The organism is Stenotrophomonas sp. AB1(2024), from assembly GCF_037482345.1.
Classification (GTDB): Bacteria; Pseudomonadota; Gammaproteobacteria; order Xanthomonadales; family Xanthomonadaceae; genus Stenotrophomonas.
This window is the reverse complement of sequence record NZ_JBBHKO020000001.1, coordinates 2,909,044-2,966,714: the sequence shown is the minus strand read 5'-3', so window position 1 is coordinate 2,966,714 and position 57,671 is coordinate 2,909,044. Positions and strand designations below refer to the sequence as shown.

The 57,671-nt window shown below is 63.1% G+C and carries 47 protein-coding genes and 4 pseudogenes (2 of these 51 only partly in view); 21 read left to right on the top strand and 30 right to left on the bottom strand.

Annotated features, from left to right (window positions below; genetic code table 11):
• Positions 1 to 751 carry the beginning of an ATP-dependent chaperone ClpB gene (gene clpB, locus WIX41_RS13395; protein WP_339448288.1) on the bottom strand. It extends 1,835 nt beyond the left edge of the window, so the window shows 751 of its 2,586 coding nt (coding positions 1–751); its start codon is at positions 749 to 751; its stop codon lies off the left edge, out of view.
• 186 nt (positions 752 to 937) lie between these two features.
• Here clpB and WIX41_RS13390 point away from each other — a divergent pair, with 186 nt between their 5' ends.
• Positions 938 to 1,648: a glutathione S-transferase gene (locus WIX41_RS13390; protein ID WP_339448286.1), complete on the top strand. Its 711-nt coding sequence runs from the start codon at positions 938 to 940 to the stop codon at positions 1,646 to 1,648.
• 158 nt (positions 1,649 to 1,806) lie between these two features.
• Here WIX41_RS13390 and WIX41_RS13385 read toward each other — a convergent pair whose 3' ends face one another.
• Positions 1,807 to 3,411 (bottom strand): hypothetical protein, encoded by a 1,605-nt coding sequence (locus WIX41_RS13385; RefSeq protein WP_339448284.1) that lies wholly within the window; start codon positions 3,409 to 3,411, stop codon positions 1,807 to 1,809.
• 267 nt (positions 3,412 to 3,678) lie between these two features.
• Complete coding sequence (locus tag WIX41_RS13380; RefSeq protein WP_339448282.1) at positions 3,679 to 4,164, bottom strand: DUF3574 domain-containing protein; 486 nt, start codon at positions 4,162 to 4,164, stop codon at positions 3,679 to 3,681.
• A 273-nt stretch (positions 4,165 to 4,437) separates the two neighbouring features.
• On the opposite strand from WIX41_RS13380, the gene WIX41_RS13375 reads away from it, so the two are divergent.
• The 5 genes from WIX41_RS13375 to WIX41_RS13355 all read left to right on the top strand — a co-directional run bounded on the left by WIX41_RS13375 (position 4,438) and on the right by WIX41_RS13355 (position 12,608).
• On the top strand, positions 4,438 to 6,882 hold the full coding sequence (locus WIX41_RS13375; protein WP_339448280.1) for a TonB-dependent receptor plug domain-containing protein: 2,445 nt from the start codon (positions 4,438 to 4,440) through the stop codon (positions 6,880 to 6,882).
• A gap of 199 nt (positions 6,883 to 7,081) precedes the next feature.
• The gene (gene otsB / locus WIX41_RS13370) at positions 7,082 to 7,846 is read left to right on the top strand and encodes a trehalose-phosphatase (RefSeq protein WP_339448278.1); all 765 of its coding nucleotides are present in this window, start codon (positions 7,082 to 7,084) and stop codon (positions 7,844 to 7,846) included.
• A 22-nt stretch (positions 7,847 to 7,868) separates the two neighbouring features.
• Positions 7,869 to 9,650 carry a glycoside hydrolase family 15 protein gene (locus WIX41_RS13365; protein WP_339448276.1) on the top strand — a complete coding sequence of 594 codons (1,782 nt, stop codon included), beginning with the start codon at positions 7,869 to 7,871 and terminating at the stop codon, positions 9,648 to 9,650.
• Complete coding sequence (gene otsA / locus WIX41_RS13360) at positions 9,647 to 11,014, top strand: alpha,alpha-trehalose-phosphate synthase (UDP-forming) (protein WP_339448274.1); 1,368 nt, start codon at positions 9,647 to 9,649, stop codon at positions 11,012 to 11,014. The genes WIX41_RS13365 and otsA overlap by 4 nt, the downstream gene beginning before the upstream one ends.
• Before the next feature lie 325 nt (positions 11,015 to 11,339).
• On the top strand, positions 11,340 to 12,608 hold the full coding sequence (locus tag WIX41_RS13355) for an OmpA family protein (RefSeq protein WP_339448272.1): 1,269 nt from the start codon (positions 11,340 to 11,342) through the stop codon (positions 12,606 to 12,608).
• A 27-nt stretch (positions 12,609 to 12,635) separates the two neighbouring features.
• Here WIX41_RS13355 and pgeF read toward each other — a convergent pair whose 3' ends face one another.
• Complete coding sequence (gene pgeF / locus WIX41_RS13350) at positions 12,636 to 13,451, bottom strand: peptidoglycan editing factor PgeF (RefSeq protein ID WP_339448270.1); 816 nt, start codon at positions 13,449 to 13,451, stop codon at positions 12,636 to 12,638.
• Complete coding sequence (gene rluD, locus WIX41_RS13345) at positions 13,451 to 14,446, bottom strand: 23S rRNA pseudouridine(1911/1915/1917) synthase RluD (RefSeq protein ID WP_339448268.1); 996 nt, start codon at positions 14,444 to 14,446, stop codon at positions 13,451 to 13,453. Before rluD ends, pgeF begins: the two co-directional genes overlap by 1 nt.
• A 116-nt stretch (positions 14,447 to 14,562) precedes the next feature.
• Between rluD and WIX41_RS13340 the strand changes: the two genes are divergently transcribed.
• Positions 14,563 to 15,447 carry an outer membrane protein assembly factor BamD gene (locus WIX41_RS13340; protein ID WP_339448266.1) on the top strand — a complete coding sequence of 295 codons (885 nt, stop codon included), beginning with the start codon at positions 14,563 to 14,565 and terminating at the stop codon, positions 15,445 to 15,447.
• 136 nt (positions 15,448 to 15,583) lie between these two features.
• On the top strand, positions 15,584 to 16,681 hold the full coding sequence (locus tag WIX41_RS13335) for a hypothetical protein (protein WP_339448265.1): 1,098 nt from the start codon (positions 15,584 to 15,586) through the stop codon (positions 16,679 to 16,681).
• A gap of 4 nt (positions 16,682 to 16,685) precedes the next feature.
• Here WIX41_RS13335 and WIX41_RS13330 read toward each other — a convergent pair whose 3' ends face one another.
• From WIX41_RS13330 to sucC, 3 genes are all read right to left on the bottom strand, one after another.
• Positions 16,686 to 18,320 carry an NAD+ synthase gene (locus WIX41_RS13330; RefSeq protein ID WP_339448263.1) on the bottom strand — a complete coding sequence of 545 codons (1,635 nt, stop codon included), beginning with the start codon at positions 18,318 to 18,320 and terminating at the stop codon, positions 16,686 to 16,688.
• A gap of 533 nt (positions 18,321 to 18,853) precedes the next feature.
• Positions 18,854 to 19,729, bottom strand: a complete 876-nt coding sequence (gene sucD, locus WIX41_RS13325) for a succinate--CoA ligase subunit alpha (RefSeq protein WP_339448261.1) — start codon at positions 19,727 to 19,729, stop codon at positions 18,854 to 18,856.
• A gap of 21 nt (positions 19,730 to 19,750) precedes the next feature.
• A complete protein-coding gene (gene sucC / locus WIX41_RS13320) occupies positions 19,751 to 20,920 on the bottom strand; it encodes an ADP-forming succinate--CoA ligase subunit beta (protein ID WP_339448259.1) in 1,170 nt (389 codons plus the stop codon).
• Positions 20,921 to 21,163: 243 nt separating this feature from the next.
• On the opposite strand from sucC, the gene WIX41_RS13315 reads away from it, so the two are divergent.
• From WIX41_RS13315 to WIX41_RS13305, 3 genes are all read left to right on the top strand, one after another.
• Complete coding sequence (locus tag WIX41_RS13315) at positions 21,164 to 22,777, top strand: sensor histidine kinase (protein WP_339448257.1); 1,614 nt, start codon at positions 21,164 to 21,166, stop codon at positions 22,775 to 22,777.
• A 64-nt stretch (positions 22,778 to 22,841) separates the two neighbouring features.
• Positions 22,842 to 24,227 carry a sigma-54-dependent transcriptional regulator gene (locus WIX41_RS13310; RefSeq protein ID WP_339448255.1) on the top strand — a complete coding sequence of 462 codons (1,386 nt, stop codon included), beginning with the start codon at positions 22,842 to 22,844 and terminating at the stop codon, positions 24,225 to 24,227.
• Positions 24,228 to 24,767: 540 nt separating this feature from the next.
• Positions 24,768 to 25,316, top strand: a complete 549-nt coding sequence (locus WIX41_RS13305; RefSeq protein ID WP_339448253.1) for a SymE family type I addiction module toxin — start codon at positions 24,768 to 24,770, stop codon at positions 25,314 to 25,316.
• A 160-nt stretch (positions 25,317 to 25,476) separates the two neighbouring features.
• On the opposite strand, the gene WIX41_RS13300 is transcribed toward WIX41_RS13305, so the two are convergent.
• A complete protein-coding gene (locus WIX41_RS13300; protein ID WP_339448251.1) occupies positions 25,477 to 25,770 on the bottom strand; it encodes a hypothetical protein in 294 nt (97 codons plus the stop codon).
• Between the two features lie 361 nt (positions 25,771 to 26,131).
• Here WIX41_RS13300 and WIX41_RS13295 point away from each other — a divergent pair, with 361 nt between their 5' ends.
• A complete protein-coding gene (locus WIX41_RS13295) occupies positions 26,132 to 26,587 on the top strand; it encodes a hypothetical protein (protein WP_339448250.1) in 456 nt (151 codons plus the stop codon).
• Between the two features lie 90 nt (positions 26,588 to 26,677).
• Here WIX41_RS13295 and WIX41_RS13290 read toward each other — a convergent pair whose 3' ends face one another.
• From WIX41_RS13290 to WIX41_RS13270, 5 genes and pseudogenes are all read right to left on the bottom strand, one after another.
• Positions 26,678 to 26,821: a hypothetical protein gene (locus WIX41_RS13290; protein ID WP_339448249.1), complete on the bottom strand. Its 144-nt coding sequence runs from the start codon at positions 26,819 to 26,821 to the stop codon at positions 26,678 to 26,680.
• 440 nt (positions 26,822 to 27,261) lie between these two features.
• On the bottom strand, positions 27,262 to 27,429 hold the full coding sequence (locus WIX41_RS13285; RefSeq protein WP_339448248.1) for a hypothetical protein: 168 nt from the start codon (positions 27,427 to 27,429) through the stop codon (positions 27,262 to 27,264).
• A 270-nt stretch (positions 27,430 to 27,699) separates the two neighbouring features.
• Complete coding sequence (locus WIX41_RS13280) at positions 27,700 to 28,395, bottom strand: hypothetical protein (RefSeq protein WP_339448247.1); 696 nt, start codon at positions 28,393 to 28,395, stop codon at positions 27,700 to 27,702.
• A gap of 108 nt (positions 28,396 to 28,503) precedes the next feature.
• Complete coding sequence (locus WIX41_RS13275) at positions 28,504 to 28,812, bottom strand: hypothetical protein (protein ID WP_339449502.1); 309 nt, start codon at positions 28,810 to 28,812, stop codon at positions 28,504 to 28,506.
• A 126-nt stretch (positions 28,813 to 28,938) separates the two neighbouring features.
• Positions 28,939 to 29,421, bottom strand: a pseudogene (locus WIX41_RS13270) (integrase core domain-containing protein); the annotation flags it as partial.
• A 159-nt stretch (positions 29,422 to 29,580) separates the two neighbouring features.
• Here WIX41_RS13270 and WIX41_RS13265 point away from each other — a divergent pair.
• Positions 29,581 to 29,901 (top strand): hypothetical protein, encoded by a 321-nt coding sequence (locus WIX41_RS13265; protein WP_339448246.1) that lies wholly within the window; start codon positions 29,581 to 29,583, stop codon positions 29,899 to 29,901.
• Between the two features lie 66 nt (positions 29,902 to 29,967).
• Here WIX41_RS13265 and WIX41_RS13260 read toward each other — a convergent pair whose 3' ends face one another.
• From WIX41_RS13260 to WIX41_RS13230, 7 genes are all read right to left on the bottom strand, one after another.
• On the bottom strand, positions 29,968 to 30,246 hold the full coding sequence (locus tag WIX41_RS13260) for a hypothetical protein (protein WP_339448244.1): 279 nt from the start codon (positions 30,244 to 30,246) through the stop codon (positions 29,968 to 29,970).
• A gap of 355 nt (positions 30,247 to 30,601) precedes the next feature.
• On the bottom strand, positions 30,602 to 30,976 hold the full coding sequence (locus WIX41_RS13255) for a DUF6869 domain-containing protein (RefSeq protein WP_157771762.1): 375 nt from the start codon (positions 30,974 to 30,976) through the stop codon (positions 30,602 to 30,604).
• Positions 30,977 to 30,982: 6 nt separating this feature from the next.
• Complete coding sequence (locus tag WIX41_RS13250; protein WP_339448241.1) at positions 30,983 to 35,725, bottom strand: RHS repeat-associated core domain-containing protein; 4,743 nt, start codon at positions 35,723 to 35,725, stop codon at positions 30,983 to 30,985.
• A gap of 201 nt (positions 35,726 to 35,926) precedes the next feature.
• Positions 35,927 to 38,959 carry a hypothetical protein gene (locus WIX41_RS13245; RefSeq protein WP_339448239.1) on the bottom strand — a complete coding sequence of 1,011 codons (3,033 nt, stop codon included), beginning with the start codon at positions 38,957 to 38,959 and terminating at the stop codon, positions 35,927 to 35,929.
• Positions 38,960 to 39,275: 316 nt separating this feature from the next.
• Positions 39,276 to 41,009: a type IV-A pilus assembly ATPase PilB gene (pilB, locus tag WIX41_RS13240; RefSeq protein WP_339448237.1), complete on the bottom strand. Its 1,734-nt coding sequence runs from the start codon at positions 41,007 to 41,009 to the stop codon at positions 39,276 to 39,278.
• A 56-nt stretch (positions 41,010 to 41,065) separates the two neighbouring features.
• Positions 41,066 to 41,476, bottom strand: a complete 411-nt coding sequence (locus tag WIX41_RS13235) for a pilin (protein WP_339448235.1) — start codon at positions 41,474 to 41,476, stop codon at positions 41,066 to 41,068.
• 127 nt (positions 41,477 to 41,603) lie between these two features.
• Positions 41,604 to 42,011: a pilin gene (locus WIX41_RS13230; protein ID WP_339448234.1), complete on the bottom strand. Its 408-nt coding sequence runs from the start codon at positions 42,009 to 42,011 to the stop codon at positions 41,604 to 41,606.
• Positions 42,012 to 42,366: 355 nt separating this feature from the next.
• On the opposite strand from WIX41_RS13230, the gene WIX41_RS13225 reads away from it, so the two are divergent.
• From WIX41_RS13225 to WIX41_RS13190, 8 genes and pseudogenes are all read left to right on the top strand, one after another.
• The gene (locus WIX41_RS13225; RefSeq protein ID WP_409187390.1) at positions 42,367 to 43,623 is read left to right on the top strand and encodes a type II secretion system F family protein; all 1,257 of its coding nucleotides are present in this window, start codon (positions 42,367 to 42,369) and stop codon (positions 43,621 to 43,623) included.
• Positions 43,624 to 43,629: 6 nt separating this feature from the next.
• The gene (locus WIX41_RS13220; protein ID WP_339448231.1) at positions 43,630 to 44,493 is read left to right on the top strand and encodes a prepilin peptidase; all 864 of its coding nucleotides are present in this window, start codon (positions 43,630 to 43,632) and stop codon (positions 44,491 to 44,493) included.
• Between the two features lie 10 nt (positions 44,494 to 44,503).
• On the top strand, positions 44,504 to 45,100 hold the full coding sequence (coaE, locus tag WIX41_RS13215) for a dephospho-CoA kinase (RefSeq protein WP_339448230.1): 597 nt from the start codon (positions 44,504 to 44,506) through the stop codon (positions 45,098 to 45,100).
• Between the two features lie 508 nt (positions 45,101 to 45,608).
• Positions 45,609 to 45,734 (top strand): annotated as a pseudogene (locus tag WIX41_RS13210) (IS3 family transposase); the annotation flags it as partial.
• Positions 45,735 to 46,540: 806 nt separating this feature from the next.
• Entirely contained in the window at positions 46,541 to 48,649 is a 2,109-nt protein-coding gene (locus tag WIX41_RS13205) for a peptidase domain-containing ABC transporter (RefSeq protein ID WP_409187504.1), read from the top strand.
• Entirely contained in the window at positions 48,646 to 49,890 is a 1,245-nt protein-coding gene (locus WIX41_RS13200) for an HlyD family secretion protein (protein WP_339448228.1), read from the top strand. Before WIX41_RS13205 ends, WIX41_RS13200 begins: the two co-directional genes overlap by 4 nt.
• A gap of 296 nt (positions 49,891 to 50,186) precedes the next feature.
• Positions 50,187 to 50,500: pseudogene (locus WIX41_RS13195) on the top strand (DUF1153 domain-containing protein).
• Positions 50,500 to 50,823 carry a hypothetical protein gene (locus WIX41_RS13190; RefSeq protein ID WP_339448227.1) on the top strand — a complete coding sequence of 108 codons (324 nt, stop codon included), beginning with the start codon at positions 50,500 to 50,502 and terminating at the stop codon, positions 50,821 to 50,823. Before WIX41_RS13195 ends, WIX41_RS13190 begins: the two are co-directional and overlap by 1 nt.
• A 46-nt stretch (positions 50,824 to 50,869) precedes the next feature.
• Here WIX41_RS13190 and WIX41_RS13185 read toward each other — a convergent pair whose 3' ends face one another.
• The 9 genes and pseudogenes from WIX41_RS13185 to WIX41_RS13145 form a co-directional block, all read right to left on the bottom strand.
• The gene (locus WIX41_RS13185; RefSeq protein WP_339448226.1) at positions 50,870 to 51,016 is read right to left on the bottom strand and encodes a hypothetical protein; all 147 of its coding nucleotides are present in this window, start codon (positions 51,014 to 51,016) and stop codon (positions 50,870 to 50,872) included.
• A gap of 289 nt (positions 51,017 to 51,305) precedes the next feature.
• Positions 51,306 to 51,486, bottom strand: a pseudogene (locus WIX41_RS13180) (transposase); the annotation flags it as partial.
• 145 nt (positions 51,487 to 51,631) lie between these two features.
• Positions 51,632 to 52,957, bottom strand: a complete 1,326-nt coding sequence (locus tag WIX41_RS13175) for a sensor histidine kinase (RefSeq protein WP_339448225.1) — start codon at positions 52,955 to 52,957, stop codon at positions 51,632 to 51,634.
• A gap of 4 nt (positions 52,958 to 52,961) precedes the next feature.
• Entirely contained in the window at positions 52,962 to 53,639 is a 678-nt protein-coding gene (locus WIX41_RS13170; protein WP_017356179.1) for a response regulator transcription factor, read from the bottom strand.
• Between the two features lie 130 nt (positions 53,640 to 53,769).
• Positions 53,770 to 54,243, bottom strand: coding sequence for a hypothetical protein (locus tag WIX41_RS13165; RefSeq protein ID WP_339448221.1), 474 nt, complete (start codon positions 54,241 to 54,243; stop codon positions 53,770 to 53,772).
• Positions 54,244 to 54,474: 231 nt separating this feature from the next.
• Positions 54,475 to 55,380 carry a 30S ribosomal protein S6--L-glutamate ligase gene (rimK, locus tag WIX41_RS13160; protein ID WP_339448219.1) on the bottom strand — a complete coding sequence of 302 codons (906 nt, stop codon included), beginning with the start codon at positions 55,378 to 55,380 and terminating at the stop codon, positions 54,475 to 54,477.
• Positions 55,377 to 56,477: an MlaA family lipoprotein gene (locus WIX41_RS13155; RefSeq protein ID WP_339448217.1), complete on the bottom strand. Its 1,101-nt coding sequence runs from the start codon at positions 56,475 to 56,477 to the stop codon at positions 55,377 to 55,379. The genes rimK and WIX41_RS13155 overlap by 4 nt, the downstream gene beginning before the upstream one ends.
• Before the next feature lie 3 nt (positions 56,478 to 56,480).
• The gene (locus WIX41_RS13150) at positions 56,481 to 57,281 is read right to left on the bottom strand and encodes a MipA/OmpV family protein (RefSeq protein WP_339448215.1); all 801 of its coding nucleotides are present in this window, start codon (positions 57,279 to 57,281) and stop codon (positions 56,481 to 56,483) included.
• Positions 57,282 to 57,506: 225 nt separating this feature from the next.
• Positions 57,507 to 57,671: the 3' end of an aspartyl/asparaginyl beta-hydroxylase domain-containing protein gene (locus WIX41_RS13145; RefSeq protein WP_339448214.1), read on the bottom strand. The gene runs 999 nt beyond the window's last position; only the last 165 of its 1,164 coding nucleotides appear in the window; its start codon lies beyond the right edge, outside the window; its stop codon occupies positions 57,507 to 57,509.

Here is a 57,671-nt window from a genome sequence, read left to right as displayed (position 1 = left end):
ACTTGGCGCCGGCGATCAACGCGCCCATGTCCAGCGACAGCACGCGCTTGCCGCGCAGGCCTTCGGGCACTTCGTCGTTGATGATGCGCTGGGCCAGGCCTTCCACGATGGCGGTCTTGCCCACGCCCGGCTCGCCGATCAGCACCGGGTTGTTCTTGGTGCGGCGCTGCAGGACCTGGATGGTGCGGCGGATTTCCTCGTCGCGCCCGATCACCGGGTCGAGCTTGCCACGCTCGGCACGCGCGGTCAGGTCGATGGTGTACTTCTCCAGCGCCTGGCGCTGTTCTTCGGCATTTTCAGACTGCACGCTTTCACCGCCGCGGATCCTGTCGATGGCCGCATCGATCCTGGTCTTGTCGGCCCCGGCAGCGCGCAACGCCATGCCCAGGGTGCCGCCGTCGTCGAGCGCGGCCAGCACGAACCATTCGCTGGCGATGAACGCGTCGCCATGCTCCTGGGCCAGCTTGTCGGTCTTGTTGAGCAGCCGGTTCAGATCATTGCCGATCGACAGGTTGCCTTCCTGCCCGGACACCTTCGGCAGCGCATCGAGCGCCTCGGTCAGCCGTTCGCGCAACACCGGCATGTTGACCCCGGCCTGGGCCAGCAGCGGGCGCGTGCTGCCGCCCTGCTGGTCCAGCAGGGCGCTCAGCACGTGCACCGGTTCAATGATGTTGTGGTCGCGGCCCACGGCCAGCGACTGTGCGTCTGCCAGCGCCTGCTGGAAACGCGAGGTGAGCTTGTCCATCCGCATGGGAGAAATCCTCGATGTTTTGTCGCTGGCCGGACCAGCACTATCTGACAGATGCGGTTATGCAGGCGTGTTTCAAGGGGGAATGAGAACGCATTCAGGCCCCGGACGACCTGGCAGCGACATTCCCATCACGCCTGCTTGGCAGCGCAGGCGGGAGGCTGGGCGCTCCCGTTACGGAGCGTGCCCATGCACTACGAGCTGTATTACTGGACCGGCGTCCAAGGCCGGGGCGAGTTCATCCGGCTGGCGCTGGAGGATGCCGGCGCGGCCTACACGGACATGGCGCGCGTGCACGGCGATGAGGTGATGCAGCCGTTCCTGGAGGGCAAGGCAGAGGGCCTGCGCCCCTATGCACCGCCCTTCCTGGTCAGCGGCCGGCAGGTCATCGCGCAGGTCGCGGCGATCCTCGACCATCTCGGCCCGGAACTGGGCCTGGTGCCCGAAGCTGCCTCACGCCGGGCCCAGGCGCTGCAGCTGCAATTGACCATCGCCGACCTGGTGGCCGAGATCCACGACACCCACCACCCGATCGCGGCGTCGAAGTACTACGAAGACCAGAAGCGCGAAGCGAAGGCGCGTGCCGCGGCGATGCGCAGCGAACGCCTGCCAAAATACCTGGGCTGGCTCGAAAGCGTGCTCGACGCCAACGGCGGCCTGCACCCGCTGCGCGGGCATTCCTACGTGGACCTGTCATTGTTCCAGCTGATCAGCGGGCTCGAGTACATGTTCCCGCAGCGCATGCAGGCACTGCGGCCGAGGCTGCCGCTGCTGCACGCGCTGCGTGACCGCGTGCAGCGCAGGCCGAACATCGCCGCGTACCTGGCGTCGGAACGGCGCTTGCCGTTCAACACCAACGGGATCTTTCGTCATTACCCTGAACTGGACGCGGACGCGTGATGGACCGCCTGGGCCGGCCAACGGCCGGCGCTACCGCCACACGCTGCGCAGATCATGCGACACCCCGCGCGGACCGTTCGACGGCCACCGGAACCCTGCGGTACCCGGAGGCATCCTGCGATGTCCGGTAGCGCCGGCCGTTGGCCGGCCCAAGGGGCCTACGGTTCGTTCGCATCCCCCGCACCCACCGGCATCAACGACAACACCCCCAACAACGCGGCCAACGCCACATACGCGCCCGCGAACTGCCACATGATCTGCTCCGGCAACCCTTCCAGCTGCCACGGCAGATAGATGCCGCCGCGCGGGTCCACCGAATGGATCAGCCCGAACAGCGTCAGCGCCGCCGCCACCAGCAGGATGCCGCTGGAACGCAGCAGCCGCCCATCGATCATCGCCACCACCGCGGCAATCCACAGCATCGAGGTGATGATGAAGCCATTGCCCAGCGTGAAGATCACTGCCAGCTCCGGCAGCCCATGCCCATCCAGCGTGGTGGTCATCGCGGCCAGCTGCTCCGGCGCGATCCAGCCCGGCGCCTTGATCGCCAGCAGATAGGCCACCGACGGCAGGAAGCCCAGCACCATCGCACCGGCGTGCTCACGCGGGGTGGCCTGGAAGGCCTGGGTGGTGATGTCGATGGCCACGTACACGATGATCGGCGCCAGCACCGCCAGCGGCAGCCACTGCACCAGCCCGGAGATCACCCCCAGCATGCCGCCGATGCCGACGAACAGGCCGGTCAGCAGCGTGTAGCCGCTGCGCGCACCCATGTGCTTGTACGCCGGCTGGCCGATGTACGGCGTGGTCTGCGCCACGCCACCGCACAGCCCGGCCACCAGCGTGGCCACCGCCTCCACCAGCAGGATGTCGCGGGTGCGGTAGTCGTCGCCGGCAGCGCGCGCGCTTTCAGACACGTTGATGCCACCCACCACCATCAGCAGGCCGAACGGCAGCAACAGCGGCAGGTAGGTGATGGCCGTGGGCAGGCCTTCGATGAAGCCCAGCGTCGGCCACGGCAGCACGATCTGCGGCGGGGTCCACTGCGGCACCGTGAAGCCCGGTGCCCCCAACCCCGCCAGGCCCAGCCCGTAATACAGCACCGTGCCGAACACGAATGCCACCAGCACGCCGGGCGCGCGGATCGGCAGCTTGCGCTTGGCCACCAGCACGTACAGCAGCAGGCCCAGGGTGACGAAGCCGACCACCGGCGAACGCAGCGTTTCCAGCAGCGGCAGGAAGCCCATCAGCACGATCGCGATGCCGGCGATGGAGCCCAGCAGCGAAGCCCGCGGCAGCGCGCGGGTCACCGCTTCGCCAAAGAACGACAGCACCGTCTTGAGCAGGCCCATGATCACCAGCGAGGCCATGCCCAGCTGCCAGGTGGCGATGGCCGCGTCATGCGGAGCCAGCCCCTTTGCCTTGAAGGCCAGGAACGCCGGGCCCAGCACCAGCAGCGCCATGCCGATGCTGGTCGGCGCATCCAGGCCGAGCGGCATCGCGGTCACGTCATCGCGCCCGGTGCGCGCCGCCAGCCGCCGCGCCATCCAGGTGTAGAGCACGTTGCCGACCAGCACACCAAAGGCGGTGCCGGGGAACATGCGCCCGAACACCACGTCGGCGGGGAACTGGAAGATGCCGACCAGCGCCATCGCGATGAAGCCCAGGATGGACAGGTTGTCGACCACCAGGCCGAAGAAACCATTGAAATCGCCGGCAACGAACCAGCGGGGGCGCGCGGAGGCGGGAGTGGAAGCAGGCATGCGGTGGGGGCACGGGTGTGGGGGTACCCGATGGTAGGCGTTCATTGCCCCAGGCAACAGACACACGGGTAGAACGCCGGACCCCACCGGTAGGGTCGTTTCCCAAACGACTGCACGTACCAATGATCACGGCGATGACGGCATGACCATTGCCGAAGCCGCGCTGTGAGAGCCGCCCCCGATTGGCGTCATGCCCACCATCGGCCAGTCATCGCTATCGGCAGTCGTTTGAGAAACACCCCTATCAAGGGCGACCAGACGCTCAAGTCAGAACGAAACCTCGACCGCCTGCTGCGACCACAACACTGACTGGTGCTTCGTTGCCTGCTTCCACGCCAGCCGGATGGCCTCGATGTCGGCGCGCCGCTGCGGGGTATTCTCATGCAACACCACCAGCACCTTGGTGCGCAGGCGGTTGGGCTCTTTTGCGCCACGGAACAGCCATTGGCCGTAGGCGTCGAACACGGTCAGGCCGTCGGGGAAGCGGGGGGTGACCTGTTTGTCGAGGAACTCGCGCCACTGCGCCTCGCTGATCGCATCGGTCTGGGTGCGTTCGGATGCCCCACTTTCTTCGCCCACGCCGAAGTAGAGCTCGCTGCGTACCCAGCCCGCGGCGCTGTCGGGGCGGGCGGCGTCGCCCTGCAGGCTGGCGGTCGTGGTTGTGATGGCTTCGGCCGGACGGGGGGCCGGGGCGGTGGTCGCGCAGCCGCTGATGGCCAGGAACATGGCGAACAGCAGGGGGTAATGCTTCATGTTGCGGGTGTCTCCGAAGGGGCGAATCAGGTGCGCGTGGGACGCGCGCGGCGTGTCGCTACGTGGGGGTGGTCGCCAGCGTGCAGCACATCTGCGTCTCGCTCAGATTACGTGCGGTTATCAGCTGATGTTGGTCTGTACGGGGACTTGCGTCACATGGGGCGATCACGTCAAGATAATATATCGCTTCATCCGGATGGAACAATAGTTTCGTCCGGAACAGCCGGGCAGAGCCCGGCTCTACCGTCCCCCCACCGTTGTGCTGGAGTCTGCATGTCCCGTCCGTCCGCGTCGCGCCTTGGCCTTGCCATTGCCCTGGTCCTGTCCTCTCCCCTGCTGGCCCAGGACCTGTACGCGCAGGACGCGCCAGCCGCCACCACGCTGGACACGGTGATCGTCACCGGCACCCGCGCCATCGACCGCACCGTGCTCGAATCGACCTCGCCGGTGGACGTGCTCACCGCCGAAGACATCCGCCGGGCCGGCGTGGTCAATGGCGAGCTGGGCAGCGCGCTGCAGGCGCTGCTGCCTTCGTTCAACTTCCCGCGCCAGTCCAACTCCGGCGGTGCCGACCACGTGCGTGCCGCCCAGCTGCGCGGGCTGTCGCCCGACCAGGTGCTGGTGCTGGTCAACGGCAAGCGCCGCCATACCAGCGCGCTGGTGAACACCGACAGCAAGATCGGCAAGGGCACCACGCCGGTCGATTTCAACTCGATCCCAGTGAGCGCGATCAAGCGCATCGAAGTGCTGCGCGACGGTGCCGGTGCGCTGTACGGTTCGGATGCGGTGGCCGGGGTGATCAACGTGATCCTCGATGACGCCCCGGAAGGCGGCGCCATCGAAGCCAGCTTCGGCGCCAACCACACCAACCTGGAGCCGATCGACCGCACCATCACCGATGGCCAGACCAGCTTCGCCAGCGCCAAGGTCGGCACCGCGCTGGGCGAAGACGGCGGCTTCCTGCGCGTGGGCCTGGAGCTGAAGAACCGCGAAGGCACCAATCGCGCCGGCTTCGACCAGATTCCGCCGTGGTACCAGAACGATGCCAATCTTGCCCTGCAGGGCAAGCGCAACTACGTGCTGGGCGATGGCAAGACCAAGGACCTCAACGCCTGGATCAACACCGAGCTGCCGTTCGGTGAGACTTCGAAGTTCTACTTCTTCAGCACTTTCAACCAGCGCGACAGCGAAGGCGCCAACTACTTCCGCTACCCCGACAGCGACGCCAACTGGACCGAGCTCTACCCCAACGGCTACCGCCCGATTTCCGAAGGCGAGAACCGCGACGTGCAGGCCGTGGCCGGTGCCAAGGGCCAGTGGGGCGAGTGGAACTACGACGCCAGCCTGGATTACGGCTTCAATGACTTCACCTACCGGCTGCGCGATTCGCTCAACGCCTCGCTCGGCCCGGGCAGCCCGACCCGGTTCAAGACCGGCGATTACCGCAATGAACTCACCGTGGGCAATGTCGATCTCAGCCGGGTGTTCAGCCAGGGCGACAACAGCCACACCCTCGGCCTCGGCGCGGAAGCGCGCCGCGACCACTTCCAGACCCGCCCTGGCGACCCGGCCAGCTACGCCGCCGGCCCCTACACCGACCGCCCGACCGGTTCGCAGGCCGGTGGCGGCCTGACCCCGCAGGACGCCACCTCGCTCACCCGCGATGTCGCCAGTGCGTATGCCAGCCTGTCCAGCCAGTTCGGCGAGCACTTCTCCAGCGACCTGGCCGCACGCTACGAACACAGCGACGATTACGGCGGCGAGCTCACCGGCAAGCTGGGCCTGCGTTACGCGTTCACCCCGGCGTTCGCGCTGCGCGGCGCGATCTCCAACAACTTCCGCGCGCCGTCGCTGGCGCAGATCGGTTACGAATCCACCTCCACCGGCTACAACGCCGCCGGCCAGCTGGTGCAGGGCCGTACGCTGTCGGTGAACAACCCGATCGCGCGCGGATTGGGCGCTACCGACCTCAAGCCGGAGAAGTCGGTCAACACCAGCCTGGGCTTCACCAGCCGCATCGGCGAGCACTTCGACCTGTCGCTGGATTTCTACCAGATCGATATTGATGACCGTATCGCACTGTCGGAAAGCATCACCGGCGATGCCCTTACCGATTACGTACAGCAGCAGTTCGGCGTGAGCGGCCTGCAAAGCGCCACCTTCTTCGTCAACGCCGCCGATACCCGCACGCGCGGTGCCGAGCTGGTGACCAACTGGCGGCAGGCGCTGGGTGATGGGCAGCTGGTGCTGACCGGCACCTATGCCTACAACAAGACCACGTTGAAGAACGTGCTGGCCACACCGGCCAACCTGTTGGCGCTGGATCCGGAGTACGTCCTGTTCGGCGTGGAAGAAACCAACACGCTCACCGACGCCACCCCGCGCACGCGTGCCCAGCTGGCTGCCAGCTGGGCCAACGACCGCTGGACGCTGAGCAGCCGCCTGAGCCGTTTCGGCAGCGTGACCCGGGTGTTCAACTTCGGCGATGGATTCGTGCCACGGCAGACGTATGGGGCCGAGTGGCAGCTGGATGCCGAAGTGGAGTACCGCATTACGCCGCAGTGGAGCGTGGCGGTGGGTGGGCAGAACCTGACCGACAATTACTCGGATCTGTCCAATGAGGACATCTACTATTACGGCAACCTGCCGTATGACGTGTTGTCGCCGGTTGGTAGCAATGGTGCCTATTATTACGGGCGGGTGCGGTATACGTTCTGATCGGCATCTGCTTCGCTGTAGTTCATGCGTTACCGGGTGTTGAGCCGTTCAGGGCGGGTGTTTGGGAACCGCCCCTACCGCGTGACCATGCCGTACGTCAGGAGCCCCGTATCCAGACGCATTGCGTGGGACCCGGCAACGCCCCTGTTGGCGTGATCGTCCACCGGACGATCACGCTTTGGGTGGCATGTTGGCGGTCATGGCCAACGACTACCCCCTGCGTCCGCCGCCGCCACTGGTGGACGATGCATGCGCGCTGTTCCTGGACGTGGATGGCACCCTTATTGAATTTGCCGAGGACCCCGAGGCGGTCAGACTGCTGCCCGAGGTACGCCAAGCCATCGGCCGCATCAGCGACCGCCTCGAAGGCGCCGTAGCGCTGATCAGCGGGCGGCCGCTGGCCCAGCTCGACCGCCTGTTCGCGCCGCTGCACCTTCCCGCCGCCGGCCTGCATGGCCACCAGGTGCGTGGCCTGGGCGGGCAGACCCACGCGGTTGACGGTGGCACCGACAGCGACACCAGCCAATGGCTGCACGCGGTGCACCAGCAGGCAATGCGCTTCGCCCACGGCTATCCCGGCGTGCTGGTGGAAGACAAAGGCCGCAGCCTGGCACTGCACTGGCGCGGCGCACCGCATGCCGCGCACGAAGTGCGCGCGTTCGCCGAACGCCACATACGCGGCAACGCCGGTTACCGGCTCCAGCCCGGCGACCACGTGGTGGAATTCATTCCCGAAGGCAGCGACAAGGGCCGCGCGATCCGCCAGCTCATGCAACAGCTCCCCTTCCGTGGCCGCTTGCCGGTATTCCTGGGCGATGACCTGACCGACGAATACGGCTTCGATGCGGCCAACACCCTGCACGGCTGGAGCGTGCTGGTCGGCGAACGCGAGCCCAGCGCCGCGGTCTTCGCCCTGCCCCGTGTGCGCGACGTGCACGACTGGCTGCAGGAAAACGCTTACTGATGCACCGGGAGAGCCCCACCCCATGAGTAATTCCAACCTGGACCTCGGCGTTGTCGGCAACGGCAGCTTCGGCGCCTTGATCGACCGCCACGCCCGCGTCGTGTGGAGCTGCCTGCCCACCTTCGACGGCGACCCCACCTTCTGCGCGCTGCTCCAGCCCAACCAGCAGACCGGTGGCGATTTCGCCATCGAACTGGAAGACATGGTCAGCAGCGAACAGACCTATCTGACCAACACCGCCATCCTGCGCACCGTGCTGCACGACAAGCACGGTGGCTCGCTGGAAATCACCGACTTCGCGCCGCGCTGGCGCCAGAACGACCGCTTCTACCGGCCGGTCAGCCTGATCCGCGAGGTGCGACCGCTGGGCGGCAACCCGCGCATCATCGTGCGCGCGCGACCACTGGCCGACTGGGGCGCGCGCGTTCCCGAAGCCACCTGGGGCAGCAACCATATCCGCTGGGTGCTGCCCGACCACGTGCTGCGCCTGACCACCGATGTGCCGCTACGCTTCGTGCGCGATGAACTGCCGTTCGTGCTCAACCACCCGGTGCACCTGGTGCTGGGCGTGGACGAATCGCTGAACCGCTCGCTCAGCGGCTACGTGCAGGAATCCTTCCAGCGCACCCGCGACTATTGGCGCGAATGGGTGCGCTACCTGTCCATTCCGCTGGAGTGGCAGGACGCGGTGATCCGCAGCGCGATCACCCTCAAGCTGTGCCAATACGAAGACAGCGGCGCCATCATCGCCGCGATGACCACCTCCATTCCCGAGGCCCCCGGCAGCGTCCGCAACTGGGATTACCGTTACTGCTGGCTGCGCGACGCCGCCTTCGTGGTGCGCGCGCTCAACCGTCTGGGTGCCACCCGCACCATGGAGCAGTTCCTGGGTTACATCTTCAACCTGGCCACTGGCGATGGCAGCCTGCAGCCGCTGTACGGGATCGGCTTCGAGGCGAAGCTGGAAGAAAGCGAAGTCGCCTCGCTGGACGGCTACCGTGGCATGGGGCCGGTGCGGCGCGGCAACCTGGCCTGGGTGCAGCGCCAGCATGACGTGTATGGCAGCGTGGTGCTGGCCTCCACCCAGCTGTTCTTCGACCGCCGCCTGCAGGACCCAGGTGACACCCATACCTTCGCGCGGCTGGAACCGCTTGGCGAACAGGCCTTCGCCCTGCACGATGTGCCGGATGCGGGGCTGTGGGAGTTCCGCGGCCGCACCGACGTGCACACCTACACCAGCGCGATGTGCTGGGCCGCATGCGATCGCCTGTGCAAGATCGCCGTGCGCCTGAAGCTGGACCACCGCGCCGAGTACTGGCGCGAACGTGCCAACACCATCCACGCGCGCATCCTGCGCGAATCCTGGAGTGACGAACTGGGCCACTTCACCGACACCTACGGCGGCCACCGCCTGGATGCCTCGCTGCTGCTGCTGGCCGACATCGGCTTCATCGCTGCCGACGACGCGCGCTTTGTCGCCACCGTCGAAGCCATCGGCCGCGACCTCAAGCACGGCAACGCGCTGTACCGCTACGTGGCCCCGGATGATTTCGGCGAACCGGAAACCAGCTTCACCATCTGCACGTTCTGGTACATCGATGCGCTGGCCGCCATCGGCCGCCTGGATGAAGCGCGCGGGATGTTCGAACTGCTGCTTGAACGCCGCAACCACCTGGGGCTGCTCTCCGAAGACCTGGCCTTCGACAACGGCGAGGCCTGGGGCAACTTCCCGCAGACTTACTCGCACGTAGGCCTGGTGACCGCTGCCACGCGGCTGTCGCGCAGCTGGCAGGAAGCATCATGAGCCGCCTGGTGGTGGTTTCCAATCGCGTGGCCGCACCCGGCGTCGCCGCACCGGGTGGGCTGGCAGTGGGTCTACTGGCCGCCTTGAAGGAACGCGGCGGGCTGTGGTTCGGCTGGAGCGGCAAGCCGGTGCGCGGCGCCAGCGGCGACCTGCATGAGCAGATCGAGGGCGACATCCGCTATGTCACCCTGGATCTGAACAAACGCGATGTCGACGGTTACTACAACGGCTTCGCCAACCGCACCCTGTGGCCGCTGCTGCACTTCCGCCTGGACCTGGTGGACTATGACCGCCAAACCCGCGAAACCTACCGCCGGGTCAATGCGCTGTTCGCCGAAAAGCTGGCGCCGCTGCTGCGCGACGACGACATCGTGTGGATCCACGATTACCACCTGATCCCGCTGGCCTCGCTGCTGCGCGAGCGCGGCATCGGCTGCCGCATCGGTTTCTTCCTGCACGTACCGATGCCTTCGGCCGACCTGCTGCAGGCCATGCCCGACCATCTGCGGCTGTTCTCCGGCCTGTATGCGTACGACCTGGTGGGCTTCCAGACCCAACGCGATGCCGACCGCTTCCAGTCCTATGTACGCCTGTTCGCCGGCGGCCGGGTGCTGCCCGACGGCATGCTGGAAGCGCCCGGCGGGCGTCGCTTCCGCGCCGCCGCATTCCCGATCGGCATCGATACCGCGCACATCGAGCGCCAGGCCAAGGCCGGGGCCAACAAACCGGCCGTGCGCGACCTGCGCAACAGCCTGCGCGACCGCCAGCTGGCGATCGGTGTGGACCGGCTGGACTATTCCAAGGGCCTGCCCGAACGCTTCCTGGGCTTCGAGCGCTACCTGCAGCGCCACCCGGACCAGCGCGGCAGCCTGACCTACCTGCAGATCGCACCGGTGTCGCGCGGCGATGTGACCGAGTACCGGCGACTGCGCAGCCAGCTTGAGCAGATCGCCGGCCACATCAACGGCGGCTTTGCCGAGCCGGACTGGACCCCGCTGCGCTATGTGAACCAGAACTTCGCCCACGCCACGCTCACCGGCTTCTACCGCGCCGCTGCGGTGGGCCTGGTCACGCCGCTGCGCGATGGCATGAACCTGGTGGCCAAGGAGTACGTGGCCTCGCAGGACCCGGAGAACCCCGGCGTGCTGGTGCTGTCGCTGCTGGCCGGTGCGGCCGATGAGATGAAGCAGGCCCTGCTGGTGAACCCGCACGACCTGGACGGGGTGGCCGATGCCATCGCCACCGCAGCCACCATGCCGCTGCGCAAACGCGTCGAACGCTGGCAGGCCATGATGGATCACCTGCGTACCCACGACATCAACCACTGGCGCAAGACCTACCTGGAAGCCCTGGAAAGAAGCTGATTACGACATGACTTCGGGCCGGACGGATGTCGCAATCGACCCGTAGTCGCAACTGCCCTGCGCATCATTCAAGAGGGTGCGCTCACGTTGGGAATGTGTCGTTTTCTGCACTACATCCGCGTGCAGCCCGACAGGCGCGCCGTCCCATTTCGATAGACAGCCTAAATCGTTGAAATGTCCGCCCGATTCGAAACAATCGGCCTTCGGAACTTTCATTTTTCATTGACAGGCCCTTCCGACATTGACGCCCGCAGAGCCCGTGCATGCCGCATGGGCCGACCGGCGCAGAGCCTCCTGCGCGGTCCTGAAACCGGGAATCCGATAGATGTCATTGCTGGATCGCTTCATCGAAGACACCGCCCTGCACATGGGCCTGGGCCACCGCGCGCGCAACCTGGTGGAGGTACTGGTCGACTACATCCGCAGCCTGCCCGACGGCGTACATGGCCTGCGCCGACGCTTCGACGCGGTCGGGCTGGGCACCCACTTTCCCGGCGACGGGCGGCCACCCCGCCTGCTCGCCAGCCAGCTCGAAAGCGTGGTGGGCCGCGAAGCGCTGGCGGTGCTGGCGCGCCGGGCTGCCTTCCCCACCGGCATGTTCGCCGTCGTCGCCTCGGACCTGCTGCCAGGCCTGCTGGCGGTGCTGGAGCAGGACGTCCGAACGGCGCAGGTGCCCAACCAGCCCCCGCATGAACCGGCGCGCGGCCCGTCCCGGCGGCTGGTCCGCGGCACCGCGATGCGCGGCCTGCTGTGGGTGGTGGTGGCCGGCACCCTGCTGTGCCTGACCGGCTGGATCCACCAGAAGACCCGGGTGAATACCGGCGCCACTGCCACCCACGCCGAACGGCAGCACCCGCCGCGACTGTCGCTGGTCAACAACGGCGGGGTGATCGACGTGCGCGGCCGGCTGCCGGGTGAAGCGGACCGGCGCAGGGTCTGGAGCGCACTGGTAACCCAGTATGGCCAGGGCGGGGTCAGCGGCGACATCCTGCGCGACCCGCAGGCGCAGACACCGCGTTGGCTGGACCGGATGGTCACCCTGGCCCCGGTGCTGCGCCACCCGGGCCTGTCGCTGTCGTTCACCGGCGATGTCCTGCACGTGGACATGACCCGGATGCCCGAAGATGACCGGATTGCGGTCTCCAGCACCCTGCGCCGCGCCTTTGGCCACCTGCAGGTGAGTGGGTTGTGGGATGCCGGGCGGATCGCGCTGGCGCAGCTGCCGGCCAAGCCCGCACCGGCCGAGCTGGTGGCGGCCCTGAACCAGGGCAAGGTCGGTTTCGAGCACAAATCGCCGGTGCTGCGTGCCGACGGCCGCGACATGTTGCGGGCCAGTGCGCAGGCGATCCTGGCGGCTGGGCCGGGCGTCCGCCTGGAAGTAGGCAGCCACACCGACAGCCTGGGCGGTGCCGACACCAATCTGCAGCTGAGCCAGCAACGCGCGGAGGTGGTGGTGGCCGAACTGCAGGCATTGGGCGTGCCGGCCAGTGCATTGGAGCCGCGTGGTTATGGCGAGGAGCGCCCGGTGGCCGACAACCGCCTGGACAACGGGCGGGATCGCAATCGGCGGATTGAATACAGCGTCCTTCGTTGAGGTGGCGCAGCCACGCAGGGCGTGGCTCTACGCAGACGGCGCGATCCACGCCAGGGTCGCCATGCGCCCGGTCCGCCGATCACGCCGGTGCGAATAGAACCGCTGTGGCTCCGCGATGGTGCTCAACTGCCCCCCACTGATCGCGCCCGGGTCCACCCCGGCCGCCACCAGCCTCCGCCGCGCCAGCGCATACAGGTCCACCCTCCAATGCCCCGGGCGGGTAGCCACAAACGCCTGCGCCGCCCCGGCGTCGCCGTCCACGAACGCCGCGAACACGTCCGCGCCAATTTCATACTCCGCCGGCCCCGCCGCCGGCCCCAGCCAGGCCTGCAGGTCGCCCGGCGCGGTGTGCATGGCCGCCACCGTGGCCTCCAGCATGCCGTCGGCCAGCCCGCGCCAGCCGGCGTGGGCCGCACCGATCTCGCTGCCATCGCGCGCCGCCAGCACCACCGGCAGGCAGTCGGCCGTGAGGATCGCCAGCACCACCCCGGGCACCGAGGTCACCGCCGCATCGGCGGTCGGCTCGGCTTCGATGCCGCTCGCCACCGGCGCGGCATCCAGGCGCAGCACCGCCGTGCCGTGCACCTGGCGCAACCAGTGCGGCGCCGAAGGCAGGCCCAGCCCGGCCTGCAGCAGCGCGCGGTTGCGCGCCACCTGGTCCGGGTCGTCGCCGTCGGCGGCGGTGCGGTTGCCCATGTTGAACTGGTCGAACGGCGGCAGTGAACCGCCTGCGCCGTAGCGCAGCGTGGTCAGCGCATGCACCCCGGGCGCGGCCGTCCAGTCGGCCGCGAGCACCGGCAGCGGCGCGTTGTCCAACGGCAGCGGGGCAGACGGCGTGGACATCAGCGGCGACCGCGCTCCAGCTCGGCAAAGCGCTTGGTGTCCTCGCGCAGCGCATCCAGCAGCGCCGCCATGTCGGCCGGCAGTGGTGCGCTGTTGCGGATCGGCTCACCGGTGATGGGGTGCGCGAACTCCAGGGTTTCGGCATGCAGGGCCTGGCGCTTGAAGCCGCGCAGCTGCGCCACCAGCTCATCGCTGGCGCCCTTGGGCAGCTTCAGCGCGCCGCCGTACAGCGAATCGCCCACGATGGCGTGCTTGAGGTGCGCCATATGCACGCGGATCTGGTGGGTTCGCCCGGTTTCCAGGCGGCATTCCAGCGCCGTGTGGGCACGGAAACGCTCGCGCAGGCGGTAATGGGTGACCGCGTCCTTGCCGTCTTCGCGCACCGCCATGCGGATGCGGTCGCGCGGGTGGCGGTCGATCGGCGCATCGGCGGTACCGCCGGAGACCAGCGCGCCCACCACCACCGCCAGGTACTGGCGGTGCACGTTGCGCGCGGCCAGCTGTTCCACCAGCGCGGTCTGCGCCTGGAGGGTACGGGCCACCACCATCACGCCGCTGGTGTCCTTGTCCAGACGGTGCACGATGCCCGCACGCGGCAGCACCGACAGCCCCGGGTCGCGGAACAGCAGCGCATTGACCAGGGTGCCGCTCGGGTTGCCCGCGCCGGGGTGGACCACCAGGCCCACCGGCTTGTTGATCACGTAAACGTGTTCATCCTCATAGAGGATGTCCAGCGGGATGTCCTCGGGCTCGGCATGGGTCTGGGTGTCGAGCACGACATGCAGGCTGGCCACCTCGCCGCCGCGGACCGGGTCGCGGCCGCGGACCGGTTCGCCGTCCAGCAGCACGTCCCCGGATTTGATCCACTCGCTCAGCCTGGAGCGCGAGAATTCGGGGAACAGGTCGGCCAGCACGGCGTCAAAGCGCCGCCCGGCGGCGCTGTCGGGCACGACGGCCTGACGGGTGGATTCGGTTTCAGAAGGGGTATCGGACATGGGGAGCACACCGCAGGAAGACAAATTGGGGGTCCCGGCGACCACTTTCAGTCGCAGGACAGGCCACTAGGCTATCATCGACCCTTCGTATTCCAGCCGCGTCCCGCCCTGACCCCATGATCCGACGCTCTTCCCTGCTGTCCGCGCCCGTCCGCACCGCGGCCCTGATGCTGGTCCTGGCCCTCGTTTCCACCGGCTGCCACCGTGGCGCCAAGGGTGACAACCCGGAAGAAGGCCAGCCCGTCGAAACGATCTACAACAAGAGCCACGGCCTGATGGAAAAGGGCAACTGGAGCGGGGCCGAAGCCACCTTCCGCCGCCTGATCGCCCAGTACCCGTATGGCCCGTATACCGAGCAGGCGATGATTGAAACCGCCTTTGCCCAGTACAAGGCCGGCAAGCACGATGACGCCGTGTCGAGCATCGACCGCTTCATCCGTACCTACCCGACCCACCGCAACATCGCCTACATGTATTACCTGCGTGGCCTGGCCAACAGCAACCGCAACACGGTGTTCCTGCGCCGGGTGTGGTCGCTGGACCCGAGCCGCCGCGACCTGTCCACCCCGCGCCAGGCCTACGCCGACTTCAACATCGTGGTCGAGCGCTACCCCAACAGCCGCTACGCCGGTGATGCGCGCCAGCGCATGCTGGAGCTGCGCGACGTGTTCGCCCAGCATGAGCTGGACAACGCGCTGTACTACCTGCGCCGCGACGCCTGGGTGTCGGCCGCCGGCCGCGCCAACTACCTGCTGGACACCTACCCGCAGAGCAGCTTCCAGTACGACGCCGTGGCCGCCCTGGGCGAGGCCTACACCCGCCTGGGCAACAAGGTCCTGGCCGACGATGCCCGCCGCGTGCTGGAGCTGAACCAGCCCGAGCACCCGTGGCTGCAGGGCAACTGGCCGAAATACCCGTGGATGGTGCGCAAGCTGAACCCGTTTGCCGGCGAGAAATCCGCCAGCACCGGCCAGCGCAACGCGATCATGAACCGCCGTTGATACCAGCGCGGTGATGGAAACGAAGAAGGGTCCCTTGCGGGACCCTTTTTTTTGTCCATTGATGCGGACATCTTGAAAGCAGGCGCAGACCCGATCAGGTATTAGTACAACCCCCACTTCCAGCAGGTCTCCTGCCATGCCACACCCGTGCATCCCATCCTCCACGCCCCAGGTCCTGCAGCGCTACGATCCCGCGCCCGGACCCGAGCGTGCGGCCCTGCCGGGTCGCCTGGACATCAAATCGATCGAAAACCGCCTCGCAGCCGCTGCCCCCGGGGCCGTATCCCGGCCTCCCACCCCAAGCCGGGAAATTGCCCACACGCTGCTGGCAGCGCGTACCACCGCTCCTGCTCCTTCGCCCGTCGATTCCAACCTGCGTGATGGCGCCCCTTCCTGGCGGCCGGGTACGTTGATCGCAAAGGGAGCTGAAGCAGAGATCCGCGAAGCCGCGCACGCGCGCGGGGTGGTACTGAAACTCTTCAAACCGGGCATCGACGCTGGCGACATCCGCGCCGAGCTGGAAGCGATGAACCGCTACCACGGTAGCGGGTTCGTCGAAGCCTCACCCGACGGACGCAGCCTGCGCATGCCAAGGCTTGAAGGCGTGCCACTGCATCTTCTGGCTTCGGACAAGGCCCCGCCCGACCTGGGGGACCGGATACTGGCGTGCGTTGAACGGATCCTCGACGCGGGCATCTATCCCGAAGATCTGTGCGAAGCGAACTTCCTCTATGACGCCAATACAGGCAAGCTGGCGCCTGTGGATCTCAAGAGCCGCGCCCCCACGCCAGGTCAATGGCAAGGCTGGATCGACAGCTTCCGCGGCGAAATGCGCAACCTCATGGCGGTCGCCGATCGTGCAACCGCCGTTGGCCACACCGACAAGAATGTCCGCTTTGCCGAACAGCCGCAGGTAGCCATCGCAGGCAGCTCCTGGCGAGAGACCTCCAGCCGTGTCGCGGTGCGCTTCCGCGCCTTGTCCAAAGCTACCCCCGCGCTCAACAGCGGCCTCCCCATCCAGGCCCGGGATATCCGCAAACTGCTGTTGATGTCGCTCGCCGCAAACGCCGATCATCAGCTGGTCTCGCCCAGGTCGGAAAAACTGCTGTTGCGGGCATTGGATGAAGCGCACGCGGGCACGGCATCCACGTATTCGGCCGGGTCACTTCCCTTCGACGTACTCCAGAGCTTTGTCCATCGCGGTCAGCAGGTGCGTCCGGACCTGTTCCGCTGATCGTTCAGCCCTTGTAGCCATTGCTGATCGGGTAACGCCGCTCGCGGCCGAACGCGCGGCGCGATACCTTCGGCCCGGGTGCGGCCTGGTGGCGCTTCCACTCGCTGGTGCGCACCAGCCGCAGCACGCGGTCGACCACCTCGGCGGCGTAGCCGGCCGCCACGATCTCCTCGCGCGATTGTTCCTGGTCCACGTAGCGGTACAGGATGCCGTCCAGCACGTCGTAAGCCGGCAGCGAATCCTGGTCGGTCTGGTTGGCGCGCAGCTCGGCCGACGGCGGCCGGGCGATCACCGCCGGCGGAATCACCGGGGCCCCGCCGACCGTGTTGCGCCACTTGGACAACCCGAACACCTCGGTCTTGTACAGGTCCTTCAGCGGCGCATAGCCACCGCACATGTCGCCGTAGATGGTGGCGTAACCCACCGCGTACTCGCTCTTGTTGCCGGTGGTGAGCAGCAGGCCGCCGAACTTGTTGGACAGCGCCATCAGGATCACCCCGCGCGCGCGCGACTGCAGGTTTTCCTCGGTCACATCGGCCGGCTGGCCTTCGAACATCGGGCCCAGCGCGGTCATCAGCCCCTCGAACACCGGCTCGATCGATACCGCTTCAAGCTTCACGCCCAGCGCGCGGCACTGCTCGGCGGCCAGGTCGTTGGACATGTCGGCCGTGTAACGCGACGGCAGCCGCACCGCCGTGACGTTGTCCGCGCCCAGCGCGTCCACCGCCATCGCCAGCACCAGCGCCGAATCGATGCCGCCGGACAGGCCCAGCCACACCTTCTGGAAGCCGTTCTTGCCGCAGTAATCGCGGATGCCGCGGGTGACCGCCCGCCAGGCCAGCGCATCCATGCTTTCGTCGCCGTCGTCCATCCACTCGCGCGGCAGGAAGCGCCGGGTCTGCGCGTCGTAGTCCACCACCAGCCACTGGTCGGTGAACGCCGCCGCGGCCGGGTGCACGGTGCCATCGCCATCGGCCACCACGGAGGCGCCATCGAAGGTCAACGCATCCTGCCCGCCCACCATGTTGAGGTACAGCAGCGCCGCACCGCTTTCGCGGGTGCGCTCGGCCAGCAGCGCATCGCGCTGGGCATGCTTGCCGCGTTCGTACGGCGAGGCGTTGGGTACCACCACCAGTTCGGCACCATTGCGCACGGTATCGGCCAGCGGTTCGGGGAACCACAGGTCCTCGCAGACCAGCACGCCTACCGGCACGCCCTTCAGCTCGAACACGCAGCTGCCGCCGTCCGGGTCCACGTCGAAATAGCGGCGCTCGTCGAATACCGCGTAGTTGGGCAGCTCGCGCTTGCGGTAGGTGTGCAGCACCTGGCCGTCGCGCAGCACGCTGGCGGCGTTGTACACCACCGCGCCGGTGGCCTCGGGCCAGCCGACCACGGCGGTGATGCCCTGGGTGCTCTCGGCAATGCGGGACAGCGCCTGCTGGCAGTCGTACAGGAAGCGCGGGCGCAGCAACAGGTCTTCGGGCGGGTAGCCGCTGATGGCCAGTTCCGGGAACACCACCAGTTCGGCGCCGAACTCATCGCGCGCCTCGGCGATCATCGCGATGATGGTATCGGTGTTGCGCTCGACCGCGCCGACCGGGAAATCGAACTGAGCCATCGCGATGCGGATCGAGGTCATGGTGTGAAGCCTGTGGTTGCGATGGGCCATTGTAGCGCCGGTGGTTTGCCGCTACGTGCGATTCGGCACCACCTGGGCCGGCCAACGGCCGGCGCTACCGGCAACCGTCACGTCGGGCGTCATCGGGGCGCGTGGCGACCGTCACGTCGGGCGTCATCGGGACGCGTGGCAACCATCACGTCGGGCGTCATCGGGACGCGTGGCAACCGTTACGCCGGACGTCATCGGGGTGCGTGGCGACCGTCACGTCGGGCGTCATCGGGGCGCGTGGCGACCGTCACGTCGGGCGTCATCGGGACGCGTGGCAGCCATCACGTCGGGCGTCATCGGGGCGCGTGGCGACCGTCACGTCGGGCGTCATCGGGGCGCGTGGCAGCCGTTACGCCGGGCGTCATCGGGGCGCGTGGCATCGGTAGCGCCGGCCGTTGGCCGGCCCAGGCGGTGGCGAACGCCAGAAACAGAAAAGCCGCCCCGATGGGGCGGCTTTTCCTTGCCGGGCAGAGCCCGGCGCTACGCGTAAACCGCGTAGCGGTTTACTTCACCAGCTTGGCGATGGCGGCGCCCAGGTCGCCCGGCGAGCGGACGGTGACCACACCGGCGGCTTCCATGGCGGCGAACTTGCCTTCGGCAGTGCCCTTGCCGCCCGAGGCGATCGCACCGGCATGGCCCATGCGCTTGCCCGCCGGAGCCGAGGCGCCAGCGATGAAACCAACCACCGGCTTCTTCACGAACTGCTTGATGTACTCCGCACCGGCTTCCTCGGCGTCGCCGCCGATTTCGCCAACCATGATGATGCCTTCGGTCTGCGGGTCTTCGTTGAACAGCTTGAGGCAGTCAACGAAGTTCAGGCCGTTGATCGGGTCGCCACCAATGCCGATGCAGGTGGACTGGCCCAGGCCGACTTCGGTGGTCTGCTTGACCGCTTCATAGGTCAGGGTGCCCGAACGCGACACGATGCCGATCTTGCCCGGCTTGTGGATGTGGCCCGGCATGATGCCGATCTTGCATTCGCCCGGGGTGATCACGCCGGGGCAGTTCGGCCCGATCAGCACGGTGTCCGGGTGCGAACGGGTCAGCACGTTCTTCACGCGCAGCATGTCCAGCACCGGAATGCCTTCGGTGATGCACACGATGACCTTGATGCCGGCAGCCGCAGCTTCCAGGATCGCATCGGCCGCGAACGGCGGCGGCACGTAGATGACCGACGCGTTGGCGCCGGTGCTCTGCACGGCGTCGGCAACGGTGTTGAAGACCGGCAGGTCGATATGGGTCGTGCCGCCCTTGCCCGGGGTCACGCCGCCAACAACCTGGGTGCCGTACTCGATCATCTGAGTGGCGTGGAAGGTACCCTGCTGGCCGGTGAAGCCCTGCACGATCACCTTGGTGTTTTTGTTAATCAAGACAGACATTGTTATTCCTTCGGTGTCGGATCAGGCGGCGTTCTTGACAGCTTCAACGACCTTCTTGGCACCGTCGTTGATGTTGTCAGCCGGGATGATGGCCATGCCGCTGTCGCGCAGCAGCTGCTTGCCTTCTTCCACGTTGGTGCCTTCCAGGCGCACCACGACCGGAACCTTGACGCCCACTTCCTTCACCGCGGCGATGATGCCTTCGGCAATCATGTCGCAGCGGACAATGCCGCCGAAGATGTTGACGAAGATGCCTTCGACCTTGTCCGAGGACAGGATCAGCTTGAACGCTTCGATGACCCGCTGCTTGTTCGCACCGCCGCCCACGTCCAGGAAGTTCGCCGGCTCGCCGCCGTTGAGCTTGATGACGTCCATGGTGGCCATGGCCAGGCCGGCGCCGTTGACCATGCAGCCGATGTTGCCGTCCATGGTGACGTAGTTGATGTCCAGCTCCGAAGCGGTCACTTCGGTTTCGTCTTCCTGGGTCTTGTCGCGCATGGCAACCAGCGCCTTCTGACGGAACGCGGCGTTGTCGTCGCTGTCGAACTTGCCGTCCAGCGCGTACAGGTTGCCGTCGTCCAGGATGGCCAGCGGGTTGATTTCAACCAGCGCCAGGTCCTTTTCGTTGAACAGGCGGTACAGGTTCACCATGATGCTGGCGAACTGGCCGGCCTGCTTGGCGGTCAGGCCCAGCTTGAAGCCGAAATCGCGGCCGTGGTAACCCTGCACGCCTTCAACGAAATCAACGTTGAGCGAGTGGATCAGCTCCGGGGTTTCAGCAGCCACCTGCTCGATCTCCACGCCGCCTTCCGAAGAGGCGATGTAGGTGATGGTCTTGGTGCCACGGTCAACCAGCACCGACAGGTACAGCTCCTTGACGATCTCACCGGCGGTGGTCACCAGCACCAGGTTGACCGGCAGTTCAACGCCAGCGGTCTGGTAGGTGGCCATCTTGGTGCCGAGCATCTTGGCCGCAGCGGCCTTGACGTCATCGGTGGTCTTGCAGAACTTGACGCCGCCAGCCTTGCCGCGACCGCCCGCATGGATCTGCGCCTTCACCATCCAGGGGCCCTGGCCCAGGGAGGTGGCGGCGGCGACGGCTTCATCGGGGGTTGCCGCGACCTTGCCGGCCGGGACGGGAATGCCGTACTCGGCAAGCAGCTGTTTTGACTGGTATTCGTGGAAATTCATGCGTCACCGTGGGAATAGGAACGACCGCACGCACGGACCGCGGCGGGCCCACTATTGTGGACGACGCGGCGGCGTGGCGCAAAGAAACGGGACCGGGGGCGTGAAGAGGGGGAGATTTTCACCTTCATTCAGGCAGTTGCGCCGGGGCCGGCCGGCCGGGGGTGGGTCGGGAATGGGCAGAATGCGCGGTTTGGGGGCCGGCGCTGGGCCTATACTGGGGCCAGCCAGAAGGGGAGTTCCGGCGTGTCACCCAGTGCTTCATTGATCGACCGCATCGAGTCCATGCCGAAGCGGGAGCTGTACTTTTTCGCCCTCTACCGGGTGCTGATCGCCGTGGTGATTGCCGCGCTGCTGTTCAGCCCGTTGAGCGCGATGGTGGGCGAGTCCACCCACCCGCAGTTGGCCGCCACTGTCAGCATCAGCTACCTGGTGCTGTCGCTGCTGATCCTGATCGCCGGCCGCAACGACCACTGGCTGCACCCGATCGTGGTGGGCAGCGTGCTGGTGGACATCTTCGCCACCGTGCTGCTGGCCCATGCCCTGCCCGGCGCCAGCGCTGGCCTGTCGATGGCGCTGCTGTTCAACATCGCTGCCGCCGCCACCCTGCTGCCCCTGTCGCTGGGCATGGGCCTGGCCCTGGCCGCCGCCGCCGCCACCGCTGGCGAATACATCTGGAGCCTGCTCGAAAACGGCCTGCCCACCCGCACCCTGGCCGAGCTGGCCATGTTCATCACCAGCTTCCTGGCGCTGGCCTTCGTCAGCTACCAGGTGGGCAACCGCGCACGCCGCAACCAGCAGCTGGCCAACCAGCGCGGCGCCGAAGTGGCCAACCTGTTTGAGATCAACGAACTGATCATCCGCCGCATGCGCACCGGCGTGCTGGTGGTGGATGGCGCCAACCGCATCACCCTGGCCAACGAAGCGGCCTCCACCCTGATCGGCGACAACGACGGCAACAGCGGCAGCGGCCTGCTCGAGCTGGGCAGCGCCGCGCCCGACCTGAGCCGCCGCCTGCAGCGCTGGCGCAACGGCTGGACCACCGAAGAAACCCCGCTGCAGCTTTCCCCGGACCAGCCCGAAGTGCAGCCGCGCTTCGCCCGCCTGCTGGCCGGCAGCGACCTCACCCTGGTGTTCCTGGACGATTCAACCGTGGTCTCGCGCCGCGCCGAATCGCTCACCCTTTCGGCCATGGGCCGGTTCTCGGCCAGCCTGGCCCATGAAATCCGCAACCCGCTGGCCGCCATCAACTACGCCGCGCAGTTGCTGGAAGAGTCCACTGCCATCAGCGACACCGACCGCCGCCTGCTGCAGATCATCCACCAGCAATGCCAGCGCACCAACGGCATCGTCGAAAGCGTGCTCGGGCTGGCCCGGCGCGAACGGGCCAACCCGGAAAACCTGGACCTGGCCGCGTTCGTGCGCCGCTTCGTGCTGGAGTACAAGCAGAGCCTCACCCTGGAAACGGACAGCATCGAGCCGATCATCAGCGAGTCTTCGGTGCATGGCCTGGTCGACCCGCGCCACCTGCACCAGATCCTCACCGTGCTGGTGCACAACGCGCTCAAGTACGGCCGCACCGGCCAGGACCCGGCCCGCGTGCGGCTGCGTGTGGCGCGCCAGGAGCGCAATGCGGTGATCGATGTGATGGACCGTGGCCCGGGCATTCCCGAATCGGTGGCCAACCAGCTGTTCCGGCCGTTCTTCACCACCTCCGAACACGGCACAGGCCTGGGGCTGTACATCGCCCGCGAGCTGTGCCGGGCCAACCAGGCCAACCTGGAGTACGTCTCGGTACCGGCCGGCGGCGCCTGCTTCCGGCTGGTGCTGCCTGGCCCGCACACGATGCTGCCGCAATGACGCGCTACCCTGCCAGCGCCACATATTTGTCGTTATCAACCGCTCTCGGCTATCTTTTCCCCTTATGAACGAAAACCGCAGCGCCCTCGTCGTCGACGACGAACGCGACATCCGCGAACTGCTGGTACTGACCCTGGGCCGCATGGGCCTGCGCATCAGCACTGCAGCCAACCTCGCCGAAGCGCGCGAGCTGCTGGCCAGCAACCCCTACGACCTGTGCATCACCGACATGCGGCTGCCCGATGGCAACGGCATCGAGCTGGTCACCGAAATCGCCCAGCACTACCCGCGCACCCCGGTGGCGATGATCACCGCGTTCGGCAGCATGGACCTGGCAGTGGAAGCGTTGAAGGCCGGCGCGTTCGATTTCGTCAGCAAGCCGGTGGACATTTCGGTGCTGCGCGGGCTGGTCAAGCATGCGCTGGAACTCAACAACACCGAACGCCCGGCGCCACCGCCGCTGACCAGCGACACCACCGCGCGCCTGCTGGGCGAATCGGCGGCGATGGACGGCCTGCGCGCCACCATCACCAAGGTGGCCCGCAGCCAGGCGCCGGTGTACATCCTGGGCGAATCGGGCGTAGGCAAGGAACTGGTGGCCCGCACCATCCACAGCCAGAGCGCACGTGCACCGGGCACCTTCGTGCCGGTCAACTGCGGGGCCATTCCATCGGAACTGATGGAAAGCGAATTCTTCGGGCACAAGAAGGGCAGCTTCAGCGGTGCCCATGCCGACAAGCCGGGCCTGTTCCAGGCCGCGCATGGTGGCACGCTGTTCCTGGATGAAGTGGCCGAGCTGCCGCTGCAGATGCAGGTGAAGCTGCTGCGCGCGATCCAGGAAAAATCGATCCGCCCGGTGGGTTCGGCGACGGAAGTGCCGGTGGATGTGCGCATTCTTTCTGCCACGCACAAGGATCTTGGCGACCTGGTGGAAGATGGGCGGTTCCGGCATGACCTGTATTACCGCATCAACGTGATTGAACTGCGGGTGCCGCCGCTGCGTGAGCGGCGTAGCGATCTGCCGCAGTTGGCGGCTTCGATTCTTGCCCGGTTGGCCCGTACGCATGGGCGCCCTACTCCGCTACTGGCGCCGTCCGCGCTGGAAGCGCTGGGCACGTATCACTTCCCGGGCAATGTGCGCGAGCTGGAGAACATCCTGGAGCGTGCGCTGGCGTTGGCCGAGGGTGACACCATTGGGGCGAGCGATCTGCGGTTGCCGCAGCAGGGTGTTACGCGCCACGGCGGCGCTCCGGCCGCACCGCATGAAGAAGCGGTGGTCGACCTGCCGGCTGGCAATGGAGCGCTGCCCTCTTACATCGAACAGATGGAACGCACCGCGATCCAGAAGGCGCTGGAAGAAAACCGCTGGAACAAGACGCGGACTGCGGCGCAGTTGGGGATCACGTTCCGCGCATTGCGTTACAAGCTGAAAAAGCTGGGAATGGACTAACCCCGCTGATCGACGGGATCGCATTCGATCCAACATTCTGGTGACCGAATCGTAGAGCCACGCCCTGCGTGGCTGCGTTGCAGGACGAAGCCGATCCACCCACCGGCACCGCATTTCCCCGCATCACGATGGACATGCATGGCGTGTCGCAACCGGACGACATCCGCGTACTGACACGCCATGCGTGTCCAACGCAACGCCCGGCCACTTGTCGCCAACGCCCCACCAAAACCGCACCACTGTCGCACTACCGCTCCAGCGCGAGCCGGTAACGACACCACGTTGGCAACGCCTACCAAACCCCGCAAAACCAACAGACACAATCGATTGGCTATCGATCCCACCACAGCGCATGGTGTGCGACGGAGCTTCAAATCTCCAAGTGGATGCAAAATTATGGACGTCCCATGTCGGGAGGGTGGCTAATACAAGACCCCTCAACCGGGGAAATACGCCACGCCGCACGCATCCACGCGGATTTGAACCTCCCGGCTCCCTTGCCCTACCGGCAAGGGAGATTTTTTCCATGGAGGCCCCCCCATGCGCTCGCCACGCAACACCCCCCTCTTCCCCGAACTGCTCCTGCCCACCGCCGACCGCCCGCGCCACTACACCGTGCGCGCGCGCACCTATGCGTGGATGGACACCTTCGGCGGTGGCACCGTGCCGTGCCTGTCGATACACGGCCACTGGTTGGAGAGCGCAGGTTTCAAGGTCGGCTCAAGCGTGAGCATCGAATCAACCGTGGGCCAATTGATCATCAAGCTGATCGAGGCCCCCGAGGAAGCGCGTCAGAGCAACTCCACGGCCTTCGAGAAGCACATTGCCAAACGTGGCCGCGCCAACCCGGACAGCGAAGTCATCCACGAACACCCCGGTTGGTTGGTCCGCGAGCTGATCCTGGCCCCCATGGGCGCCTCCACCCTGGACTTCGCCCACGCCATCGGCGTGTCGCAGGACTTCGCCGAATGCTTCCTCGCAGGCGACCAGGACGTGGATCTGGATCTGGCCCAACGCCTGGGGCCGTTCTGCCGAACCTCGCAGGCCCTCTGGCTGGAGCTGCAGCTCAAACACCGATCAATCCGCTGACCACGTTTACCGACGGTAGGGCCACACCTTGCGTGCTTGAAACACTCGCCGCCGAACTCCCATACCCGTACCGTCAACAAAGCCCGAGCTTCTTTCAATTCAGGGCCACACCACACTGTTAGAACTTTCGAAGCATCTGCTGCAATAGCAATGCGCCGCGTCAGTAGACATCGACAAAGAACTGGCCTTCCGTCTCAAGCCTGTGTGCAAGCGCCTGTGCTGACGAATGTCCGGCAACCACGTGATCCTCAAGCATCAAAGTGCCGGAATAATCGTCGCCCGCCTCAAGAACCGAATCAATCTTCAACACTAGGCTCTCGCCCATCCCCCCCTCATCCAGCAGCGAAAGAACGTCTCCGGGTCGCGATTGAAAAGGGATCTCGACGTACCCGGTGACGCATCCGTACGGCTCAGTTGGTGAATAAAACAATGAAAAATCGAATCTGAATTTCATTATCTTCCCCAAGGGTGGTCGGGCACCATCAGCTCGACGGCCATCTGCTTCTCTTCGGTCATGTCGCAACCCATACTTACCCCAAGTGCAATCATACTGGCAATTGTTGAGATCCGTCCGCGCAGATCTGCGGAATGACCCAACCACGTTGTCGACGTTCTGGTCATGGCTGGATTATGCGTAGAGAAGGCATGGTCGTACAAGTGTGAGCAAACTTATGGACGTCCCATGTCGGGAGGGTGGCTAATACAAGATCCCTCATCCGGGGAAATTCGCCACGCCGCACGCTAGCACGCGGTTTCGAACCTCCCGGCTCCCTTGCCCTACCGGCAAGGGAGGCTTTCCCCCTTGGAGGTCTTCCATGCGCCCAACACCCAACGCCCGTCTCTTCCCCGAAATTCACCTGTCCATCGCCGCACGCCGGCGCCACTACACCGTGCGCACGCACACCTATGCGTGGATGGACACCTTCGGCGGCGGCGCCGCACCGTGCCTGTCGATACACGGTCATAGGCTGGAAAAAGCAGGCTTCATAACCGGCGCAAGCGTGAGCATCGAATCAACCGTGGGCCAACTAATCATCAAGTTGATCGAGTTCCCCGAGGAAGCGCGTCAGAGTAACTCCACGGCCTTCGAGAAGCACATTGCCAAACGTGGCCGCGCCAACCCGGATAGCGAAGTCATCCACGAACACCCCGGTTGGTTGGTCCGCGAGCTGATCCTGGCCCCCATGGGCGCCTCCACCCCGGACTTCGCCCACGCCGTCGACGTCTCACAGGACTTCGCCGAATGCTTTCTCGCCGGCGACCAGGACTAGGATCTGGATGGGGTTGGCGTTGCTCACATTAGATCGCTTGGCCGACGCCAAGGCATCCGCCAACATCGCACGTCGTTTCGAAGGATCGTTTTAGCTCCTTGCAGCCTCCAAAGTACTTGCAGCGCAGTAGTCCAGCTGTTGCGAATCGCCCAGCTCCCGCGCCGCCGCCTTCCATTTCGCTGCAAGCCCATCGCTGCCCGAAAGGGCCTCGTAGTGCGCAATCAACTTCTTCATGGCAGCGACATCTCCCTTCGTGGCGGCGGCCTCCACGATCAGACGCTGTTTCTCAGGAATCACGAAGGCATCGCTTGGACTGCGTTGCTCAGTATTGCTCGGACTACCCTGCTCGCTCCCGCAACCAGCTACCGCCAAACACGCAAGCCAAGAAAGCGACCAAAGGCATCCTAAGAAACATCTCGGTTCCATCAGCTTGGGTTTGTGAGGAGGGCCAGCGCCAGGATGGCACATCGACATGGAGCTTTGTCATGAGAAGCCGGCAAGCAGATACACATGCAGGGTAGCCAGACCGGCTGCGGACAACCCACACGACAATTTTTTGGCCGGTGCCAACCATGCCGTTATGCATCCGGCCGCGACTACTGCCACCGCGAACGCATGTACCAACAAGCCCATCTCGGCACTCGGGAACCACGCCGCAGAACAGCTTGGCAGGCTCACTGCGGGGTCGGGCCACGATAGATCCGTAGTCCACTCAGTGACCCGGTCACCGGCGGGCAAATACGCAGCAGCAGCCCGCGAAGCAACCCCAGGAGCATGAACACTGCCACGAAACCAATGAGGGAGACGGGTATCAACCCCAACCATCGCAGCATCTTGGTCATCTTGCCTACTCGATTTCTCTGGCGGCGAGAAACCGGTTCGCCGCGTCCCTGACCTGCTCCCAGGACGGATGAAAGAGCTCACTCGCGTCATTCCCTGCAAACGCGGCTTCCGGGGTTGCTCTGCTCCGCATCGTCCACAACATATCTCCCGTGCGTCCTGTCTGGCTATTCACCTATTTGCGACTGATGAGAGCAAGGTCGCCCCATCCTGGATCACCTCGGCCCGGCGTACTTCCATGAAACTGCACAACTCGAGGACACTGCGACACACTATCGCCGAACCAGCGACGCGCGGGCTGCCACCACCTCGATGAAGCCATCTCTTACGTACATACGCACCATCTTTTCTTTGCGACTGACAATACAGCTTCGGACATTTCCAAATCTATGCTCCCCGGCCAACTCTGATACGTCCAGCTTGGCGAGACAGGACGTCACACGACTGAATGACATCCTCACGGGATAGAGATCAGATGTACTGCCGCCAGCGGACATGAGCAGGTCGATGACGCACGCATTGGTCGCGGCCGAAAAGTGAATCGATTCCAGATGAGAAAAGAGGAAATCCGCCTCCTCGATCTGCGTGAATCCGCCCGAACCAACCCCAATTTCCGAAGTGACGGCGGGATCCACAAGCTCACGGCGCGCATCAAGTTCAACACCACTCCCTGCCGCTTCAACAAGTCCACCCGCTAAGTAAAGCCTCAGGCTTCCACCTGACACGTCTACGCGGCCGTCCTGGATGTTCCCGAATGATGCACTGTCAGCGAGCTCTAAAAAGCCAAATCGCCCAAAGAATGAGTTCAGCCCCTTGCACGACAGCAAGGATGCTGACCGCCCCCTACCCACCTTATAGTCGCCAAGGCCAAGATCGATCTCGCACAATTGCTCCAAGATGGATACTGAGACTGTGTTGATAACGCCGTCATGGAACTCGACATCATCGAACTTACTCTGACACGTCATCCCTCCCTCCGATATTCCGATACCTGAAGCCTGCGCACAGACCAACTTAAAGTCACTTCACGATTGCCAGACCCATCAACGCGCCATGGTCCTCAGACGAACCCAGGGCTAGAACTGCCGCACCAATCCAACGATGGCCATCACCAGAATCATGACCCCGAACACAACCCATAAGCTCACATGGAGAACGGCAAAGTACGCCGGCCACCCACGTATCCCGGATTCCTTCAGCACGGCGCAGCATGCCGCGACAGTATCCTGCATGACCGACATCTCGCGACTCGCAAGGATATCGAGACTGGCAAGCAAAGCCTCACCAGGCCTTTTCTCGCGCAGACGCCGCGCAGCAATGACCGCGCAAGAACGGCTCACAATTATTGCCAGAAAGACATAGAACAGATACGGCATCAATTCCATCATGTCATCTAAAGTCCGCAGCCACAGTCGATGATACGGGGTACCCCGTCGAAGGATAAGTGGCCGACGGGGTAGCCGTAAACAGACGCATCCCCGTGACCTGCGTACGAAACTTGTGGCTAATAAAGCAGCGAGTTCGATTGGAATTATATCCGGTTCGTACCAGCGTCGGCGCACCGTCGCCGGCGGCTTGTATCCATGTTCGCTGTGCGGTCGTCTCTCGTTGTAGAACTGCCTCCAGCGCTCGACTGGACAGGCACTTCCCGGTGCAGGGGCTTTGGCTTCACGATAAGGCCACCAATGGCGGAGTGCCCGTATTGATCTGCAGCGGCACTTCCCTCGAGCACCATGCTGCGCAGCAGCTCTCGCTCGATCTGGAGAAAAGAATCCTCCACCGCCATGTCCAGGACACCTTCGCCAGGCATCAGGTAGCAATTCCAGATATGCCGGCTTGCTTCCTTGAATCTCTGCATCTGACCCGTTACGTTTTTCATTTCCGCATCCGTTCGAAAGCCGATCTGCCAATTCCCGCGTGTCCCAGACTTCGAATTGGCAACACGCCCGAGGGAAGCATACGACTTCCAGAGCACGGCGGCACGGCCACGCCACTACACCGTGCGCGCCCACACCTATGGGTGGATGGACACTTTCGGCGGCGGCACCGCCTCCAGCCTATCGATACACGGCCACTGGTTGGAAAGCCCACGCTTCGAGATCGGCGCAAGCGTAAATGTCGAGGCGACTATCGGCTAACCGGTCATCACGCGGGTGGAGTTTCCCGAGGCAGCGCGGCAGCGCCACTCCATTGCATTTGAAAGACAGATTTCCCACTTCACCCGCACAAAAGCGGCAAGCGACGTCGTGCATGAACACCCTGGCTGGCTAGTGCGCGAACACATCTTTGCCCCCATCGGCGCCTCCACCTCGGGCTTCGCCCACGCCGTTGGCGTTTCGCAGGATTTCCCCGAATGCTTCCTGGCCGGTGACCACGATGTGGATCTGGATCTAGCCCAGCGCCCGGGTCCGTCCTGCGGTATCTCGCAGAAAATGTGGCTGGAGCTGCAGCGGAGACATCAGGAAGTGTGGTAGCGACGGGCTCTTGATGCCTACATTTCCCCTTTTCAGTCGACGACCATACGTGCTTGTGCTCCCCCTTTAATACACGTAAACGTGGAACCCAGTCTCCTTATCCAACCTTTCACCGAGACGCTCCGCCAGCTCAGGCCCTTCAACGACGTAGTCCTCCAGCGCTATAGAACCAGAAGCCTCTTCTTCACCAGCATCGCTCACAGCTTCAATGCAAAGAGACAGCGCCGAGCCGGTCTCACTACTCCCGATGAGCTGAAACATCTGTCCGACAGACGGGAGCGAATCAAGCTCAACAAACCCCGTCACGTTTCCGTATGGCTCCGTCGGTGAGGAGTACAGCGACATATCGACATGGAATCTCATCAACGCCCCCAAGGATCCAGAACAATCAGACCAATCGCCATTTCTTCTTCAAGGCTGAAGCGCAGCAAAAGCATCGCCCAACACTCTGATCGCATTCCTACTGTAGACCCAAACCCTGCGGGATTGAGACGATGAATCGTGCGCGATTCGAGGCAAATCCACAGAGGGCAAGACTACCTCTGCATCACCAAGCAGTTTCCACACCAACGCGATGCACCAAGCCAAACCCTACACCTCCACGTTGCCCGCGGAAGCGCATTGCCGCTGAAATGTCGCTGACCTTTGCTCAACGCATAACCTTTTCCATCGCAAGTTCAACAGAACTGAATTCGCGCGCTCACCGTCTCTTGGTTAGAGACGTCAGCCCTTGTGCGACTTCCGGCGACAGTGCATCGCGCCACACATGGGTCAAGACACCCAAAAAGGCCTTCTTCTCCGACATGTACGACTCAATAGCGTTCAATGCAAATTGGCCATGCAAGCCCAACAGCGTTTCCACGGGACCAGCCCCCAGATTTTCCAGCACCCAAGGGTCGGAGCTCAATTCAAATATCTCGACAACCGATCCCCATGCCTGTTCTGGATCCTCAATACACATCATATTGAGCTGAATGGCAGACCATTGGGAATCGCTTTGTAGAGCGGAGCCATCAGTGGCGCTCTGCAAGGCAACCCAAGCACTTGCCAAAGCATGGCGGTCCAAAAATTCCATCAAAAACTACCTCGGTGCAGGCTGAGTCGGGACTGGCTTCGTTGCCCACTCCCAAGCGTCGGAAGGATAACCTTTGCAGTTCATCGCGTCTGCCACCTCAAGGTACCCGCGAAGATTCACCTGCCAAGATCGGAACTGTTGCTGGTGCCCCGCCCATGACATCTTTCCGGTTGGCCGAGTAGTGAACAGGTCCATGCCATCCTGGCGCATATCCCAATACCTTTTCTTCACGACTGCTAGGATGGTTCTGATCGTCGCATAGATTTTTTCACACTTATCCTGTACGGGGCAGTCATCCTGAGTCTTTGCGCTATCTCTCGCCAGCGATGCCGCAGCTGCGACCCCGGCTGCACCCAGGCCGGATGAGGACGTTCCGGCGCTTCCAGATGAACCAATCCCCGCAGCTGCGCAGGCCAGAACATTCTCGGGACGGGCGCACATCGAGAGCGTGCTCAGCCCTGACGGATCCAAATTGATGATTGGATTGGAGCCTGCGTAGGCGAAAGTTGCCACGCCTCCTTCGAGCCCAATAGGATCACTCTGAACGTATCGACCTGTGCTTACGTCATAGTCCCGGTAGTAGTTGTAGCTTAGGCCGCTTTTAGAGTCGTAGCGCTGACCGGGGAAGCGAAGGTCAAACGACTGAGGAATTCCGTCCTGATCGGGATCCTCAGCAGGCAACCCATTGCCATATGCCTCTCCCAGCAAGCTCCAGCGCCACACCGCCACATCGCGCTGCGGATCGACCACTGCGCGCGGCGAACCAAGATGATCGGACTCGATGTAAAAGACCTTACCGGCTTGAATCAAGCCTACGGGTCGAGACCCCAGCCACACGACCTGCTGCGCCGCGGCACCGGTCGCACCATAGCTGCCCAACCACTCACCGCCCTCACCATGCAGGTGCAGCGTCTTGTCAGTACCCACCTGCTGGAGGACACGCTGCCCCGCCGCATTGTGGCGGTAGCTGGCCTGCGCAGAGCCTGCCCGAGTCGCACTGCCAAGCCGGCCAGCAAGATCAAAGGCGTACTGCCACTCATCGCCGATTGTCAGTGTGTTGCCCATGGCGTCGTACGTGCGATCAACACCATCCACCGACATCAGCCGGTGGCTACCGGCCGGGTAAACGTAGGCCTGCACCCCGGCCGAGTTGCCAAACGACAACCGGTTCCCGGTGGCGTCGTAGCTGTACTGCTCGATAGCCACGCCGGTCTGCGCGTCCTTGAACGCAGTCAAGCGGCCCAAGGCGTCGTAGTCCAGAGTCGCACCCTGCCCCTGCGGACCACCATCGGTCAGCGAGGCAATGTTGCCGGCGTCATCAAACCCGAAGGCAACGTTCAAGCCATCGCGGCCGTCGCTGATCGCCAGCGGCCGGTAATCCAGATCGTAGCTACGATCCAGGCGACGGCCATTGCCGAACGTCCAGGACTGCTCCTGCCCGAACGGCAGCGTCTGCACACCCTGCAGCAGCACCTCGCGGGTGCCGCCTGCCGGGGTGACGCCTACGCTGCTCACCTGGCCGAGGGTGTCGTAGCCATAGTCGACCAGGCTTCCATCCGGGTAGGTCATCGACTGCAAACGCCCTGATGGCACATAGACGTAACGCAGCACCAGCACCTGCCCTTCGACCACCTGCACGCGGCGGACCAGATCACCGATCGGGCTGTAGCAGTAGTCAGTACGGCCGCTGGAATCGATCATGCTGGACAGCCGCCCCACCCCTGCACGTTCACCGGCCGGGCATTGGCTTGATGGCTGGTCGTAGACGTACTGGATGTCGACAGCGGGATCGGCGAAGCGCACGGCGGCGGTACGGCCCACCGCGTCGTACTCGTACTGGGCCGTCACGCCACGTGCGTCGGTCCGGGTCAGCGGGTTGCCGAGGCGGTCGTAGGTGAACTGGGTGGTTCCAGTGTCCGGGCTGGTCTGGGTGGCCAACTGGCCGAAGCCATCGTAGGCATAGGTGGTCGCCAAACCCTTGGGATCAACCACCCGCTCGACCTGGCCGTTGGCCGCGTACTCGTAGCGCATCTCGGCGTTGATGCCGCCGAGGTCGTCAATCTGCCTGGTCGGCCGTCCCACGCCGTCGTAGGTGCTCTTGGATATGGTGCCGGCCGGATTCTCGGTCTCCAGCAGGTTGCCCACGGCGTCATAGCGCATCTGGGTGGCGTGGCCGGATGCCCCGGTTACCCGGGTCACTCGGCTGGCCGTGTCGAACAGGCGGTCCAGCGAGCGGCGCAGGACGCCGCTGCTGTCGCGCACTTCCTCGCGCAGCCGGTTGCCTGCGCCATCCAACACGTAGTTGATGCGGTTGCCTGCGGCGTCTTCCACGCTGGTCAGACGGTCGGCCGTGTCGTAGTGCATCCGGGTCCAGACGCCATCGGGCTGGGTGACGCGGGTCAGCTTGCTGGTGGAGCTGTACTCATACAGCCGGATGCGGTCGTTGGTGGGTGCATCGCCCTTGATGGTCTCGGCGAGGACGCGGCTGTTGTGGTCAAACAACTGCTCCACTACCACCCCGTCGATGCCCCGCACCTGTATGGCGCGACCTAAGGCGTCGTACTCCAGGTACTCGGTGCGGCGGCCGAGCGGGTCGATCTCTGCGCGCAGGTCGCCCTTGCGGAAACGGCACTCGCCGCTGGCATCGCAGCCGGCGTCGTTGGCGGCGTGGTACTCGAAGCGGGTGATGGCGCCAACTGGGTTGAGGGCGGTTAGTTGCAGCCCGGGAAGCGGGCATTGCGCGGGGTTGGAGGTTGCTTCTGCTTCGGTGCAGTAGGTGTGCTGGGACTGGCGCACGTTGATGGGCGCGGTTGCCAGCGAGCCGCAGACGTAGTCGGTGTTCTGGTTGGCGTCGTACTGGCAGGAGAATAGTACGTGGCCTTGGGCGTCGTAGACCTCGCGATTGAGCGAGGTGAGCGCTTCGCCGCCGGTGATCTTCTGGCTGACGCGCTGTTCCACGACCCGATTATTGGCGTCTCGGGTGGTGCGGGTGATGCGGCCGATGGATTCTTCGGTGCGGGTAGCGACCTGGGAAACTGGACCGCTGCTGGAGTCGACGTACGATTGCGTCGTACGATTGCCGAGCGCGTCAACCTTGGAACTCAGCCGACCCATGGCATCGAAGGTCTGCGAACGGGTTCCCTGCGCATCTACTGTCTTGGTGATGGCACGGAACTGTCCGCCCCCGATCTCAAGTTGCCTTAGATCTCCCAGCTCGTTGACCGTGGTTGCGGATCCATCCACGTTGTAAGTGATGGTTCCTGCATCGACGGGAAGGCCCCCAGCAAGGAGATGACTACCGACCACTTTGCCATTCGCGTTGTAGGAGAACGTGGCGTAACGGACATCACCTTCGATGATGCCGGTTAGAAGATTATGAACGTCAGCGGGAGCATGGCCGGCTTCTCCGTACACATACGTGCGGGACGATCCGTCTGGGCGAATGACGCTGGTCTGGTTACCGTAGCCGTCGTATCCATATCGAGCCTGCGAGCCATCCGGCAGGGTGATGGATGCAAGCCGCTCATTCTCATATCCAAAGAGCAGGGAACGCCCCACACCATCCGTGATCCGCTCGATTCTCGACTTCTGGTCATAACTTGCCGTCACGCTGGTCTGCGGATCACCCGTATTGACGCTGGCGAGTCGCCCATCTGTCCGGTACAAGCGAACCGTTCCATCAGCTTGAATCAGCTCCGAACTATTGCCCGGGCCCGGACGAAGAACTTCTCCGGATGCCTGATTTCCCCGCCCACCACTTCCGTAGCGCTGGAGGTAACCTTGATCGTCGGCGCGCATGCTTCGGTCTGAAGATACCAAGAAATCCGAGTAACTGTGCGACCAACCAGTACCCAACTCAGGTGCGCTTTGCAGCTGGTTGAGCGAGTGATAGTGGCGGATAAAGGGCCTGCCGGCGAAGTCGAAATCTGCTTCTGACCGCGCCTTGTCGCCCGTAGCCGGGAAACAGGGGTTGTTGGTCGTATGGCAAGACTTCGTCTGCGTCACATCCCACTGGTAGATGTACCGCGTTGTCATGGTTGCGCGACAAACGCGTGGCCACTCCAGCGGCGTGCCGCGCTCAACGTAGGCGGGGTTGTCCGCATGGATGGGAGCAAAACCAGCAGCACATTCAAAATGCTGGGTCTTCACCAGCTGAAGTTCACGCGGACTGGGTACCGACGTTCCCCAGCCCGGGCACAGGAGCGAGTACTTGTAGTACTTAGAGTCAGCGGCTCTTGGCTTTGAATGATAGACAGCACCATATCGGCCAACACTGCGCACCGATACGTATGGTGATCCAAAGCTGCCTTCGTAGCGCTCATCCGAGAATACACATTCCGGTAACCCAGCACGAGACTTCGCCATGTTCGCGTCCACGGCCTCAGCCTCACCCGCACACATGCCAGGATCATATGGATCAATTTGTGCCGCACAATTCACTTCGCTGACGCCACTCCCACCAGCCCGATATCCGGGCTCGTACATTGTTTGCGCCGGCTGATCATTCACCACATAGGCGTGTCTAAGCGCCGAGTCCGTGTATCGAGAAACGCGCTCTTTGGTCCAGAGAGAGCCATACGGACCCGCCTTCGCCCGGAGCTCTGATTCCGCTTGACTAAGCGTAGGGAAACACTTGTCGTCGAAACAGAATTTTGGCTCGACCAGCGGCTGCTGTGCTGCGAGCGCAATCGCCGGCAACAGCGAAAGAGCACAGATAAAACTGATACAACTTAGGGTACGTGCAAGCACAACCACCTCCATGTGGATTCAACAACACGCAAGCCGAGTAGACATCTAATTACTGAATTCTGCCCAACGATATCTGTTGGAACCGAGCAAATTGTCACATTATTGAGAAGTTCGCCCCTGGGCGAAGACCAGCTACGAGCTGAGCGAGCACCCCAGAAGCAAGAAGCCCCGCAAATGCGGGGCTTCCACGTATACCCCGTACTACTGAGGGTTCGACTTCGTCTCGGCTCGCGTGGCCAACAGCGCCAACAATCGAAGCGACGAGTTGCGTTGTGCCTCTCGGCTCATCATCGGCCAGTACTGCTGTACAAGTCGCTGGGCAACAGCCGCATCACCTTCGAAAAGTGACGCACTCAACATTGCACCGACAATGTAGTATCCGGACACGCTGTCCTGCAGCAGCGCCTTACCATGCTCCCCCTCCAGCAGCTCCAGTCCATGCCCCACAACATCGCGGTGCCGATCTTCAGCGACTGCTGACATGAGCGCCAACACTTCGTCCACAGTGGCGTCACCGGAAGGACAGCGCAACCATTCGGGCTTGCCCCACAGCCGCTGCAACCGAGAGGCGTCCAAGTGTGCCGCTGTCTCGCCAGCCAATGAGAAGATCAAGGTAGCGGTGCGCTCCGGTCGTTGGCCCAGCTCACATGCCGCCGCCAGACCACGCAACGCATCGACCTGCAATGCATCAAACTCGGACATGGCAATGGGAGTAGTGGCCCGCCCATCAACGAGAGCCCCGAATACTTCTCCTGCCGCGAGACTCTGGTTCACTCCAGCCAGCTTAAGGTGCGTGGATAACCGGCCTCTTTCATATGCGGTTGTCGGCGATGGCCCCCCGAAGCTACGTACTATCGGCCACGGCGCCGCAGTCAGAGCGTCGAAGTCGGTCACCGATGCACGCTGAAAGCGTGCCATTGGTGCCTGCAGCTTTAGAACCGGGTACATATCAGAGTTCATCTGATGAGGGTACAAAAGCAGATAGCCCTCCAATCCCTTTCGGTTCATCACCAGCGTGTCCTGGAGATGACGAAGATCTGGCACGCCTATGCGGGCAAGATCCGTAGCAAGCAGCGGCTGACCATACATTGCTCCGCTAAGCTCAGGCACCTTGCCTCGCGGGGATGCGATCAGAATCAAATCTGCATCATTCGCCAAGTACGCCCTGACGTCCTTGAAATTGACCAGCAGCGCTGAAAGTACCGAGTTCACAAGCTCCGGAGAGATTTCATACATCTGCAGCCATTGAACGAAGAGACCGTCGTCGTTCAACTGCTTAGGAACATATTGGTAGAACTCGGTACTGAACAGCGAGGCGGTTCCTCCCATCCAGGGATTAGAAGGTTCCGAAATGATCAGATCATATTTGTTGGGAACCGATGCGAAGTACGCCTTTGCATCATCGATGATGACATGCGACCTGGGATCGGTGTAAGCACGCGAAACACGCTCACCGAAATGGCGTGCGCCTTCCACCATCGCCGGCTCGATCTCCACCGTGTCCACACTTCCCACGTTTGCGTGTCCCAACAACGTGTGAGTCGTGAGACCCGATCCAAACCCAATCACACCGACGCGATCGTATCGCTCACGCATTGCTAATGGCAGCGCGGCGGCAAGCACCATGGTCGACTCGTCCGAAGCCGGCGGCTGCTTGCCATCAACAACCAGACCAGCATCCACCTTTCCATTCGTGGCAATCATGCGCATCGGGTTCCCATCACCCTCATGCTCAAACACCGCGATGGTTGCCGTCTTTCCGTCCTTGTAGAACACCATACGAGCATCGTTACCCAACGTCGCATCTCCATGCCGGTACACGGACGAGTTCAACACGGCTGGATCGAACGTTACCAGCCAGCTTGCGGAGACTACCGCAGCCGCAGAGATCGCAGCTGCGGGCACGAGCGGCGGCAACTTCCAGCGCGTCGCGCTCGGAGCGAATCGTGCAAGCAGCCACAGCCCCAATCCGATGTCGAGTACCGCAGCACTAAGCAGCGCGTACTTCAGCCCCAAGATGGGCATAAGCACGTGCACGGCCGCGAGTACGCCGACGATAGCGCCAACGGTATTGCACGCGTATGCCTGGCCGATAGCCTTCTCGCCGTGCCGCTGCCGCAACAAAGCAAGGGTAAGGAGCGGGAGCGTCATACCTGCAAAGAACGCTGCCGGGAACATCACGAGCAGCGCGATTCCCCCGCTGGCAACGTTAAACAGACCGTAGCCTTGTGAGCTGTGGACAATGACCTTCATCAGCCAACCAACCCATTCGAATGCGTTGGCGTACACAAACATCGAGCCTAAAGCGGCTATGCCCATCCAAACCTGGATCCAGCCCGCCGTTGCGAGCGGAGAGATCAGCCGATCGGCACGATTCTTCAGCCAAAGTCCACCCAGCGCAATGCCGAGAATGAATGACGCCAGCATCAGCTCAAACGAGTGGATCGTCGTCCCCAACGCAAGTGAGAGCATTCGTATCCATGTGATCTCATATACGAATGAAGCAGTGCCCGTCAGGCCAGCCACCAACAGAATCAACAGCGGCCGGGATCCCACAGCAGCGGACCGAGCTTTACCCGACACACCTTCGGAAATCAGCACTGACTCAGTGGCCGGCGCCGCGTCCGGCATGCTCTGCTCAGCCTTGCTCAACGGGTACACGATCACGGCAACCAGAATGTTGATCAGGCCGGCGGAGAACACAGTACCCGGCATACCGATCGCCGGCAGCATTACGTAGGTGGAAGCCAGCGCACCGATCGCAGCCCCGAGGCTGTTTGAGAAGTAAAGTCCGGCAAGGACGCGACCTTCGGCATGCGCCTGCAGGCGGATATAACCGGCGCTCATCAGCGGGAAAGTCGCGCCGAGAAGGATGCACTGAGGCAACACCATCACTGCTGCCAGCAACCAGCGCACGCTCTGCAGCTGACTGGAAGGCAGCATGGGCAACAGCTGATCGTAGGCCCAACCGGTCAGACTTTGGTAGATGCCGTCAAAGCAAAGGCCCAGCAGACCAATCACAACTTCGATCACGGCATAGGCGAGAAGCGGCCGTCGTACTTTGCTGCTCCACCGACTGATCAGCCATGCACCAATTGCCATGCCGCCCATAAACAGAATGAGCACCAACGACTGGGCGTATGAAGAGTGGCCTAGAAAGAGACCCAGGTACTGCGTCCAGATGGACTGGTATATCAGTCCGGAGAACCCCGACAGCACGAAGATCCACAACAACCAAGTTCCGGTCCTGCTCTTTCCCAACGTCATCCGTGCACCCCATTGCTAGCCGCCAAGCCAAGCGGCCTGACTAAATGTCTGCAGCCAAGCGCGGCACCGCACCTGCGGAACGGTACCGAATGGCAATCGAAGGTCGGCCCGACTCCCCGCCGGGCAATGCTGCTTCCGGATGATATCAGTTGATAGCCACAGAATCAGCGCGTGGACGCTGCTGACGCAGTCGGCAGGACAAGCGTAGTGCACGGACCAGGGTCAGCACGGCGCGGCACCGCCAATTCGGCGATGCCGTTGAAGCCCACCGCGCCACCGGACCTTAGTCCTTGGTTACACGGTTGATCTCAGCCAAACTCGTGGTGCCAGCCGCTGCCTTGATCAGCGCAGACTGGCGAAGGTCCTTGATCCCTGCCCGTTGCGCAGCTTCTGCAATCTGGATTGCGTTGCCGCCGGCAAGGACAATTATCGAGATTTCTTCGCTCATCGGCATGACCTGATAGATACCCGTACGCCCCTTGTAACCCTCGGTGCATTCTTCACATCCAACCGGTTCATACAGGGTAATGCCGGCATCCAGCTGAGCCTGGGTAAAGCCCTCCGCCAGTAGCGCGTTGGGCGGCAGGTCGACCGGGCGCTTGCAGTTGCTGCACAGTCTGCGCGCCAGGCGCTGCGCAATGACCAAAGTCACCGAACTGGTGATGTTGAACGGCGCAATGCCCATGTTCATCAGGCGTGCGATGGTCTGCGGACCGTCATTGGTGTGCAACGTGGAAAGCACCATGTGGCCAGTCTGCGCCGCCTTGACAGCGATCTCTGCCGTCTCCAGGTCGCGGATTTCGCCCACCATGATGATGTCCGGGTCCTGGCGCAGGAACGAGCGCAACGCGGCAGCGAAGGTCATGCCTCGCTTGACGTTCTGCTGCACCTGATTCACACCCGGCAGCCGGATTTCAACCGGATCTTCGGCGGTTGAAATGTTGCGGGTTTCATCGTTGAGGATGCCCAGCGCGGTGTACAGCGACACCGTCTTACCCGAGCCGGTAGGGCCAGTTACCAGCACCATGCCATATGGCTTGTGGATGGCTTCCAGGAACATCTGCTGCTGCTCGGGCTCGTAACCGAGCTTGTCGATGCCCAGCTTCGCCGCACTGCCATCGAGAATACGCAGCACGACCTTCTCGCCGAACAAGGTCGGCAATGTGCTGACACGGAAGTCAATCTGCTTGGACTTGGAGAGGTTAAGCTTAATGCGCCCGTCCTGCGGTACACGCTTCTCAGCGATGTCCAGCTGCGACATCACTTTCAGACGTGCAGCGATGCGCTGATTGAGCTTGACAGGGGCCTTGGCTACGTTCTTGAGCAGACCATCGATCCGGAAGCGCACGCGATAGTCGTCTTCATAAGGCTCGAAGTGAATGTCCGAAGCCCCCTTGCGGATGGCATCGACCAGTACCTTATTGACGAACTTCACAACCGGGGTGTCGTCACCCTTCGCATCGTGCCCGGCATCGGCACCAGCGCCGCCGTCATCGTCGCCCCCGGACACATCCAGGTCGCCCATCCCGTCGTCGTCGCCGCCGCCAAGTGAACCGCCCAAGGTATCGTGCTTGGACTGCCACTGCTCCAAGGTGCGGCGAATCTGCTCTTCATCGACCAGAATCGGCTCGACCACGAGATTGGTGTGGAACTTGATTTCGTCCAGCGAATGGGTGGGATCGCTGGTACCCACAAACAATTTACCGCCGCGCTTGAAAAGCGGCAGGACGTGGTGCTTACGCAGCAGTTCCTCGCTCACCAAGCTGATCGCGCTCTGCGCACTATCGAACACAGAGACATCCAGCAGTGGCATGCCAAATTCCAGCGCGTTCGCTGCGGCCAGCTGCGCCGAGGTCACCAGCTTTTTCTCGGCAAAGTACTGGGGCAGCGGTTGCTTGGCCGCGGCCGCTTTGGCCATGGCATCGCGTGCGGCGGCCTCTTCCAGCGCACCGTCCTGGACCAAGCGGCGGGCGATGCCGGTGATGCCGACGAGATTGGCGGTCACTACTGCATTCATAAGGGCGTCACGGCTGATTGCTCCGGGGACTACAGCTTAACCCAGACAACGGGGGCTCAATTGCAGTTGTGCGGACGGTGGCGCTCATTGATTGCCGGCGCCGCACAGTGCCACTGACCGTCAGGATCACGATTCAAGGTCAGACTGCTACCCAACACCTGCGGGTTGCCCAGCACCACGCAGCTGATCTCGGCGGTACCGTCGGCTGCCAGGGTTGCAAGCACGGATGAGCAATGGGTGGTGGGATTGACCAGACCCACGTAGCTGGCCGTCACTAGCGCGGCATTGCCGGTGGCAAGCGCCGACTCCACCCCAACCTTTCCAGGCGCGATCTCGGAGAGCGCGGCAGTGACCTGAGTCTTGGCCACATAGTTCTGGTACGCAGGAATGGCAATGGATGCCAACACAGCGATGATGGCCACCACGATCATCAGTTCAATGAGCGTAAAGCCTTTGGTCTTATGCATTTCAATGCCCCTTTGTTGCCAAAGAGCCGAGCAGGATTCATGCCAACATTGGGGAACCCCATCCTAATCTGTAAAAAAACCCCCGCTTTCGCGGGGGTCCTTTTCAACTCAGACAATCAGCACGCTATTAGGTGCACTTGCCCGGCTTGTACTTGTCGGCCAGGCTCGAGGTGCAAGCCCAGGTGCCCTCGTCAGCGTCACGGGTCCACACGACGGTGTTCTTGTCGAACTTGGTGGCGTTGCCGCCCTTGGTGGTGCAGGTGATGGCGTCAGCAGTCACAACGACATCGCAGTAGGAGGTAGCCGGGGCAACGCCGATGAAGCCAGCGGCGTCCTTATCGGTCGACGGTTCCTTGCCTTCGTTGATAGCCTGCTCGAAGCCGACCTTGCCCGGGGTGATTTCGGCCAGAGCCGAGGCACCCTGCGAGCGGACCACGTAGTCCTGGTAAGCCGGAATGGCGATGGCGGCCAGGATGGCGATGATCGCGACAACGATCATCAGTTCGATGAGGGTAAAGCCCTGCTGCTTCTTCATGAGTACATCCCCTAGAGGTGGTTTGAAAATGAACACTGGGTCGAGCCTGGCCGGTAGACCGGCTGAGCATGGCAATCGCCCGTGCGGGTGGTTGAAAGCAGGTTGCGTGCCAACTTCTCAGCAATGCTCCCCAGCATTCCCCGGCGCAATCATGGCAGCAATCTTCAGGATTGGAACCCCCCTCACGGCAATTTGCGACACAACCAGCATTGTGACGCATTGCGTCACCTTATGACGGGTGCGGTCTTGGACCCCGGTCACGGATTGCCGTCAGGGAGGGATGCCATGACGGCCCGGAACCGGCTACCATTCGGCCCAGAAGCCCGCCTGGGGATGGCGTGGCTGGGGAGCCTGTATGTCTGTGAGCCGTAGTGCCGTCAAGAAAGAGCCCGTGGCGCGTAGCACCATGGAATTGCAGCCGTTTGTCTGGGAGGGGACCGACAAGCGGGGCATCAAGATGAAGGGCGAACAGCCCGCCAAGAACGCCAACCTGCTTAGGGCCGAGCTGCGCCGCCAGGGCATTACGCCCAATGTGGTCAAGCCCAAGCCCAAACCATTGTTCGGGGCGGCAGGCAGCGCCATCAGCGCCAAGGACATCGCCTTCTTCAGCCGCCAGATGGCGACGATGATGAAATCGGGCGTCCCGATCGTGTCGGCGCTTGAGATCATCGGCAGCGGGCACAAAAACCCGCGCATGAAGAAGATGGTGGACAGCGTCCGCACCGACATCGAGGGGGGCTCGTCGCTATATGAGGCGGTGTGCAAGCACCCGGTCCAGTTCGATGAGCTCTACCGCAACCTGGTCCGCGCCGGCGAAGGTGCCGGTGTGCTGGAAACGGTGCTGGACACGGTGGCTACCTATAAGGAGAACATCGAGGCGCTGAAGGGCAAGATCAAGAAGGCCCTGTTCTACCCGGCCATGGTGATGGCAGTGGCCGTCCTGGTCAGCGGCATTCTGCTGGTCTGGGTGGTACCCCAGTTCGAAGACGTGTTCAAAAGCTTCGGCGCCGAACTGCCTGCATTCACCCAAATGATCGTGAACCTGTCCAGGTTTATGGTGTCGTGGTGGTGGCTCATAGTGCTCATCGCCGGGGGCGCAATTGGCGGCTTCATCTTCGCCTACAAGCGTTCGCCATCCATGCAGCACGCCATGGATCGAACGATCCTGAAGGTGCCGGTAATCGGCCAGATCATGCACAACAGCTCGATTGCCCGCTTCGCGCGTACCACGGCAGTGACGTTCAAGGCTGGTGTGCCACTGGTGGAGGCCCTGGGCATCGTTGCCGGCGCCACCGGTAACAAGGTCTACGAAGAGGGCGTCCTGCGCATGCGTGACGACGTGTCGGTCGGTTACCCCGTCAACATGGCGATGAAGCAGATCAACCTGTTCCCGCACATGGTCATTCAGATGACCGCCATCGGCGAAGAGGCCGGCGCCTTGGATGCCATGCTGTTCAAGGTCGCCGAGTATTACGAGCAGGAAGTCAACAATGCCGTGGACGCACTGAGCAGCCTGCTGGAGCCGATGATCATGGTATTCATTGGTACCATTGTCGGCGGCATGGTCATCGGCATGTACCTGCCCATCTTCAAACTGGCTTCGGTGGTCTAACGACACATGGCATTTCTCGACCAGCATCCCGGCCTCGGCTATCCCGCCGCGGCCGCACTGGGGTTGCTGATTGGCAGCTTCCTCAATGTGGTGATCCTGCGCCTGCCCAAGCGGCTGGAGTGGCAGTGGAAGCGCGACGCCCGCGAGGTGCTCGAGCTTCCGGACATCTATGAGCCACCCCCGCCCGGGATCGTGGTCGAGCCGTCGCACTGCCCGCACTGCAAGCACAAGCTGTCCTGGTACGAGAACATCCCGCTGTTCAGCTGGCTGGCCCTGCGTGGCAAGTGCCGCCACTGCCATGCGCCGATCTCGATCCAGTACCCGTTGGTGGAGCTGATCACGTCACTGCTGGTGGTCGCCGGCGTCTGGCAGTTCGGGTTCGGCTGGCAGGGCTTCGGCGCTATCGTGCTGAGCTGTTTCCTGGTGGCGCTGTCCGGCATTGATCTGCGCACCCAGTTGTTGCCTGACCAGCTCACCCTGCCGCTGATGTGGCTGGGCCTGATAGGCAGCATCGACAACCTGTACATGCCAGCCAAGCCCGCCCTGCTGGGTGCCATTGCCGGCTACCTGCTGCTGTGGTCGGTGTGGTGGCTGTTCAAGCAGATCACCGGCAAGGAAGGCATTGGCCACGGCGATTTCAAGCTGCTGGCCGCGCTCGGCGCCTGGTGTGGGTTGAAGGGCATCCTGCCGATCATCCTGCTGTCGTCGGTCGTGGGCGCGATCATTGGTTCGATCTGGCTGTACTCGCGGGGCCGCGACCGTGCCACGCCCATCCCGTTTGGGCCCTACCTGGCCGTAGCCGGCTGGATCGTGTTCATGTGGGGCGAGCCGCTGATCGAGGCCTACCTGAGAATGTCCGGCCTGCGCTGAGGGCACGCCGATGAGCCAGTTCGTGATTGGATTGACCGGCGGTGTAGCCGCCGGCAAGAGCGAGGTGACCCGCCGCTTCGAGGCGCTGGGGATTACCGTGGCCGACGCCGACCTGGCCGCCCGTGTGGTGGTCGCGCCCGGCAGCGAGGGGCTGGCGCGGATCGTGGCGCACTTTGGTTCCGGCATCCTGCTGGCTGATGGCCAGCTGGACCGGGCTGCGTTGCGCGAGCGCATCTTTGCCTCGGCCCAGGAGCGGCAGGCGCTGGAAGCGATCACCCACCCCGCCATTCGTGCGTTGCTGCGGCAGACCTGCGAACAGGCACCCGGCCCATATGCCATTGCGGCAATTCCGTTGTTGACCGAGGCCGGCGGCCGCCAGCGCTACCCGTGGCTGGACCGGGTATTGGTGGTGGATGCGCCGGTGGCGGTGCAGCATGCGCGGCTGATGCAGCGCGACGGCATCACTGCCGAGCTGGCCGACCGGATGATTGCGTCCCAGGCCAGCCGGGAGGAACGTCTGGCGTTGGCCGACGACGTGGTGGTCAATGACGGGCACCCGGACCATCTGCAGGCCGAGGTGGAACGGCTGGATCGGGCATATCGGTGATGTCCCTCCGTAAACCCAAGGGCCCGCGCACTAGTCGCTAATGACCAATAGCAAAGGTTGCGTGTCTATCGCTCACCGCATCTTATGGCCGAAAAAGCTCTAGATTGCCTTGACCTAAAAGATCGCTTGAAGTAATAGTTGCCTCAGCGCCGCCACCAACATCGGCGCCGGGTAGTTATCACAAATACTAAGGAAGAATTATGAAAGAACTGACTGTTAAAGAAGTGCAGGCTGTTTCTGGCGGAGCTGAGCGCCTGACAGTGCAACCTGGAACCACCCAGACACGCGGAGGGAATCCATTCGGCCCTGGCCCGCTGCCGGCAGGCTCCACAATCCCTTACGTCCGTTACGTGAAGATGTAACGAGCTGTGTTGCAGGTCTTCTAAATGGCGGGCCTGCACCTAGCGCCATATAAAGGATTGCCGGGACGATGGTCGCATCCGACCACCCAATTCAAAGGGTTGACCAGTCCTGAAATGCGTTGACACAACGTTCAACTGATTCAACAATCAGGCGCGGCCAGTGGATTTTTCTCTGGCCTTCAAGTTACCGGTGATCGATCAGGTCGAGCGGGGAGCTGACCTATCGTCAGGCTCAGGATCGGCACGGCATCCAAGGCAGCAGTACGGCGCTGACGTGAATGAGAAAGAGCAGCGTTTGCAAACCATTGCATTAATTGATCCTGCCGCGGAACCACGGATTCGCTATTCCTCGCTGACGGCATCGTTCTGCTGCGCCTTCGCGCGCCAGGCATACAGCTGCTGCACCTGTATGCGCGGCTTGCGCCACGCCATCGCGCTGAGCGCGTTGAAGGGCCTACTGCTTGAACTCGGTGCTGTACTGCTGGCGGGTGGCCTTGGTGGCCGTCTTCTTCCTGGTCATGCTCGACACCTCTTGGTCGTGATACGTAATCACTTAACCGGGTGTCCGTAAAATGAGGACAAGATCATCAGCTTGGTATCCGCCGCCGCTGCAGTCGCCGCAAAATCGATGTCCTGGCTCAGTAGCGCCAGCGGATCGCTCAGGCTCTGGCGCTTGGTTTCGCGTTCTTCGCGGGCAACAGGCTCATCATCAATCGTACCAGCGGCTTCAGATCACCATGATGCCAGCATCACGGAGGTTTTTAGATGCTCCCTTCTGTTCGCGCGCACAATAGGCCAGTTGCGACAATCGAGACTTCGCCTGCCTATCTCTCTCAGATAGGGCGACAGTGGCTGTCGCAATGGCTGATTGACACCTAATGTTGATGGGTCGAGATTTGGTCTGCGGAACTAGCCACTATTCAATGTGGAAGTTAGAGAGATGCGCGAGCTGAACATTCGTGAAGTCGCAGAGGTTGGTGGTGCTGGCATCTACACTGACGCGAGCCATACGCAATATAGTGGCGCCGATCGGGTCCGCAGTGTACTGAATCGTGGAGAGATTGTGGCAGGAGTGCGAATGGAAGTAATAGTGCAGTCGGAGGCCGCCGAATGCGGCTTGGCTTGCCTGGCAATGGTTGCCTCGGCTCACGGAAATCGCGTGGGTCTCCGCGAACTTCGGCGGCGTCACTCCCTGTCACTCAAGGGTGCCTCCCTGGCCCAGATCATCGGCATTGCAGAGAAGATGCACCTGATGAGCCGCCCACTGCGGCTTGAGCTCGAGCACGTGGGCGAACTGCAGCTGCCCTGCATCCTGCATTGGGATCTCAATCACTTCGTGGTCCTCGCACGCGTGGGAAAACGCGGACTGACGGTTCTCGATCCCGCATGCGGGAAGCGCACCATGCCAATAGGAGAGTTCTCGCGCCACTTCACCGGCATTGCGCTGGAGCTCACACCAAGTACGGAATTCGCCCAAGCGGCACCTGCGCCGGCAGTCAGCCTGTCCCAACTGACGGGAAGAATTACAGGCCTATGGCGTGCCATTGCGCTGATCCTCGTCCTTTCCCTTGCGCTTCAGGTCTTTGTGCTTCTGGCACCGTTCTTCATGCAGTGGATCGTCGACCACGTCTTGATCGCTGCTGACCGGGATCTCCTCACGGTGCTCGGCGTTGGATTCCTTCTTGCACTGCTGTTACAGGTATCCATCGGATTCCTGCGAGGCTGGGCAGTGATCCACCTATCAAGTCGACTGGGTCTGCAGTGGACCGGAAATGTCTTCAGTCACTTGCTCAAGCTGCCGCTGGACTTCTACGAGAAGCGCCATCTGGGTGATATCACGTCGCGAATGGGCAGCGTCCAGGCCATACAGCACACACTGACCACCAGCTTCATGGAGGCGCTCATCGATGGCCTCATGGCAGTGGTGACGCTAGCGATGATGCTCCTGTACAGCTGGAAGCTTGCCATGATCACTCTGCTGGCGGTTGTCCTTTACACCGCCGGCCGAATCCTCGCCTTTCGGCCCCTGCGCAGTGGCACCGAGCAGCAGTTGATAGCCGCAGCGCATCAGCAAAGCCATCTGCTTGAATCCATACGTGGAGCGCAATCGATCAAAGTGGCGGGTCGAGAGTCCCTGAGGCGATCCGGATATTTCAATCTACTGAATGACACAGTCAATCGGGAGGTCACGCTCGCACGGTTCGGCGTGGTCTTCAGCGGAACCAACCAGCTGATCTTCGGTGTGGAGCGCATCGCCGTAGTCTGGATTGGCGCGATTCTGGCGATGCAGAGCATCTTCTCCGTAGGCATGTTGATCGCCTATCTCGCCTACAAGGACCAGTTTGCACAACGCATGGCGGGCCTGATCGACAAGTGGATGGAGTTCCGCATGCTGCGGCTTCACTGCGAAAGGCTTTCGGATATTGTACTGACTGAACCTGAGAAGCTGGATTCCGGTACTTCAACGGTACAGCCAGCCAGCATGCGTCTTGAAGTTGACAACTTGAGCTTCCGCTATGCGCCCGACGAGCCATGGGTGATACGCAATCTCTCGTTGGCGGTAGAGCCCGGCGAGTCGGTGGCGGTTGTCGGATCCTCCGGCTGCGGAAAGACGACCCTGGTAAAGCTGCTGCTCGGCCTGTTGGTCCCCACGGAAGGCGAGGTCCGCCTCGGCGGCGTGCCCTTGGCGAAGGTGGGTGTGGAGAGCTACCGGAAGCTGGTTGGAGCGGTCATGCAGGACGATCAGCTCTTTGCCGGCAGCATCAGCGGCAACATATCGTTCGAGGACGACGGCGTTGATGATGAACGGGTCCGAATCGCGGCTGAACTTGCAGCGGTTCATCGCGACATCTCCGCAATGCCGATGGGCTACAGCAGCCTCATAGGCGACATGGGCACTACGCTGTCCGGCGGACAGAAGCAGCGCGTGATCCTGGCGCGCGCATTGTATCGGCAGCCGGCGCTCCTGTTCCTGGACGAGGCGACAAGTCATTTGGACGTGGAATGCGAGAAACTGGTCAGCGATGCAGTGCGGAAGCTGGACCTTACACGCGTGATCATTGCACACCGTCCAGAAACCATTGCCAGTGCTGACCGGGTTCTGGTCATGCACGGTGGCGCAATCGTGCAGGAGATGCGGCCCCCAGCCCTTGGGCGCGAAACCCTAGGCGAGGTCGTGGCGGCATGAGCGGGCTGTTCCGCCGCGAAGTAATTGAGGAGAAGCGAGGCAGCTGGCTGGGAAGCATTTCACTTTCGCAGCCTGTCCGGCTCTGGGTGTTGGCATGCTTCGGCGCGCTCGCTGCTGCCTTGGTCGTCTGCTTCATTGTCTTTGGTGACTACACCCGCCGCTCACGCGTTTCCGGAGAGCTCGTGCCCGATCTGGGGTTGTCCACCGTTGTGGCGCCCTCAGCGGGAGTGGTTGCTGCGTTGGAAGTGGATGAAGGCGATCGGGTCGGGCAGAAGCAGCCAATGGTGCTGATCAATGTTCCGCGGGTGACGGCGGCCGGCGACGACGCGCTTAAGGTGCTGCGCGAAGGACTGGACAAGCGCCTGCAGAGCCTGGGCTCGGTGCGCGACTCCCAGGATGAGCAGTTTGCCATTCAACAGCAGGGCGTTGAGAAGCAGCGAAACGCCATGCGCCGCGAGCTGAGCCAGATCGAGGCGGAGATCAAGACTCGGGGCGAACAGGTAAGAATCGGGCGGGAAACTGTTGAGCGATACCGCCAGGTTTCCGATCAGCGCTATGTCAGCCTGGTTCAGCTGAACCAGCAGGAGCAGGCGATGCTTGATCTGCTCAACGCCCAGCAGTCGTTGCAGCGGCAAGCCACCTCCATCCGGCGCAATCTTGCGCAGCTTGACCAGACCCTGGCGGAGATTCCGCAGCAGCGGCGTTCGGCACAGGCTACCTCCGCACGCGACCTTGCGGCACTAGCCGATGAGACCGTGCAGGTTGAGGCGAATGGAGAGATGCTGATGACGGCGCCCGTTGCAGGCCTGGTGGCGAGCCGTTTGGTTGAAGTTGGCCAGGCAGTGCAAGCCGGTCAGCCCATTCTGAGCCTCCTGCCGGAAGGCGCCGCGTTGCGTGCTCAACTGCTGGTACCGAGCGCCGCCATCGGATTCGTCAAGCCTGGCGATCGTGTACTGCTTCGCTACAGGGCATACCCCTACCAGAAGTTTGGCAGTCACGAAGGCAGAGTAATCCGGGTATCGCGCAGCGCAGTTCCAGCACAGTCGAATCAGCAGCAGGCGGTAGAGCCTCTCTATCGTGTTCTGGTCTCGCTGAATCGCCAATCGGTTCTGGCCTATGGCGTTGCCGAGCCGTTGAGGCCGGGAATGGCCGTCGACGCAGACATCATGGGAGAACGGCGTCGTCTCTATGAGTGGATTCTCGAGCCTCTTTATTCACTGACGGGGAAGATCGGGAGTTGACTCAACCGACTTCAACCCACCTGAGCGGAATCTTCAATTCATTCCGGACGCAGGTCGTAGGCGAGGTGCTGGTTTCTTGAATGGAAGGAGTGATAGATACGTAAGCCGACGCTATCAGCGCCAGCGTCGGTCAGGTTGAACGCGTTCCTGGTCGCAGCAACCTTCAAGATGATGCGCGCCGGACTCCTGAGAATGGATGGTGAGTGAGTTCGACACGGATTTTTTGAAGTTTTTGGAGTCCTTGCAATGACCCACTGATTTCCTGCTCAGGTGTTACTTTCCCCGAGGAGACACCGATGAGCGAAGTGATGGAAGAAGAGATCAAGCGTTGGACGGCCCGGCGCAAGTCGGCACTGGTCCTTGAGATCATCCAGGGCAAGACCACCGTGGCTGCGGCCAGCCGCCAGTTCGACCTGACGCCGGCCGAGATCGAGTGCTGGGTTGAAGACGGCAAGCGCGGCATGGAGAACGCGCTGCGTGCCAAGCCCGAGGACGTGCGCGAGCATATGAGCGCCAGCTCAAAGACCTGCAGGAAGCCTACGGCGAGGCCACGCTGGAGATCCGCGCCCGAAAAAAGCTGGCGTCCCTGCTGGGAAAGGACGAGAGCTGATGCTCTCGGTCCAGCAGGGCCTGAAGGACGAAGGTGTAGTGGTACCGATGATCAAGCTGTGCCAGTGGTTTGGCGTGGCGCGGCGGACGACTTACTACAAGCCGACCCGGTCGCCAGCAAAGGTCAAAGCGGAGCTTGCCGAGCCGATCAAGGAGATGATCGAGGCTGAGCCGTCGTTTGGCTACCCCACGGTGGCTGCGTTGCTTGGCATGAACAAGAACGCCGTCCAGCGGATCTTCCAGCTCAAGGGCTGGCAGGTGCGCAAGCGCGGGGATCAAGGCGACGCTTTCAGACAGCACTATCGCCGCCAAAACCAGGACTAGGATTGACATGCCCGCTCATCAAAAATAATGAGCGGGCGACGATTCGTTACTTAACTACCCAGTGAACGTGCGCAACAGTTCCGGGATTGCCAGCAACGGTAGCGCCAGGCTTGAACGGATTGAAGGTGGAGGTGACGTTCTTACTCGTACCACCCGAGACAGCCTGAACTTCTTTGGCGGTCAATTCTTTCATTGGTGCAGTCCTCTTATTGACGTGGATGACGCACTTCTATGCGCCGAATCGAGTTGACCATGGGCACTCCTCACGCGTCAATGGTCATAGGCGATGGCTCATCAAAAGTGCCAAGCCTATTACCTGCGAGCTTGATATATTCAATTGACGCTAACAGCACTCCTTTCCTACAGCAGCCAGTCCCAGACAGATTGCATGCGCCGAGCGGTCGGCAGCCGCTTAGCCTGACCAGGTCCAACCCGCCGACTGTCGCCTAGCTTTGGTCGAAGTGATTAGGGATGTTCTGAACAGTTCGCCCTGAGCTCAGAATTCCCGCTCCCTGGCTCTGCGCCTCCCGCTTCCAGCGGGTCAGAAGGGTATCGCGGATACCCAGTTCACGGGCCCCCTAGGCACAGCTGACGCCGGGCTGGCTGGCCTGCTCAACCGCACCACGCTTGAACTCGACACTGAACCTTCCTACGCTTGGACATGAACACTCCTCAGGGCCTCGATCGGCCTTCTTGTAAGTGTCCGCGATAACGGGGTAGAACCCGTTAACCTGCAGGAAAGATCTTCGTTCAATAACGTGGCTTTACGTTGGTTCATGCGAGCGTGGGGGTAAAGAACGCCGCCCCGTCAACCCGCTGGGGAGAAGGTAAGGGTTGCCACAACACCACGCGCTTCGCCCGGGCGAACATTCACCTGCCAACCGTACAGGTCGCAAAGGCGGCTGACGATCGACAGGCCGATGCCGCCGCCCTGCGAATGGCCGGCGTGGGTGCCGCGGTAGCCGCGCTGGAACAGCTTGGCGGCGTCCTCCTCACTCAGGCCTGGGCCACTGTCGATGACTTCGACCCGGTTGTCGGTGACCAGCACCCGTACCGAACCTTCCTGCGAGTATTTCACCGCGTTGCCGATCAGGTTGCCCAGAGCCACCGACAAGGCCGATTCTGGCGCATCGATGACCAACTCTCGATCGCCCTCCAGCACCAGCTCCAGCGGCTTGCCGCCCAGCTGCGCGCGGTGTGAATCCAACAGCTGCTCGGCCACCCGCGCGACATTGCTGCTGCCCTGCCCGCGCTCGTTGCGCGACAGCAGCAGCAGCGAGCCGATCAGGTCGGTGCACTGCTGTTCGGCACGCTGGATGCGCTGTAGGCGCTGCAGCACCTTCGGATCCAGGTCTGGGCGGGTCAGCAGCAGTTCGGTGGCGCCACGGATGACGGCCAGCGGGGTACGAAGTTCGTGGCTGACATCGGCATTGAATTCGCGGTCGCGCTGGACTACTTCGGTCAACCGCGCAGAATAATCATCCAGGGCCTGGGCCAGCTGCCCGACCTCGTCGTCGGGGAAACGCGGTGCCAGTGGCTCGGGATCGCCGTTGCCCCCCCGGTAAGCGCGCAGCCGCGCGGCCAGGTCCGAAACAGGTTTCATGACCTTGGAAGCCGACCACCACCCAAGCAGCAGCGACAACCCACTGAACAACAGCACGGAGAAGAACAGCGCGCGATTGAGCTGCCCTTCGCCGCGCAGACTTTCGGTCATATCGTAGGCGAGGAAGAACCACGCATCAGGGGCTTTCCGGACGGCAAGCTTGTACGAGAACGGCTTGTGACGCTCGTCCACGCCAGTTAGCTGGTAGTTGCCCGTGGCAAGGGCCGCCCACTCTGGCCACTCTTCGCGCACACGGTCGAACTTCTCGCTGGGATAGGCGAATGCACGGATCTGCTGCATGGGAATAGCGGGATTGCGCCCTGGACTCTCGTAGAACCGGCGTGCTAATTCATCGATATTACGATTCATCACGTCTTCAACGAGCTGGTTCTCCACGCGCGCGCGGGTCCAGTTCGTGGCGAACGCGAACAGCGTGGTCAGGCAGAAGCCTAACAGCACGAAGGACACGATGATGCGGCTGCGCAGCCGGCGCCGATAGGGGCCCCGGCGGCGCTCCCCCCTGCCCGTCACCGGATCAGGCTTCCGGGGCGGCGATGCGGTACCCGATACCATGGCGGGTCTGGATCAACGGCACCTCGAACGGCTTGTCCACCACGGCACGCAGGCCGTGGATGTGCACGCGCAGCGAATCCGAATCGGGCAGTTCTTCGCCCCACACGCGGGTTTCCAGCTCCTGGCGGGTCACCACCGCCGGGGCGGCTTCCATCAGCGCCTGCAGGATCTTCAGCGCAGTGGGGTTGAGCTGCAGCAGCTTGCCTTGGCGGCGAACCTCCAGGGTATCCAGGTTGTATTCCAGGTCGCCGGTTTCCAGCACCCGGGTCTGCACGCCCTTGCCGCGGCGCGACAGGGCGTTCAGACGGACCTCCACTTCCTGCAGCGCGAACGGCTTGATCAGGTAGTCGTCGGCACCGGAATCGAACCCGGCCAGTTTGTTGTCCAGCGAATCCCGTGCGGTCAGCATGAGCACCGGGGTCTGCTTGCGCGCTTCGTTGCGAAGCTTGCGGCAGACCTCGATCCCATCCATGCCCGGCAGATTGAGATCCAGCACGATCGCGTCGAACTCGTGCACAACCGCCAGGTGCAGGCCGGTCACGCCGTCGGCGGCGAAGTCCACGGTGTGGCCGCGGTCTTCAAGGTAATCGCCCAGGTTGGCGGCGATGTCGCTGTTGTCTTCAATTACAAGAATGCGCACTGGAACCTCGGGTTCGGATTAAGTCATTGCCCCCTCGCCCGCTGTGGCGCGAGGGGGCCATGGTCAGCCAATGAACGATACAGGTTCCCGTCTTAACATTTCGTACCGGTCCCAGGGCGTGAAGACGCGGTCAGTCCAGCGGGATCAACTGCGAGCGTTTCGCGTCGCGCATGTTGGTGCGGGCTGCATCTTCAGCCTGGCGGCGCTGGGCTACGGTCATGCACACGTTCTTCGGGAAATTGCTGCCCACTGTCTTTTCGCGGCGGCAGATCAGGCGACTGTCCGCATGACTGCGGGTCAGGATCGTGTTGATTTTCTCCTGCTCATTGAAGATCGCGACCTGCTTCTGGGGCGCGATCTGGTCAACGCGTTCGTAGTCGCCCATCTGTGCCTGGATCTGCTTGAGCGAGGCCTGGACAGCGCTTCTGTTCTCCAAGGTCAGCTCACTGTACTGCTCACTGGCCATGGCCAGCTCAACGTCCCGGATCTGCTCAGAGACGGGCTTTGCGCCCCCCATCTGTACGGCATCCTTGCCAGGTTTAGCCTGCGCCTGAACGGAGGCCACCAATACCAACATCAATGCGATCGAACCAATACGGTACATCTCCCTCACCCCATCCTTCCATGAACGAACGCCCACTTTACGAGTCCGTCGCGGCCGAAACAACGTTACCTCCGGCACGGCATAAAAAGGCCCGGGTGGCTGCCCACCCGGGCCTGAAGTCATTCCCGATTACCGTTGTCTGCTGAGGAGGGCAGAGCTGCGGTTCGTCGAAGCCTACGCCGGGGGCGATTAAACCGGTGTTAAAACCGCCCCGCCTGCGCCAATTAATAATCAAGCTTTTGATTTTGAAGACTTTTTTATCAGCGCCACCTGCCCCGCCACATGGTCGATGATGCGCCCGGCCAGATCGTCCTGGCTGATCCCCTCAATCCCTTCCAGGCCGGGGGTGGAGTTGACCTCAAGCACCAGCGGGCCCCGGCTGGACCGGATCAGGTCCACCCCGGCAACCCCCAGCCCCAGCGCCTTGGCCGAGCGCACCGCCACCTGCTGTTCGGCCCGGCTGGCCTTGGCCACCCGGGCGCTGCCGCCGGCATGCAGGTTGGAGCGGAAGTCGCCCTCCGGGGCCTGGCGCTGCATGGCGGCCACCACGTGGTCACCCACCACCAGGCAGCGCAGGTCGGCGCCCTGGGCCTCGCCAATGAATTCCTGCATCAGGAAGTTGGCATACAGCCCGCGCAGGGCCTCGACGATGCCGCGCGAGGCGCTGGCCTTTTCGGTCAGGATCACCCCGCGCCCCTGGGTACCCTCGTTGAGCTTCACCACATGCGGCGGCGGGCCCAGCATGGACAGCAGGTCCACGGTGTCGTCGGGGTTGTCGCCGAACACCGTCACCGGCATGTCGATGCCCTTGGAGGCCAGGATCTGGTGCGCGCGCAGCTTGTCGCGCGCGCGCAGGATGGCATCGGAGGGGTTGGGGGTACAGGCGCCCATCATTTCGAACTGGCGCAGCACGGCGGTGCCATAGCGGGTGACCGAGGCACCGATGCGCGGAATCACCGCATCCACCCCGGTGATCGGCCGGCCCTTGTAGTGCATGGTGAAGCCGTCGGCGGCAATGCGCATGTAGCAGCGCAGCGGGTCGAGCACGCGCACGGTATGCCCGCGCGAACGGGCCGCGTCCACCAGCCGCCGCGTGGAGTACAGCTTGCTGTTGCGGGAAAGGATGGCCAGTTTCATCGCGGCATGGAGGATGGGAAAGCGCGCAGCATAGCGCGTGACCTGTACCGCGTGGATGACGGGAATGACGGCCGCCTCGCGGGCAGGTTCTGGTTGATCTGGCGCTGTCGCCGCTGCGCCCAGGCATCACGCACGAAGGCATAGTCATCGAGCGCATCCTCGCGAATCGGGTCCATCGGCAGCAAGCGCGCGCGTCCCTCCACCATCTGCAACGCCATCAGCTTGTCCACGACACCCGCATTGTCAACATAGCCAAGCGGAGACATCGGCTCATCGCCAACAATGGCGATCGTGTCGCGCACCGTCCGGGGGCCGAGCAGCGGCATCACCAGGTAACGCGAATCGCGCCACCCCCAGGAGGCGAGCGTCTGCCCGAAATCCTCACCCTCAGGTCGGGTCATCCCCAGCGGCGTTGCCGGATCGAACACGCCAGCAATGCCTACCGTGCTGTTCACCAGAAACCGGCCCAATGACCGCCCGGCATGGCCTGGTCGGCCCTGCAGCGCCTGGTTGATGGCGGTGGCCGGCAGGCGGAGATTGCCGAAAAAGCGTGACACCCCCGACTGCACCGGATCCGGCACCACCTTGTCGTAGCCAACGGCCATGGGATGAAGCACCATCCGGTCAAGCGCGCTGTTGAAGCCATGCATCCTGCGGTTGAAGCGTTCCCAGGGATCGCGAATGACAGGTGCTCCATACAACTCCTGCGCATCCTGCTCGGCCTGCGCCGCCGTATCGGCCGGCGGCATGGGAGCGGCGCCGACTGCCTGCGTTCCCGCAGGCGCGCCCCCCGCAGCATCGCCCGAGGTGACACGTCCGCTGCCGGGATCATCCGGTACTGCGGGCCCGTGCTTCTGCTCGGCCCCCTGACCGGGAACCGGTTCGGATGGAACGGCCGTTGCCGAAGACGCCGCAGGCACTGTGTAAGCCGACTGCGCCGGAAGGGAGGAGGTCTTCGGCTGCGATTTGATGGCGTGACCGCTGCATGCGCTGATCATCAGCACGATGGCGGCCATCACCACGGATTGAACAGCTCTCATCGGAGTATCCCTTGTTGGCGGGCTGGCCTGCGCCACGTCGCTGGACGTGTTGTTCATGGCTCAGAATCGGTAGACATAGCCAAGCCCCAGGGATGTCTGGTTCGGCTTGTCGACCAATGGGCTGGCCTCGACTGGGCTGCCGAAGCGGATGGCCCCCAGATCGAGGAACACCATGTGATGCCGCGCAGGCGTGTAGTCCACCCGCACTCCCGCATGTACGTTGGTGGCCGCTTCGCCCTCATAAAATGGGCGTGTTGGGGTGACCTCGGAGAGGCGAACCCCGTAGTAGTAGTTGATGTACTTCGCATCAACACGCTCCACGGCGACGCGCGGCGTGACGCCAAACCTTCCAGCTGCAAAGCGTCGATCCACCTGGATCCGCGCCCGGGTACCCTTGCTCTCTGACATCGCATCGGCCAGATACTCGCCAGTAACATTGGCAAAACGTGTCTTCCACACGATCGCACCACCCGCCCACAGGCTGGCCTTGCGCTCATCCATGCCCGACAGGATCGGCGAGTCATCGGCCTCGTAGCCATCGCCTGCATAACGCGCACGCAGCCGGAGAGATAGCGCCGCCCCGTTGTAGAGTTTCACATCGAACGTAGGAACAGATGCGCTGATCCACCTGTTCTCGTAGCTGATGACCGGCATGGCGAGCGTTTGGGTGTCGAAGTCGCGATAAGGCTTTTCAAGGGCGATGACCCCTGCGCCGATGCCCCAGTTCGAGCGGATGGTTTCCGCCGCGCGCGCCTCCTTGGCATAAGTGGTGAACGCGCACGATCCTGACAGAACGATGGCCGCCATCAGCGCGCGCCCCCACGGGGCTCGCAGCGCAGGGGATTCAAAGGGTTGCTGCATGGTTGTTTCCTTTCCTTGAAGCAGGGGGAGATGCATCCGAGGGACCGCCTGGTTGAGGCGCTACCGGATCGATGCATGAGGTGCAGGTCCCCACTTGGGTGTGCGGACAGGTACGAATCCTGGGCCGCGCTGGTTAGGCGCTCTTTAGCCTTTTTAGGAATTGTTTAATTCATGGACCCGGCGGACGCGACGGATGGCTGGCGTTCATGCAAGCCATCTCGTCCGCTATTGGATGACCCTGGCGAAGAACGCCACAACCAGATAGGTTGGCAGCAGAAAAAGCGCCATCAGCGCGGTGTTCAGCAGCACCTTCAGCGCCGTATAGACCGGTCGGTTCGCTTGTCTCAGTTGTCCTCCCAAGGTGCGGAGCGGTGCCACGCGGGCGAACAA

Coding starts and splice junctions, on each gene's coding strand:
- WIX41_RS13300 (WP_339448251.1), bottom strand. CDS start 25,770: ATGAAATTCAGATTCGATTTTTCATTGTTTTATTCACCAACTGAGCCG.
- WIX41_RS13205 (WP_409187504.1), top strand. CDS start 46,541: ATGGAAGTAATAGTGCAGTCGGAGGCCGCCGAATGCGGCTTGGCTTGC.
- pilB (WP_339448237.1), bottom strand. CDS start 41,009: ATGAATGCAGTAGTGACCGCCAATCTCGTCGGCATCACCGGCATCGCC.
- WIX41_RS13230 (WP_339448234.1), bottom strand. CDS start 42,011: ATGAAGAAGCAGCAGGGCTTTACCCTCATCGAACTGATGATCGTTGTC.
- WIX41_RS13385 (WP_339448284.1), bottom strand. CDS start 3,411: ATGCCTGCTTCCACTCCCGCCTCCGCGCGCCCCCGCTGGTTCGTTGCC.
- coaE (WP_339448230.1), top strand. CDS start 44,504: ATGAGCCAGTTCGTGATTGGATTGACCGGCGGTGTAGCCGCCGGCAAG.
- WIX41_RS13225 (WP_409187390.1), top strand. CDS start 42,367: ATGTCTGTGAGCCGTAGTGCCGTCAAGAAAGAGCCCGTGGCGCGTAGC.
- WIX41_RS13190 (WP_339448227.1), top strand. CDS start 50,500: ATGCTCTCGGTCCAGCAGGGCCTGAAGGACGAAGGTGTAGTGGTACCG.
- rimK (WP_339448219.1), bottom strand. CDS start 55,380: ATGAAACTGGCCATCCTTTCCCGCAACAGCAAGCTGTACTCCACGCGG.
- rluD (WP_339448268.1), bottom strand. CDS start 14,446: ATGTCCGATACCCCTTCTGAAACCGAATCCACCCGTCAGGCCGTCGTG.
- otsB (WP_339448278.1), top strand. CDS start 7,082: ATGGCCAACGACTACCCCCTGCGTCCGCCGCCGCCACTGGTGGACGAT.
- WIX41_RS13380 (WP_339448282.1), bottom strand. CDS start 4,164: ATGAAGCATTACCCCCTGCTGTTCGCCATGTTCCTGGCCATCAGCGGC.
- WIX41_RS13185 (WP_339448226.1), bottom strand. CDS start 51,016: ATGAAAGAATTGACCGCCAAAGAAGTTCAGGCTGTCTCGGGTGGTACG.
- WIX41_RS13200 (WP_339448228.1), top strand. CDS start 48,646: ATGAGCGGGCTGTTCCGCCGCGAAGTAATTGAGGAGAAGCGAGGCAGC.
- WIX41_RS13155 (WP_339448217.1), bottom strand. CDS start 56,477: ATGAACAACACGTCCAGCGACGTGGCGCAGGCCAGCCCGCCAACAAGG.
- WIX41_RS13330 (WP_339448263.1), bottom strand. CDS start 18,320: ATGACCTCGATCCGCATCGCGATGGCTCAGTTCGATTTCCCGGTCGGC.
- WIX41_RS13295 (WP_339448250.1), top strand. CDS start 26,132: ATGCGCCCAACACCCAACGCCCGTCTCTTCCCCGAAATTCACCTGTCC.
- WIX41_RS13390 (WP_339448286.1), top strand. CDS start 938: ATGCACTACGAGCTGTATTACTGGACCGGCGTCCAAGGCCGGGGCGAG.
- WIX41_RS13375 (WP_339448280.1), top strand. CDS start 4,438: ATGTCCCGTCCGTCCGCGTCGCGCCTTGGCCTTGCCATTGCCCTGGTC.
- WIX41_RS13340 (WP_339448266.1), top strand. CDS start 14,563: ATGATCCGACGCTCTTCCCTGCTGTCCGCGCCCGTCCGCACCGCGGCC.
- WIX41_RS13355 (WP_339448272.1), top strand. CDS start 11,340: ATGTCATTGCTGGATCGCTTCATCGAAGACACCGCCCTGCACATGGGC.
- WIX41_RS13260 (WP_339448244.1), bottom strand. CDS start 30,246: ATGTCGCTGTACTCCTCACCGACGGAGCCATACGGAAACGTGACGGGG.
- WIX41_RS13275 (WP_339449502.1), bottom strand. CDS start 28,812: ATGGAATTGATGCCGTATCTGTTCTATGTCTTTCTGGCAATAATTGTG.
- WIX41_RS13285 (WP_339448248.1), bottom strand. CDS start 27,429: ATGACCAAGATGCTGCGATGGTTGGGGTTGATACCCGTCTCCCTCATT.
- WIX41_RS13165 (WP_339448221.1), bottom strand. CDS start 54,243: ATGTACCGTATTGGTTCGATCGCATTGATGTTGGTATTGGTGGCCTCC.
- sucC (WP_339448259.1), bottom strand. CDS start 20,920: ATGAATTTCCACGAATACCAGTCAAAACAGCTGCTTGCCGAGTACGGC.
- WIX41_RS13305 (WP_339448253.1), top strand. CDS start 24,768: ATGCGCTCGCCACGCAACACCCCCCTCTTCCCCGAACTGCTCCTGCCC.
- WIX41_RS13335 (WP_339448265.1), top strand. CDS start 15,584: ATGCCACACCCGTGCATCCCATCCTCCACGCCCCAGGTCCTGCAGCGC.
- otsA (WP_339448274.1), top strand. CDS start 9,647: ATGAGCCGCCTGGTGGTGGTTTCCAATCGCGTGGCCGCACCCGGCGTC.
- WIX41_RS13235 (WP_339448235.1), bottom strand. CDS start 41,476: ATGCATAAGACCAAAGGCTTTACGCTCATTGAACTGATGATCGTGGTG.
- WIX41_RS13290 (WP_339448249.1), bottom strand. CDS start 26,821: ATGAAGAAGTTGATTGCGCACTACGAGGCCCTTTCGGGCAGCGATGGG.
- WIX41_RS13310 (WP_339448255.1), top strand. CDS start 22,842: ATGAACGAAAACCGCAGCGCCCTCGTCGTCGACGACGAACGCGACATC.
- pgeF (WP_339448270.1), bottom strand. CDS start 13,451: ATGTCCACGCCGTCTGCCCCGCTGCCGTTGGACAACGCGCCGCTGCCG.
- sucD (WP_339448261.1), bottom strand. CDS start 19,729: ATGTCTGTCTTGATTAACAAAAACACCAAGGTGATCGTGCAGGGCTTC.
- WIX41_RS13365 (WP_339448276.1), top strand. CDS start 7,869: ATGAGTAATTCCAACCTGGACCTCGGCGTTGTCGGCAACGGCAGCTTC.
- WIX41_RS13255 (WP_157771762.1), bottom strand. CDS start 30,976: ATGGAATTTTTGGACCGCCATGCTTTGGCAAGTGCTTGGGTTGCCTTG.
- WIX41_RS13220 (WP_339448231.1), top strand. CDS start 43,630: ATGGCATTTCTCGACCAGCATCCCGGCCTCGGCTATCCCGCCGCGGCC.
- WIX41_RS13280 (WP_339448247.1), bottom strand. CDS start 28,395: ATGACGTGTCAGAGTAAGTTCGATGATGTCGAGTTCCATGACGGCGTT.
- WIX41_RS13150 (WP_339448215.1), bottom strand. CDS start 57,281: ATGCAGCAACCCTTTGAATCCCCTGCGCTGCGAGCCCCGTGGGGGCGC.